General features: G+C 36.6%; 55 protein-coding genes and 1 pseudogene (1 of these 56 cut by a window edge). 25 read left to right on the top strand and 31 right to left on the bottom strand.

The features are described from left to right. Nucleotides 1-18 precede the first annotated feature (18 nt). Nucleotides 19-699, top strand: coding sequence for an MgtC/SapB family protein (locus tag AC3WTA_RS22060; protein WP_000384161.1), 681 nt, complete (start codon nt 19-21; stop codon nt 697-699). Between the two features lie 94 nt (nt 700-793). After that, nucleotides 794-1,789, top strand: coding sequence for a potassium channel family protein (locus AC3WTA_RS22055; protein WP_000842340.1), 996 nt, complete (start codon nt 794-796; stop codon nt 1,787-1,789). Here the strand turns inward: AC3WTA_RS22055 and AC3WTA_RS22050 are convergent. Both AC3WTA_RS22050 and AC3WTA_RS22045 read right to left on the bottom strand, forming a co-directional pair. Then, a complete protein-coding gene (locus AC3WTA_RS22050) occupies nt 1,776-2,189 on the bottom strand; it encodes a YugN-like family protein (RefSeq protein WP_000612345.1) in 414 nt (137 codons plus the stop codon). The two genes, AC3WTA_RS22055 and AC3WTA_RS22050, sit on opposite strands and share 14 nt — an antisense overlap. A gap of 107 nt (nt 2,190-2,296) precedes the next feature. Further along, complete coding sequence (locus AC3WTA_RS22045; RefSeq protein ID WP_000103651.1) at nt 2,297-3,649, bottom strand: glucose-6-phosphate isomerase; 1,353 nt, start codon at nt 3,647-3,649, stop codon at nt 2,297-2,299. A gap of 274 nt (nt 3,650-3,923) precedes the next feature. On the opposite strand from AC3WTA_RS22045, the gene AC3WTA_RS22040 reads away from it, so the two are divergent. Then, nucleotides 3,924-4,157: a DUF378 domain-containing protein gene (locus AC3WTA_RS22040; RefSeq protein ID WP_000105789.1), complete on the top strand. Its 234-nt coding sequence runs from the start codon at nt 3,924-3,926 to the stop codon at nt 4,155-4,157. A 112-nt stretch (nt 4,158-4,269) separates the two neighbouring features. Here AC3WTA_RS22040 and yugI read toward each other — a convergent pair whose 3' ends face one another. The 3 genes from yugI to AC3WTA_RS22025 form a co-directional block, all read right to left on the bottom strand. Beyond that, nucleotides 4,270-4,614 (bottom strand): S1 domain-containing post-transcriptional regulator GSP13, encoded by a 345-nt coding sequence (gene yugI / locus AC3WTA_RS22035; RefSeq protein WP_000003766.1) that lies wholly within the window; start codon nt 4,612-4,614, stop codon nt 4,270-4,272. Between the two features lie 252 nt (nt 4,615-4,866). Beyond that, complete coding sequence (locus AC3WTA_RS22030) at nt 4,867-6,057, bottom strand: aminotransferase (protein WP_000808542.1); 1,191 nt, start codon at nt 6,055-6,057, stop codon at nt 4,867-4,869. Next, a complete protein-coding gene (locus AC3WTA_RS22025; RefSeq protein WP_000255701.1) occupies nt 6,054-6,551 on the bottom strand; it encodes an Lrp/AsnC family transcriptional regulator in 498 nt (165 codons plus the stop codon). The genes AC3WTA_RS22030 and AC3WTA_RS22025 overlap by 4 nt, the downstream gene beginning before the upstream one ends. Before the next feature lie 265 nt (nt 6,552-6,816). Here AC3WTA_RS22025 and AC3WTA_RS22020 point away from each other — a divergent pair, with 265 nt between their 5' ends. Both AC3WTA_RS22020 and AC3WTA_RS22015 read left to right on the top strand, forming a co-directional pair. After that, nucleotides 6,817-7,809, top strand: a complete 993-nt coding sequence (locus AC3WTA_RS22020) for a 2-hydroxyacid dehydrogenase (protein WP_002096238.1) — start codon at nt 6,817-6,819, stop codon at nt 7,807-7,809. 109 nt (nt 7,810-7,918) lie between these two features. After that, nucleotides 7,919-8,758, top strand: coding sequence for an alpha/beta fold hydrolase (locus tag AC3WTA_RS22015; protein ID WP_001015205.1), 840 nt, complete (start codon nt 7,919-7,921; stop codon nt 8,756-8,758). Between the two features lie 29 nt (nt 8,759-8,787). Here AC3WTA_RS22015 and AC3WTA_RS22010 read toward each other — a convergent pair whose 3' ends face one another. Next, nucleotides 8,788-9,039 (bottom strand): YugE family protein, encoded by a 252-nt coding sequence (locus AC3WTA_RS22010; protein ID WP_000537642.1) that lies wholly within the window; start codon nt 9,037-9,039, stop codon nt 8,788-8,790. A gap of 117 nt (nt 9,040-9,156) precedes the next feature. Here AC3WTA_RS22010 and AC3WTA_RS22005 point away from each other — a divergent pair, with 117 nt between their 5' ends. Beyond that, nucleotides 9,157-10,308, top strand: a complete 1,152-nt coding sequence (locus AC3WTA_RS22005; protein ID WP_001175863.1) for a MalY/PatB family protein — start codon at nt 9,157-9,159, stop codon at nt 10,306-10,308. Between the two features lie 87 nt (nt 10,309-10,395). On the opposite strand, the gene sodC is transcribed toward AC3WTA_RS22005, so the two are convergent. Further along, on the bottom strand, nt 10,396-10,935 hold the full coding sequence (gene sodC / locus AC3WTA_RS22000; protein ID WP_000746502.1) for a superoxide dismutase [Cu-Zn]: 540 nt from the start codon (nt 10,933-10,935) through the stop codon (nt 10,396-10,398). Between the two features lie 68 nt (nt 10,936-11,003). Continuing rightward, on the bottom strand, nt 11,004-11,180 hold the full coding sequence (locus AC3WTA_RS21995) for a hypothetical protein (RefSeq protein ID WP_000982763.1): 177 nt from the start codon (nt 11,178-11,180) through the stop codon (nt 11,004-11,006). A gap of 166 nt (nt 11,181-11,346) precedes the next feature. Between AC3WTA_RS21995 and kapB the strand changes: the two genes are divergently transcribed. Beyond that, nucleotides 11,347-11,730 carry a kinase-associated lipoprotein KapB gene (gene kapB / locus AC3WTA_RS21990; RefSeq protein WP_001209345.1) on the top strand — a complete coding sequence of 128 codons (384 nt, stop codon included), beginning with the start codon at nt 11,347-11,349 and terminating at the stop codon, nt 11,728-11,730. Nucleotides 11,731-11,771: 41 nt separating this feature from the next. Here kapB and kapD read toward each other — a convergent pair whose 3' ends face one another. After that, a complete protein-coding gene (kapD, locus tag AC3WTA_RS21985) occupies nt 11,772-12,395 on the bottom strand; it encodes a 3'-5' exonuclease KapD (protein WP_000344365.1) in 624 nt (207 codons plus the stop codon). A gap of 289 nt (nt 12,396-12,684) precedes the next feature. Between kapD and AC3WTA_RS21980 the strand changes: the two genes are divergently transcribed. Next, nucleotides 12,685-14,010 carry an ArsB/NhaD family transporter gene (locus AC3WTA_RS21980; protein ID WP_000545212.1) on the top strand — a complete coding sequence of 442 codons (1,326 nt, stop codon included), beginning with the start codon at nt 12,685-12,687 and terminating at the stop codon, nt 14,008-14,010. Between the two features lie 109 nt (nt 14,011-14,119). On the opposite strand, the gene AC3WTA_RS21975 is transcribed toward AC3WTA_RS21980, so the two are convergent. Continuing rightward, nucleotides 14,120-14,587, bottom strand: coding sequence for a hypothetical protein (locus AC3WTA_RS21975; RefSeq protein WP_000390064.1), 468 nt, complete (start codon nt 14,585-14,587; stop codon nt 14,120-14,122). A 118-nt stretch (nt 14,588-14,705) separates the two neighbouring features. Between AC3WTA_RS21975 and AC3WTA_RS21970 the strand changes: the two genes are divergently transcribed. Together AC3WTA_RS21970 and AC3WTA_RS21965 are read left to right on the top strand one after the other, a co-directional pair. Further along, entirely contained in the window at nt 14,706-15,419 is a 714-nt protein-coding gene (locus AC3WTA_RS21970; protein ID WP_000553333.1) for a DNA alkylation repair protein, read from the top strand. Between the two features lie 344 nt (nt 15,420-15,763). Then, nucleotides 15,764-17,140, top strand: coding sequence for a glycine--tRNA ligase (locus AC3WTA_RS21965; protein WP_000287155.1), 1,377 nt, complete (start codon nt 15,764-15,766; stop codon nt 17,138-17,140). A 36-nt stretch (nt 17,141-17,176) separates the two neighbouring features. On the opposite strand, the gene AC3WTA_RS21960 is transcribed toward AC3WTA_RS21965, so the two are convergent. Then, nucleotides 17,177-17,560: a hotdog fold thioesterase gene (locus AC3WTA_RS21960; protein WP_000520763.1), complete on the bottom strand. Its 384-nt coding sequence runs from the start codon at nt 17,558-17,560 to the stop codon at nt 17,177-17,179. A 95-nt stretch (nt 17,561-17,655) separates the two neighbouring features. On the opposite strand from AC3WTA_RS21960, the gene AC3WTA_RS21955 reads away from it, so the two are divergent. The 3 genes from AC3WTA_RS21955 (at nt 17,656) to AC3WTA_RS21945 (ending at nt 20,027) form a co-directional block, all read left to right on the top strand. Then, complete coding sequence (locus AC3WTA_RS21955; protein WP_000810345.1) at nt 17,656-18,399, top strand: DUF3298 and DUF4163 domain-containing protein; 744 nt, start codon at nt 17,656-17,658, stop codon at nt 18,397-18,399. 50 nt (nt 18,400-18,449) lie between these two features. Next, nucleotides 18,450-19,043 (top strand): biotin transporter BioY, encoded by a 594-nt coding sequence (locus AC3WTA_RS21950; RefSeq protein ID WP_001252151.1) that lies wholly within the window; start codon nt 18,450-18,452, stop codon nt 19,041-19,043. A gap of 147 nt (nt 19,044-19,190) precedes the next feature. Continuing rightward, entirely contained in the window at nt 19,191-20,027 is an 837-nt protein-coding gene (locus tag AC3WTA_RS21945) for a hypothetical protein (RefSeq protein WP_001054104.1), read from the top strand. Nucleotides 20,028-20,131: 104 nt separating this feature from the next. Here AC3WTA_RS21945 and galU read toward each other — a convergent pair whose 3' ends face one another. Both galU and AC3WTA_RS21935 read right to left on the bottom strand, forming a co-directional pair. Beyond that, nucleotides 20,132-21,019: a UTP--glucose-1-phosphate uridylyltransferase GalU gene (galU, locus tag AC3WTA_RS21940; RefSeq protein WP_000832650.1), complete on the bottom strand. Its 888-nt coding sequence runs from the start codon at nt 21,017-21,019 to the stop codon at nt 20,132-20,134. A 108-nt stretch (nt 21,020-21,127) separates the two neighbouring features. After that, a complete protein-coding gene (locus AC3WTA_RS21935; RefSeq protein WP_492333026.1) occupies nt 21,128-22,852 on the bottom strand; it encodes a phospho-sugar mutase in 1,725 nt (574 codons plus the stop codon). Nucleotides 22,853-22,995: 143 nt separating this feature from the next. Here AC3WTA_RS21935 and cdaS point away from each other — a divergent pair, with 143 nt between their 5' ends. Beyond that, a complete protein-coding gene (gene cdaS, locus AC3WTA_RS21930) occupies nt 22,996-23,601 on the top strand; it encodes a sporulation-specific diadenylate cyclase CdaS (RefSeq protein WP_070169194.1) in 606 nt (201 codons plus the stop codon). 129 nt (nt 23,602-23,730) lie between these two features. Here cdaS and pepA read toward each other — a convergent pair whose 3' ends face one another. The 5 genes from pepA to AC3WTA_RS21905 all read right to left on the bottom strand — a co-directional run bounded on the left by pepA (nt 23,731) and on the right by AC3WTA_RS21905 (nt 28,226). After that, nucleotides 23,731-25,215: a cytosol aminopeptidase gene (gene pepA, locus AC3WTA_RS21925; protein WP_000487978.1), complete on the bottom strand. Its 1,485-nt coding sequence runs from the start codon at nt 25,213-25,215 to the stop codon at nt 23,731-23,733. Between the two features lie 146 nt (nt 25,216-25,361). Continuing rightward, nucleotides 25,362-25,988, bottom strand: a complete 627-nt coding sequence (gene spsC, locus AC3WTA_RS21920; protein WP_000920109.1) for a stationary phase survival protein SpsC — start codon at nt 25,986-25,988, stop codon at nt 25,362-25,364. Nucleotides 25,989-26,074: 86 nt separating this feature from the next. Further along, nucleotides 26,075-26,392, bottom strand: a complete 318-nt coding sequence (locus AC3WTA_RS21915) for a YuiB family protein (protein ID WP_492333025.1) — start codon at nt 26,390-26,392, stop codon at nt 26,075-26,077. Then, on the bottom strand, nt 26,389-26,895 hold the full coding sequence (locus AC3WTA_RS21910; protein WP_000415323.1) for an NUDIX hydrolase: 507 nt from the start codon (nt 26,893-26,895) through the stop codon (nt 26,389-26,391). Before AC3WTA_RS21910 ends, AC3WTA_RS21915 begins: the two co-directional genes overlap by 4 nt. Nucleotides 26,896-27,017: 122 nt before the next feature. Continuing rightward, nucleotides 27,018-28,226, bottom strand: a complete 1,209-nt coding sequence (locus AC3WTA_RS21905; protein ID WP_000856610.1) for an NAD(P)/FAD-dependent oxidoreductase — start codon at nt 28,224-28,226, stop codon at nt 27,018-27,020. Between the two features lie 462 nt (nt 28,227-28,688). On the opposite strand from AC3WTA_RS21905, the gene AC3WTA_RS21900 reads away from it, so the two are divergent. The 3 genes from AC3WTA_RS21900 to AC3WTA_RS21890 all read left to right on the top strand — a co-directional run bounded on the left by AC3WTA_RS21900 (nt 28,689) and on the right by AC3WTA_RS21890 (nt 31,854). After that, nucleotides 28,689-29,678: an NAD(P)/FAD-dependent oxidoreductase gene (locus AC3WTA_RS21900; protein ID WP_000829770.1), complete on the top strand. Its 990-nt coding sequence runs from the start codon at nt 28,689-28,691 to the stop codon at nt 29,676-29,678. Between the two features lie 125 nt (nt 29,679-29,803). Further along, nucleotides 29,804-30,280, top strand: coding sequence for a GyrI-like domain-containing protein (locus AC3WTA_RS21895; RefSeq protein WP_070169195.1), 477 nt, complete (start codon nt 29,804-29,806; stop codon nt 30,278-30,280). 326 nt (nt 30,281-30,606) lie between these two features. Then, nucleotides 30,607-31,854: an MFS transporter gene (locus AC3WTA_RS21890; RefSeq protein ID WP_000391926.1), complete on the top strand. Its 1,248-nt coding sequence runs from the start codon at nt 30,607-30,609 to the stop codon at nt 31,852-31,854. Between the two features lie 17 nt (nt 31,855-31,871). On the opposite strand, the gene AC3WTA_RS21885 is transcribed toward AC3WTA_RS21890, so the two are convergent. Continuing rightward, entirely contained in the window at nt 31,872-32,753 is an 882-nt protein-coding gene (locus AC3WTA_RS21885) for a helix-turn-helix domain-containing protein (RefSeq protein ID WP_000535239.1), read from the bottom strand. Nucleotides 32,754-32,833: 80 nt separating this feature from the next. Here AC3WTA_RS21885 and AC3WTA_RS21880 point away from each other — a divergent pair, with 80 nt between their 5' ends. Continuing rightward, nucleotides 32,834-33,295, top strand: coding sequence for a 2-thiouracil desulfurase family protein (locus AC3WTA_RS21880; RefSeq protein ID WP_000635505.1), 462 nt, complete (start codon nt 32,834-32,836; stop codon nt 33,293-33,295). A 29-nt stretch (nt 33,296-33,324) separates the two neighbouring features. Here AC3WTA_RS21880 and AC3WTA_RS21875 read toward each other — a convergent pair whose 3' ends face one another. From AC3WTA_RS21875 to AC3WTA_RS21865, 3 genes are all read right to left on the bottom strand, one after another. Further along, nucleotides 33,325-33,678 (bottom strand): YxeA family protein, encoded by a 354-nt coding sequence (locus AC3WTA_RS21875; RefSeq protein ID WP_000833161.1) that lies wholly within the window; start codon nt 33,676-33,678, stop codon nt 33,325-33,327. A 105-nt stretch (nt 33,679-33,783) separates the two neighbouring features. Beyond that, nucleotides 33,784-34,422, bottom strand: coding sequence for an O-methyltransferase (locus tag AC3WTA_RS21870; protein WP_000809683.1), 639 nt, complete (start codon nt 34,420-34,422; stop codon nt 33,784-33,786). Continuing rightward, entirely contained in the window at nt 34,409-34,750 is a 342-nt protein-coding gene (locus AC3WTA_RS21865; protein WP_001224266.1) for a hypothetical protein, read from the bottom strand. The genes AC3WTA_RS21870 and AC3WTA_RS21865 overlap by 14 nt, the downstream gene beginning before the upstream one ends. 223 nt (nt 34,751-34,973) lie before the next feature. On the opposite strand from AC3WTA_RS21865, the gene AC3WTA_RS21860 reads away from it, so the two are divergent. Next, nucleotides 34,974-35,537 carry a GNAT family N-acetyltransferase gene (locus tag AC3WTA_RS21860; RefSeq protein WP_001068207.1) on the top strand — a complete coding sequence of 188 codons (564 nt, stop codon included), beginning with the start codon at nt 34,974-34,976 and terminating at the stop codon, nt 35,535-35,537. A 146-nt stretch (nt 35,538-35,683) separates the two neighbouring features. Here the strand turns inward: AC3WTA_RS21860 and AC3WTA_RS21855 are convergent, their stop codons facing one another. The 3 genes from AC3WTA_RS21855 to AC3WTA_RS21845 form a co-directional block, all read right to left on the bottom strand. Next, nucleotides 35,684-36,037 (bottom strand): HesB/IscA family protein, encoded by a 354-nt coding sequence (locus AC3WTA_RS21855; protein ID WP_000573830.1) that lies wholly within the window; start codon nt 36,035-36,037, stop codon nt 35,684-35,686. A 40-nt stretch (nt 36,038-36,077) separates the two neighbouring features. Continuing rightward, the gene (gene dapF / locus AC3WTA_RS21850; protein WP_000077410.1) at nt 36,078-36,944 is read right to left on the bottom strand and encodes a diaminopimelate epimerase; all 867 of its coding nucleotides are present in this window, start codon (nt 36,942-36,944) and stop codon (nt 36,078-36,080) included. A 244-nt stretch (nt 36,945-37,188) separates the two neighbouring features. Further along, entirely contained in the window at nt 37,189-37,428 is a 240-nt protein-coding gene (locus tag AC3WTA_RS21845) for a YuzB family protein (RefSeq protein ID WP_000595025.1), read from the bottom strand. A gap of 353 nt (nt 37,429-37,781) precedes the next feature. On the opposite strand from AC3WTA_RS21845, the gene AC3WTA_RS21840 reads away from it, so the two are divergent. The 4 genes from AC3WTA_RS21840 to AC3WTA_RS21825 all read left to right on the top strand — a co-directional run bounded on the left by AC3WTA_RS21840 (nt 37,782) and on the right by AC3WTA_RS21825 (nt 40,754). Next, a complete protein-coding gene (locus tag AC3WTA_RS21840) occupies nt 37,782-38,852 on the top strand; it encodes an NAD(P)/FAD-dependent oxidoreductase (protein WP_000682062.1) in 1,071 nt (356 codons plus the stop codon). Between the two features lie 233 nt (nt 38,853-39,085). Beyond that, nucleotides 39,086-39,259, top strand: coding sequence for an aspartyl-phosphate phosphatase Spo0E family protein (locus tag AC3WTA_RS21835; protein ID WP_001054621.1), 174 nt, complete (start codon nt 39,086-39,088; stop codon nt 39,257-39,259). A 54-nt stretch (nt 39,260-39,313) separates the two neighbouring features. Then, nucleotides 39,314-39,973, top strand: a complete 660-nt coding sequence (locus AC3WTA_RS21830) for an ABC transporter ATP-binding protein (RefSeq protein ID WP_000470282.1) — start codon at nt 39,314-39,316, stop codon at nt 39,971-39,973. Then, nucleotides 39,957-40,754: an ABC transporter permease gene (locus AC3WTA_RS21825; protein ID WP_000679243.1), complete on the top strand. Its 798-nt coding sequence runs from the start codon at nt 39,957-39,959 to the stop codon at nt 40,752-40,754. The genes AC3WTA_RS21830 and AC3WTA_RS21825 overlap by 17 nt, the downstream gene beginning before the upstream one ends. A 92-nt stretch (nt 40,755-40,846) precedes the next feature. Here the strand turns inward: AC3WTA_RS21825 and phnA are convergent, their stop codons facing one another. From phnA to AC3WTA_RS21800, 5 genes and pseudogenes are all read right to left on the bottom strand, one after another. Then, complete coding sequence (gene phnA / locus AC3WTA_RS21820; protein WP_000212737.1) at nt 40,847-41,188, bottom strand: alkylphosphonate utilization operon protein PhnA; 342 nt, start codon at nt 41,186-41,188, stop codon at nt 40,847-40,849. A gap of 235 nt (nt 41,189-41,423) precedes the next feature. Beyond that, nucleotides 41,424-41,705 (bottom strand): annotated as a pseudogene (locus AC3WTA_RS21815) (DUF2628 domain-containing protein); the annotation flags it as partial. 119 nt (nt 41,706-41,824) lie between these two features. Next, entirely contained in the window at nt 41,825-42,502 is a 678-nt protein-coding gene (locus tag AC3WTA_RS21810; RefSeq protein WP_492333024.1) for a CPBP family intramembrane glutamic endopeptidase, read from the bottom strand. 96 nt (nt 42,503-42,598) lie between these two features. Further along, nucleotides 42,599-43,393 carry a nucleotidyltransferase domain-containing protein gene (locus tag AC3WTA_RS21805; protein ID WP_000788483.1) on the bottom strand — a complete coding sequence of 265 codons (795 nt, stop codon included), beginning with the start codon at nt 43,391-43,393 and terminating at the stop codon, nt 42,599-42,601. 53 nt (nt 43,394-43,446) lie between these two features. Continuing rightward, complete coding sequence (locus AC3WTA_RS21800) at nt 43,447-43,755, bottom strand: YuzD family protein (protein ID WP_000248591.1); 309 nt, start codon at nt 43,753-43,755, stop codon at nt 43,447-43,449. A gap of 206 nt (nt 43,756-43,961) precedes the next feature. Between AC3WTA_RS21800 and AC3WTA_RS21795 the strand changes: the two genes are divergently transcribed. Together AC3WTA_RS21795 and AC3WTA_RS21790 are read left to right on the top strand one after the other, a co-directional pair. Further along, the gene (locus AC3WTA_RS21795; protein ID WP_000431159.1) at nt 43,962-44,198 is read left to right on the top strand and encodes a NifU family protein; all 237 of its coding nucleotides are present in this window, start codon (nt 43,962-43,964) and stop codon (nt 44,196-44,198) included. Nucleotides 44,199-44,512: 314 nt separating this feature from the next. After that, complete coding sequence (locus tag AC3WTA_RS21790) at nt 44,513-44,728, top strand: hypothetical protein (protein ID WP_001137788.1); 216 nt, start codon at nt 44,513-44,515, stop codon at nt 44,726-44,728. Nucleotides 44,729-44,788: 60 nt separating this feature from the next. On the opposite strand, the gene yutH is transcribed toward AC3WTA_RS21790, so the two are convergent. Beyond that, nucleotides 44,789-45,630 carry the 3' portion of a spore coat putative kinase YutH gene (gene yutH / locus AC3WTA_RS21785; protein ID WP_000581260.1) on the bottom strand. It continues 160 nt past the right edge of the window, so the window shows 842 of its 1,002 coding nt (coding positions 161-1,002); its start codon lies beyond the right edge, outside the window — the gene reads right to left on this strand; its stop codon occupies nt 44,789-44,791.

Here is a 45,630-nt window from a genome sequence, read left to right as displayed (position 1 = left end):
ATACAAGGAGGAATATATATGGACTATGCCGATTTATTAATCAAACTAGGTCTCTCGGCTATTTTAGGGTTCGCTATCGGTTTAGAGCGCGAATTAAAACGGAAACCACTTGGTTTAAAAACTTGTTTAGTTATTTCTATTATTAGTTGCCTCCTGACGATTGTTTCTATTAAAGCGGCTTACAATTTGCCACATACCGATCATATGAATATGGATCCACTTCGACTTGCCGCTCAAATTGTATCAGGAATCGGTTTTTTAGGTGCCGGTGTTATTTTACGAAGAGGAAACGATAGCATTGCAGGACTAACGACTGCTGCTATGATTTGGGGTGCTTCTGGTATTGGTATTGCTGTTGGGGCTGGATTCTATATCGAAGCGATTTTCGGAATGTGTTTCCTTATGATTAGCGTCGAACTTATACCATTAACAATGAAATTTGTAGGACCGAGATCATTTCGTCAACGTGATATCGCAGTAAAACTTGTTGTGCGAAATATGGACAATATCCCAATTGTAATTGAAGAAATAAAAGAAATGGATATAAAAGTTAAGAATATGAAGCTCAAAACATTGGAGAATGGCTCTCACTATTTACATTTGAAATTATCTATCGATCAAAAAAGGCATACTGCTGATGTTTACTACGCCCTCCAGCATCTTGAAAGTGTCCAACAAACTGAATTAGAAAGTATGTAATGTAAAACAAACTCTCTTTTAAATTAGAGAGTTTTTCTTTTTTCTATAATGGTAACAATGAATGTAGTCCTGCAAAGTAAGGAGGAATAAAAGTTTGAAATCCCGTCCAAATTTAGTAGATACATTTCGTGATTCCATTATTTTTCGTTTAGTTTGCTTTATTGTTGTACTTACTGCTTCTTCTGGCTTCCTTATACATAGATTAGAGCCATCGCACTTCACCACATGGTTTGATGGAGTTTGGTGGTCAATCGTTACCATTTTCACCGTTGGCTATGGTGACTTTGCCCCGCATACACTAATAGGCAAACTTATCGGTATGGGGATTATTTTATTTGGAACCGGTTTTTGTTCTTATTATATGGTTCTGTTCGCCACTGATATGATTAATAAGCAATATATGAAAATTAAAGGAGAAGAAGCCGCTACCTCTAACGGTCATATGATTATCGTCGGCTGGAACGAACGGGCAAAACATGTTGTAAAACAAATGCACATCTTACAACCGAACCTTGATATCGTGTTAATTGATGAAACACTTTCTTTACTTCCAAAACCATTTCATCATTTAGAATTTATAAAGGGTTGCCCGCATCACGATCAAACTTTATTAAAAGCTAATATTACAACTGCTCACACTATATTAATAACAGCTGATAAAGAAAAAAATGAAAGCTTAGCAGATACACAGTCCATTTTAAATATTTTAACTGCAAAAGGTCTCAACCCAAACATTCACTGCATCGCTGAACTTCTTACTTCTGAACAAATACAAAATGCAACGAGAGCTGGTGTATCAGAAATTATAGAAGGAAATAAATTAACGAGCTACGTATTTACCGCTTCTCTTTTATTCCCTTCCATTTCAGGCGTACTATTCTCACTTTACGATGAAATCTCTGATAACAAATTACAACTGATGGAGCTTTATCCTTCCTGCACTGGACAAACTTTTGCAAATTGTAGCTATACTCTTTTAAAGCAAAATATTCTCTTACTAGGTATAAAACGCGACGAACAATATATGATTAATCCAGTCCATTCCTTTGTTCTCATTGAAAGCGACATACTCATTGTTATTCACCATTAAGAAAATGTTTTTCTAGTTCCTGCATGAGCACTTTCCCAATATTGATATATTTTCTTTTCACATCTCCATCTGGATCTTTCGGCTCAGCAAATTGATCCATTCCACTCGTTCCAGCCGTTAAAGTATTTACGTGATCATCTAGTTCGTCTTGATATACGTGCGAAAGAATATAAGGCGTTCCAAGACGGACTATTACACCAGGTACATCTAGCTCTCCATCTACTGCTGTAAATGGCACTCGCAGAAATTGATAGCCATCTTCTTCATCAATTTTATAATCAAAGCATCCTTTATTGTAATCCCAATTGCCACCAATGCTATACCCAAGTGGCTTCATTATCTCTTCTAACTTATATAACGCATATGTACGTCCTTCTAAATTTGATTGAATCGGAATCAAGCCCATCCCTCCTAGACTTTTTCTTTAGCATACCCACTCTAGTTTGAATATATTGATGGACTTTTCGATAAAATAATAAAAAGCGACCGGAATCCGGTCGCTTTTTATTATTTTAAACGCTCTTCTAATTCTGCTTTTAACTCTTCAAATCCTGGTTTACCAAGTAAAGCAAACATGTTTTTCTTGTATGCTTCTACTCCTGGTTGGTCAAATGGATTTACGCCTAATAAGTAGCCGCTCATCGCACATGCCTTTTCGAAGAAGTATACAAGGTAACCGAATGTGTACTCATTTAATTCAGGGATATTTACGATTAAGTTTGGTACTCCACCATCGCTATGTGCAAGTAATGTACCTTCGTATGCTTTTGTGTTTACGAAGTCTACAGTTTCACCAGCAAGGTAGTTTAATCCATCTAAATCGTTTTCTTCTGATTCAATTGTTAGTTCATGTGTAGATTTACCTACTTTCAGAACTGTTTCGAATAAGTCACGACGACCTTCTTGAACGTATTGACCTAATGAGTGTAAGTCAGTTGAGAAGTTTGCTGAAGATGGGAAAATACCTTTTTGATCTTTTCCTTCACTTTCACCAAATAACTGTTTCCACCACTCAGAGAAGTATTGAAGTGCTGGCTCATAGTTAACAAGCATTTCAATTGTTTTTCCTTTATTGTATAAAGCATTACGAACTACTGCATATTGGTAAGCTGGGTTTTCTTCTAGTTCTGATGTACCGAAGTCACCATGACCAGCAGCTGCACCTTTCATCATCTCTTCAATATTTAAGCCACTTACTGCGATTGGTAATAAACCAACTGGCGTTAATACAGAGAAACGGCCTCCAACATCATCTGGAATAACGAATGTTTCGTAACCTTCGTTATCAGCTAATGTTTTTAATGCACCACGTGCTTTATCTGTCGTTGCATAAATACGTTTGCGAGCTTCTGCTTTTCCATACTTTTCTTCTAATAACTTACGGAAAATACGGAATGCTAGTGCCGGCTCTGTTGTTGTACCTGATTTGGAAATAACGTTAATAGAGAAGTCTTTACCTTCTAATACGTCCATTAAATCTTTCATGTAAGTGGAGCTAATGTTTTGTCCAACAAATAGCACTTGTGGAGTTTTACGTTGTTCTTTAGATAGCGTGTTGTAGAAAGAATGGTTTAACATTTCAATTGCTGCACGTGCTCCTAGGTAAGAACCACCGATACCTACAACAAGTAAAATGTCAGAGTCATTTTTAATTTTTTCTGCGCATTTTTGAATGCGAGCAAATTCTTCTTTGTCATATTGAAGCGGAAGGTCTACCCACCCAAGGAAATCGTTCCCAGCTCCAGTTTTTTCGTGGATTGCATGATGTGTTACTTTCACTGCATCACGTAAATAAGTGATTTCATGTTCACCGATGAAGGATAACGCTTTAGAATAGTCGAACGTTACATGTGTACTCATCTTTTTCCCTCCAATAATGTATATGTATTTCTGTATTCACTTTAGCGAAACTGAAGTTGTAAATCAAGCGATTCAACAATTGTAAACGTAACCAAAATATATTTTTTAGAAAAAGTTCATTTTTTGCATAAAAATTCGCATTTTTCGGTATAGATGTATATACATCCTTTTTCTTATATTTTTTATGTATAAAAACAACATAACTACGCCATTCTATAAAGGAGTTAATTAACTCATCGCTTGCTCATGCTTCACAATTAAGGGGGGCTTTTTCATGAGTACTCTGCAACGTATCGCATTAGTCTTTACTGTAATTGGTGCTGTTAACTGGGGACTGATCGGGTTCTTCCAGTTTGACTTAGTGGCTGCCATTTTCGGTGGACAAAATTCAGCTCTTTCCCGTATTATTTACGGCATCGTTGGTATTTCTGGGCTTATCAATCTTGGTTTACTCTTTAAACCATCAGAAAATCTTGGCACTCACCCAGAAACGAACGAAATTCGCTAGTCAGTATGTCCTTACTTCACCTCCGACATACGAATATGATTGCATGCAATCATATTTGCAAATATATATCATAAAACAAAGTAAAAGAGGAACGCTCATATGCGCTCCTCTTTTACTTTGTTACCTCGGACTCTTCAATCCATTCTGTTAGCTTTTTTCGCAGCGTATTAAATCCGTTCTCAGATGGATTCGGTATAAGAATCCGTCCTTGTTTTCTTTTCGCCGCTTTTAACGATAAACTCATTTTTCTGTGTTCTTCATCAATTGAAAGTACTTTTACTTCTACTGTATCGCCGACTTTTAAAAAGTCATGAATATCCTTTACATATCCATTTGTAATTTCAGATATATGCACAAGCCCTTGTGTTTCTGCATCTAACGCTACAAATGCTCCGTAATCTTGAATCCCAGTCACTTTCCCTGTTACAACCACTCCAGTTGTATATTGTTCTGACATATGAAACACTCCCATACGTTTACCATTTTCTCTACAATTGTAGATAGCAAAGCAGATGATTTATTGTTAAATATCCGATTAGTTAGTACGTACCCTAACTAAAGCTACTCAGGATACGCATACCTTATATTAGTAAATTATACCACTATGACAGAACTCATTCAAAATTAACGAAAAATTTCCTAGAGTACGTATAATTCTCCAATATTGGGATAGAATACTAACACATGGCTTTCTAGTATTCCCCCCCTTTTATGGACAAAACGTATTCTGTTTTGTCCTTTTTTTATTTTCTACAAACCGTTCCATTCTCTTCATTGCTTCCATAAGTTGTTCAAGCGATGTTGCATACGAGCAACGAATAAATCCTTCACCACTTTCGCCAAATACACTTCCAGGTACAACAGCCACCTTTTCTTCTAATAATAACTGTTCTGCAAATTCTGCCGAAGATAGTCCAGTTGAAGAAATCGAAGGAAAGACATAAAATGCTCCGCCTGGCACATGACACATTAAACCCATTTCATTAAACGATGTCGTCATAAAATTACGGCGTTTCTTATAACTGTCTCTCATCCGAATTACTTCATCATTCCCCGCGCGTAACGCTTCAAGTGCTGCGAACTGAGACATTGTCGGTGCACACATCATGGAATATTGATGAATTTTGAGCATTAATTCCGAAAATTGAACAGGAGCTGCAATCATACCGAGGCGCCACCCTGTCATTGCAAACCCTTTTGAAAATCCTGAAATTAAAATTGTATGCTCACGCATATTTTTAATACTCGCGAAACTTGTATATACTTCGTCGTATACAAGCTCTGCATAAATTTCATCAGATAATACGATTAAATTGTACTTCTCAACAATGACTGCTATTTCTTCAAGCTCGGATTTATTTAACATTGCACCTGTTGGGTTATTTGGTGAACAAAGCAAAATTGCCTTTGTTTTCGCTGTAATAGCTGCTTCAATTTGTTCTGGTTGTACTTTAAACTCGTTTTCTAAAGTCGTTGCCACAGGAACCGGAACTCCTCCAGCTAATGTCACAAGCGGTGCATAAGAAACGAAACTTGGTTCAATAATGAGTACTTCATCGTCAGGATTTATAATGGCGCGCATCGCTACATCTAACGCCTGACTCGCTCCAACTGTAACAATGATTTCATCGTTTGGATCATAAGATACTGCAAATTGTTTTTTTAGATACTTTGCTATTTCTTGACGGAGTTCCAATAATCCTGCATTTGCTGTATACGACGTATATCCTTGTTCTAAAGAACGGATGCATGCTTGCCTTACATTCCAAGGTGTAACAAAGTCAGGCTCTCCTACTCCAAGAGAAATAACACCTTTCATATTTGCTGCTAAATCGAAAAACTTTCGAATACCAGATGGTTGTAAAGATTCTGCCGTTCTAGATAGTTCAAATTGCTTCATGGTGTCACCACAATGCGCTTATCATCATCGTTTTTTTCATAAATAATTCCCTCATGTTTATACTTTTTCAAAATGAAATGCGTTGTTGTAGAAACGACAGATTCAATTGTTGCTAATTTCTCAGAAACAAACATCGCTACTTCTCCCATTGTCTTTCCTTCTAATGTAATAGAAAGATCATATGTCCCTGACATTAAATACACAGATTTCACTTCTGAATAACGATAAATTTGTTCAGCAACCGCATCAAACCCAACGCCGCGCTTTGGCGTAACTTTCACATCGATCATCGCCGTTAAACCTGTATGTTCTTTCACCTTCGTCCAATCGATATGTGTTACATAATCCACAATAATCTTTTCCGCTTCTAATTTTTCAACCATCTTCTTTACTTCTTCTACTTCTATATTTAACAGCTTCGCTAATGTATCTACAGATAATCGACTACTTTTTTCAAGACAAGCTAATAATTCTAATTCCTTTTCTGTCACCATATAAATCATCCTTCCTTTTCGTTTGTGTCTAAATTATACAAATACCCTTTCCAGTTTGAAAAGAAGATTTTTTTAGTGAATTATGTCAAAATAAAGTGAAACTTTAATTCATGGAAAGGTTCACCCCATGGATTATTAGTTGAACCAATCGGGCTTTTACGAGCAGTTGATCTCCCACCTCACTTCTTTGCCTCAACCGTCTTTTTAGGTGGGAGTCTTACTGCTCGTTAAAGCGGGGTAAAGTGAAACTTTAATCAGCGGAAAAATGCGTGATAAAGCGAAAGGGGATGGAACCGTGAAACCAAAAATTTATATTGCTGAACCAGTTCCAACATTTGTAGAAAACTATTTATTAGAACACTGTGATTATGAAAAATGGGAGCAAAATGAGAAGGTACCTCGTGATGTCCTATTAGAGAAAATACAAGATAAAGATGGATTATTAAATTTCGGATCTGCTATTAATGAAGAATTATTAGCTGTAGCTCCTAACTTAAAAGTAATAAGCAACATTTCTGTCGGTTACGATAATTTTGATTTACAAGCGATGGAAAAGCGAAATGTAATCGGAACGAATACACCATATGTATTAGATGATACAGTAGCGGACCTTGTTTTCGCTCTTATGTTATCTGCTGGTCGACGCGTTTGCGAACTCGACTCCTACGTGAAAAATGGTGAATGGAACGCCGAAATTGGAAAAGAGCACTTCGGACTGGATGTACACCATAGTACAATCGGTATTATCGGAATGGGGCGAATTGGAGAAGCCGTTGCAAAACGAGCGAAATTCGGATTTGATATGAATGTTCTTTATTATAACCGTCGCCGTAAAGAAGAAGCAGAGCAACAATTCGATGCTACATATTGTGATTTACAGACGCTACTCAAACAGTCTGACTTTATTGTCCTTCTTACTCCATTAACAGATGAAACGTATCATCTTATCGGAGAAAAAGAATTTTCATTAATGAAAGAAACAGCAATCTTTATTAATGCTTCTCGCGGGAAAACAGTAGATGAAGAAGCGTTAATCCATGCGTTAACCGAAAAGAAAATCTTTGCAGCAGGCATTGATACGTTTACACAAGAGCCGATTCAAAAAGATAATCCGCTCCTATCATTACAAAATGTTGTGACTTTACCACACATCGGATCTGCAACATTAAAAACTAGGCAGCAAATGGCTATGACAGCCGCTGAAAATTTAGTTGCAGGGTTACAAGGAAAAACACCGCCTAATATTGTTCGTGGGTAATAATAAATAAGCGAAAGGCAAGATGACATCGTCATCTTGCCTTTTTTTGTTAACATATTTTTTTCTTCCTTGGAAATGATATGAACAAAAATCAATGGAGTGACAAAAAATGAATCACGAATATACTTGTCCTTATTTCACTTTTTCCACTCGCGGCACTACTATTCATTACGAATTGTATGAACATGACAACAAAACGGAACGTCCTACTTTCGTACTCGTTCACGGCTTTTTATCTTCCTCATTCAGTTACCGCCGCCTCATTCCTTTATTATCGAAAGCAGGAACAGTACTAGCTCTTGATTTACCACCGTTCGGAAAAAGTGATAAGTCTCATCTCTTTAAGTATTCTTATCATAATTTAGCAACGGTTATTATCGATTTAATTGAACATTTATCTCTCTCAAATATTGTGTTAGTTGGGCATTCTATGGGTGGACAAATTTCTCTCTACGTAAACCGTATACGCCCTGAATTAATCTCAAAGACAATTTTACTATGCAGCTCTAGCTATTTAGCACGAGCAGCCTTACCTTTACTGTACTCTTCTTATTTACCGTTCTTTCATTTATACGTAAAGAACTGGATTATACGGCGCGGGATTGTTCATAACTTAATGAATGTCGTTCATGATCACTCATTAATTGACGATGAAATGAAGGAAGGTTACTCCGCTCCTTTTTATGACAACCGTATATTCCCTGCTTTAACTCGTATGATAAGAGACCGTGAAGGTGACTTATCTTCAACTGAATTACAAAAAATAGAAACACCTACACTACTCATTTGGGGTGAAAAAGATCGTGTCGTCCCTGTACATGTAGGTCATCGGCTACACAAAGATTTACCAAATTCGAAATTTATTTCTTACGAAAACACAGGACATTTACTACCTGAAGAAAAACCTGAACATGTTTATGAAGAAATCATTGCGTTTTCCGCGCAATAATGTAAAAGGCTGTCGGAAATTCCGACAGCCTACAATGAACAACTTCCGCCTTCTTTTATTACAAGTAATTCCACAGCTAACTTCTCACATTTTTCAAGCGCAGGTACTTCCTCAAAAGACATAAAGTATATATGTTGAATCTTTTTTGCGATGTACTTTGGGTCGTCGAACACACTTACGACATTCACAACATCGCTCGCTTCTGTTTCATAAAACTCCGGTCCCATTTGAAACGGATCCCAATTCTTCACAACCTCTATCATCTTTTCATATGTACCCATTCGCTTCCCGCCTTTTCACTTTTTAATACTTTTCTTTATCCTATCACATCAGCTATTCTATAAGAAGAGAGAGAACTTTCATAACTTAACGGTTTTACAGAAGAAGGGGGCAAACTTATGCAACTATTTCATAAAACAGTCAATCGACGTGGTACTCATAGTACAAAATGGGATACATATAAAAACGAAGAACTTATCCACGCTTGGATAGCTGATATGGACTTTGAAGTACCACAACCAATTCAAACTGCTTTAAAGAAACGTATCGAGCATCCTATTTTCGGCTATACACTTCCTCCCGAAAATATTGGAGATACTATTTGTAACTGGACAAAAAAACAGTACAACTGGGATATTCAAAAAGAATGGATTGTCTTTAGCGCCGGAATCGTTCCAGCTCTTAGTACGAGCATACAGGCCTTCACAAAGGAAAACGAATCCGTTCTCGTACAACCACCTATTTATCCCCCATTTTTCGAAATGGTCACAACAAACAATAGACAATTATGCATGAGTCCATTACAGAAACAAAATGATACATATGCGATAGACTTCGATTATTTAGAAAAGCAATTTCAACAAGGCGTCAAACTCATGCTTCTTTGTAGTCCTCACAATCCAATCGGGCGTGTTTGGTCAAAAGAGGAACTCACACAACTTGGCACGTTATGTACAAAATATAATGTAATCGTTGTCGCGGATGAAATTCATGCCGATATTATTTACGGAGATCGTACTCATACACCGTTCGCTTCTTTATCTGAAGAATTAGCAGCATGCACGATTACTTGTATGGCTCCGAGTAAAACATTTAATATCGCCGGATTACAGGCATCGATTATTATCATTCCAAACGAAAAACTCCGTCAAACCTTTACATCTATCCAATATAGACAAGGTTTCCACGGATTAAATACATTTGCCTATACAGCGATGCAAAGCGCCTATACAGAATGTAACGATTGGCTAAATGAAATTCGATTATATATAGAAGATAACGCTCAATTCGCTTGTGAATATATTAAAGATCACATACCTGCTCTTTCTGTAACGAAACCAGAAGGTAGCTTTTTATTATGGATTGATTGCTCTCGCCTACAGCTTTCTCAAAACGAACGCACCACATTGCTTGAGGAAAAAGGGAAGATCATCGTTGAACCTGGTGAGAAATATGGATTAGGCGGAGAAGAACATATTCGAATTAACATCGGGTGTCCAAGATCTGTTTTAGAAGAAATCTTAAATAGACTGCGCCATACGTTTTCATAATAAGAAAGGAGGTAATTCGGGAAAACCTTCTTTATCAATATCTTTTCAAATACGTTTCACAAAAAAAGCTACCATGCACGGTAGCTTTTACTTTTTCTTCATATCCGATGCTTTTTTTACAATGACACCACAAGCAATTCGATCACCTGATTTACCTGTTGGTTGTGTCATACCATCATCAGCGTTTTCTGTAATAATAATAGACGCTCCATCTTTTCTATGAATCGTTGTTTTTCCTTCTTCAAGCGTTATGTGCGGCGCATCGATTTCTGCCTTGATCTTTCCAGAACCGTCTGCAATTACGTTCGGTAAATCACCGTTTTCTGCACCCTTCGGATTAAGAAGTCCATGTTTTTTATTATCAGGATTAAAATGATTGCCAGATGATTCAAAACGTGGTGCTTTACACTCACCAATTTCGTGTACATGTATGCCGTGCGGGCCTGGTGCAAAACCTTCCCCTTTAATCGTAATTTTCACTCCGCTTGTTTGTTGCTCTACTTTCGCAGTCCCCACTTCATCGCCTGAAGCATTATGTAATTTCACGTCAATTTCTTTCGGCTTTCCTTGGTCACAACCTGCCATCAGAAATAATAAACAACAACTAAAAAAAAGCCGTTTTTTCATTCTATTCCCTCCAAAATATATTCTGCCCTTAGATTGTCCGAGCATAGAGGGAAACATACAAAAATGAGTTACTGTTTCTTTTCCGCTAAAAGTTTTTCTTCAACTTTCTGTAATCGCTCCGCTTCGCGTTTTGATACACGAATGAACATACGCCACGTAGCAACGGCACCAATGATAAATAGAACGCAAACAATCCCTGGAATAATATATTCTGTTTTATCTTCCGGAAAATATAAAGGCATCATACGGAACACTCCTTATTATAGGATTTTAAAAAACATCAGAATTTTCTGTTATATAATATAAAATTATAGTGGAACCTATCCATATTCTCAAGGGGGCATTCCGAAAGCGAATGATTTCTTTGACTCCTTCGCATACTTTCCTTACTATAAACTTGAGGTGAAAAATATGAGAGAAACATTTGAAATTGGTGAAATCGTTACTGGTATTTATAAAACTGGCAAATACATCGGCGAAGTTACAAATAGCCGTCCTGGCAGTTACGTCGTAAAAGTGTTAGCTGTTTTAAAACATCCGGTGCAAGGTGACTTACATAACGTAAAACAAGCTGACGTACCATTTTTCCATGAAAGACGTGCTTTAGCTTTCCGTGAACAGACGAACATTCCAGAGCAAATGGTGAAGAAATATGAAGGAGAAATTCCAGAGTATACAGAGTCACTCAAATTAGCATTAGAAACTCAAATGAATTCATTTTCTGAAGATGATTCACCTTTTGCGGTTCGTAGTCTAGAAACATTAGAGCAGTTAAAAAAAGACTACAAACTTTAAAAAAACAAAACGACCAAATTACATACTGTGCAATTTGGTCGTTACTGTGTACTCACTTTCTTTAACACTTTTGAAAAATCAACGAGTTCTCCCAATGTTGGAGGTGCTGGTTTCACTAAATACTCTTTATCTTTTTCTACTAATTTAAAAATATTATACGTCGTCATCGCATCATCTAGCGCACAATGATGCTTACCCGTCCCTGCTTTTCCATATGCCTCAATTGCTTTCCACAATCCTGTTTGATTTCTCTCTCCAAAAAACTTCTTATACTCAAGTGATAAATCACGACACTGTCCTAAGAACGGAAAGTCTACTCTCGCCATTTCACAATTATGCTTCAACACTTTCATATCCATATTTCCCCACGTAACAATGGTTGGTTTACATCTCCTTTCATATTCTGCAAGTTTTTCAACGAGTTCTGGAAACGAAATTCCTTTATCTACGACTTCTTGTTTAATTCCTAAAAATTTCTTACATCGATCCGTTAAAGAAGGAAAAGTTTTCGGCCTAACATGAGCTGAATACGTGTCTTCTACCTTACAGCCAACAACCGAAACGAGTCCTACCTCAATAATTTCCGGGAAAAATCCTTTTGGTTTTTTTCTGTGCTGGGGCATCGTAAACTCAAAATCCAAAAATAAAAATCGTTGTTCATCCATACGATCCCTTCCTTATCATCTTTGTCATTCCTTTCTATTTGACACTCCTACACGAACAAGCTCGAATGCTAATTCCATTTTAAATATTCAGATTGGATGTATCTTATATATATGTCAAATGCCCACAAATATTTTTAAAAATAAGAAAAAATGACCGATGCAGAAAATATGACAAAATACCCCCTCTCATTTACATCCTCCATTTTTCTACTTTATAATGACTTTATGTGTGTTTCGTTGGGAACATTTTTGACACACTAAGAAAAGTGAATGAAAGGAGATGAGAGTTTTGCACGAAACAACGCAAGAGCTCGCAAACTGGCAGTATTATTTTGCTATCGCAGTCTTTTTAATTACATATGCCATTATTATTTCAGAAAAAATTAATCGCGCTGTCATCGCACTTCTTGGTGCAGCACTCATGGTAATTATGGGGGTCGTTGATTTACACAACGCCTTTACGAAACATATTGAATGGGGGACGATTACGCTACTCATCGGTATGATGATTCTGGTGAACATTACGAGTAAATCGGGTGTCTTCCAATACGTTGCCATTAAAGCAGCAAAAGGGGCGCAAGGAAATCCAATTAAAATTTTAATTTCACTTTCCTTACTTACTGCGCTTGGTTCCGCATTTTTAGATAACGTTACAACTGTACTTCTTGTTGTTCCAGTTACTTTATCTATTACGCGCATACTGCAAGTAAATCCTGTTCCTTATTTACTTTCTGAAATTATTTTTTCAAACATTGGAGGAACAGCAACATTAATTGGTGATCCGCCAAATATTATGATTGGTTCTGCAAATAAGCATTTAGATTTCAATGCTTTCTTATTCAACTTAGCACCTATCGTAATCATTATTATTGCTGTTACAGCGACAATACTTTACTTCATGTACCGTAAACAATTAATTGCTGATCCTGTACAAATTAAAAAATTAATGAGTTTAGATGAAAAACAATACATTAAAGATCCAGTATTAATGAAAAAATCTTTAACAGTACTTGGACTTACAATCGTAGGTTTCATGACTCATTCGATCTTCCATGTTGATGCAGCTATCATCGCTTTAACTGGTGCTACTGTACTTATGCTAATCGGTGTAAAAGAACATGAAATTGAAGAGGTATTCGCAAGTGTAGAGTGGGTAACAATCTTCTTCTTCGCAGGACTATTCGTACTTGTTGGAGGACTTATTGATATCGGCCTTATCAAAATGTTAGCTCAAAAAGTAATTGGAATAACAGGCGGAGATGTTTCTTACGCATCTATCCTGATTTTATGGGTATCTGGTATCGCCTCTGCAACAATTGATAACATTCCATTCGTTGCAACAATGATCCCACTTATTAACGATATGGCAGTTGGTCTAGGTTTATCACCTTCTGACGCACAAATCGACGTATTATGGTGGGCATTAGCATTAGGTGCTTGTCTAGGTGGAAACGGAACATTAATCGGAGCTTCTGCTAACGTAATTGTTGCAGGTATCGCAAGTCGTGAGGGCCATAAATTTAGCTACATGGAATTCCTTAAAGTCGGCTTCCCAATTATGATCGTTTCATTAATCATTTCTCATATTTATATTTATTTACGCTACCTTATGTAGTAAAAAAGGGCTGTCCTATGTGGCAGCCCTTTTTTCTTGGTCAACGAAATATCGATTAACCAACAAAGAGCTGTTCCAAAATATCTTTGAAACAGCTCCCCGCATATATCTACTCGTTATACCTTACCGGCTCATTCCGAATAATGAACAAGTGAATCGGTAAGAAAACCGAAAATGTGATTGTATGAATAATCGTAAACAATATAGAATTCGTTCCGTATCTATCTAAAATTGCGTAGATAAGATAAATAGATAGCACAATCGATACAGCTGTTGCTATTAAATATAGAATTGGTACGAAGTTAAAAATGAAACACGCGACATATATGCCGAATACTTTCCATCCTGCTTCTTCTTTTAAGAAATCCGGTAATTTGTCTTTTGCTAAATCACCCCAGATCTTACTATTTAAAAAAGGAATAAACGCAAGAGCACCATCCGTTGCACCATCATTTTTCGCCATCGTATACAGTGCAAAAGCCGTTAATAAATACGCAATAATTGCCCAAATCAATACAACAAGAATAAACGCAAAACTAAGAGCAAAGAAACCTGCTAGTACGCCTTGATCTTCCATCTTATCCTCTCCTCTCTACTCTCAACATATTTCATTACTTTACAAGTTATGTTTTAAAATTTATCCAAACTCTCTGTATAATGGTATGAGAAAGGTAATAAGAAAGGAGAACGCACTTATGCATCCATTTGTACAAGCATTACAAGAGCATTTCATAGCTCATAAAAACCTTGAAAAAGCGGAACCGATGGCACGTTATATGAAAAATCACTTCCCATTTCTCGGAATTCAAACACCTGAAAGAAGACAATTATTGAAAGACGTCATCCAAATACATACTCTCCCAGATCAAAAAGATTTCCAAGTTATCGTATGTGAGCTTTGGGATTTACCAGAACGTGAATTTCAAGCGGCTGCACTCGATATTATGCAAAAATATAAAAAACATATAAACGAAACGCATATCCCGTTTTTAGAAGAACTCATTGTAACAAAATCTTGGTGGGATTCTGTCGATAGCATCGTTCCTACATTTTTAGGGAATATCTTTTTAAAACATCCAGAATTAATTTCCGCCTATATTCCAAAATGGATTGCATCAGATAACATATGGTTACAACGCGCCGCTATTTTATTCCAGCTAAAATATAAACAAAAGATGGATGAAGAACTTCTTTTCTGGATTATTGGACAGCTACATTCTTCAAAAGAATTTTTCATTCAAAAAGCGATTGGCTGGGTCCTTCGCGAATATGCAAAAACAAAGCCCGATGTCGTTTGGGAATACGTGCAAAATAACGAGCTTGCCTCGCTTAGTAAACGTGAAGCAATTAAGCACATTAAACAAAATTACGGAATAAATAACGAAAAAATAGGCGAGACTCTATCATAGATAGACGCGTTCCTCTATTGAGATTTAAAAAAGAACGTGTTAGAATATGTTCATTATTATTAATATAAGTAGCGATGACGGACTTATAAGTACTTGCACAAAAGCGATTCAGGGATAGTGAAAGCCTGAAGCCGCAAGGAAACGGCAGTCCCGAGCAATACGTGATAAAGTGGATGCACCTGTTGTGTATCAACTAGGGTGGAACCGCGGGCAAACGCTCGTCCCTAGGCAATTAAGCCTTGGGATGAGCGTTTTTTTATGTTTTCAAAGCATATACCGCTCGTTTCACTAGTATCTGAGCACGTCATCGCCAATACGTTAACTTTCAAAAGGAGGATTTTATTATGTATTCAATGGAACAAGTTGTAAACTTAGCAAAACATCGCGGTTTTGTTTTCCCTGGTTCTGAAATTTACGGTGGTCTTGCAAACACTTGGGATTACGGTCCACTTGGAATCGAATTAAAAAATAACGTTAAAAAAGCTTGGTGGAAAAAATTCATTCAAGAATCTCCATACAACGTTGGTTTAGACGCAGCTATTTTAATGAACCCAAAAACTTGGATCGCTTCTGGTCACGTTGGTAACTTCAACGATCCAATGATCGACTGTAAAAAATGTAAAGCGCGTCACCGTGCTGACAAATTAATTGAAGATGCATTAGATGCAAAAGGCATTGAAATGGTTGTTGATGGTCTTACTTTCGACCAAATGGCTGACTTAATGAAAGAGCATGAAGTAAAATGTCCTGATTGTGGTAGTGAAGAGTTCACTGAAATCCGTCAGTTCAACTTAATGTTCAAAACATTCCAAGGTGTTACAGAGTCTAGCACGAACGAAATCTTCCTTCGCCCTGAAACAGCACAAGGTATTTTCGTAAACTTCAAAAACGTACAACGCTCTATGCGTAAAAAACTTCCATTTGGTATCGGCCAAATCGGTAAGAGCTTCCGTAACGAAATCACGCCTGGTAACTTCACATTCCGTACACGTGAATTCGAACAAATGGAACTTGAATTCTTCTGTAAGCCTGGTGAAGATTTAGAGTGGTTCGCATTCTGGCGTGAAACTTGTAAGAACTGGTTACTTTCACTTGGTATGACTGAAGAAAGCATGCGTCTTCGTGACCACGGTGAAGAGGAATTATCTCACTACAGTAACGCAACAACTGATATTGAATTCCGATTCCCATTCGGTTGGGGCGAACTATGGGGCGTAGCATCTCGTACAGACTTCGATTTAAAACGTCACATGGAACACTCTAATGAAGACTTTAACTATATCGATCCACAAACGAATGAGCGTTACGTACCGTACTGCATCGAGCCATCTTTAGGTGCTGACCGCGTAACATTAGCATTCTTATGTGATGCATATGAAGAAGAGCAATTAGAAAACGATTCTCGTACAGTTCTTCGTTTCCACCCTGCTTTAGCACCATACAAAGCAGCTATCTTACCATTATCTAAAAAGCTATCTGAAGGTGCTACTGAAGTATTCGCAGAACTAGCTAAAGACTTCATGGTAGACTTTGACGAAACTGGTTCTATCGGTAAACGTTACCGTCGTCAAGACGAAATCGGTACACCATTCTGTATCACTTACGACTTCGACTCAGTTGAAGACAAAGCTGTTACAGTACGTGACCGTGACACAATGGAACAAGTTCGTATGCCAATTAGCGAGCTAAAAGGTTTCTTAGAGAAGAAAATCCAGTTCTAATTATAAAAAAGAGGCGCTCTATTGAGCCGCCTCTTTTTACTTTTCACGTTTTTCTTTAATTGCTACTGTACATCTTGATATGCATAGTAAATCATCATTTTCATCAATAATACGCACATCCCAAACCATCGTTGAATGTCCTCTATGTATCGGTGTCCCGATCGCTGTTACAATTCCATCTTTCTTTGAGCGAATGTGATTTGCATTAATTTCTAGACCGAAACAAATACATTTCTCTTGATCAATTAAATTGTATGAACCGACACTTGCTACTGTTTCCGCTAATGCAAGAGATGCACCACCGTGTAAAAAACCAAATGGCTGATGCGTACGCTCATCAACAGGCATCGTAGCAACCACCTTATCTTCTGTCATCTCTAACAACTCAATTCCAAGTGAATCCATTAAAGTTTTTCCCATATCGTTTCCTCCTTCTCTTACTTTAATTGAATGTATAATTTTACCTATTTATTTTCAAACTACTTATAACACTTATATAAGGAGGTTTCACCTAAATGAAACAGAAATTTTGTATATTACTGCTTATGCTCTCCTTGCTGACTATTGTACCAAATTGTGCACTAGCAGCCAAAGCATCCAACCTGACAATCGATGTTCAGACTGTAACAAAAAAAGGTAAGAAACCTTATATAGAATATCAAATTAACAGACCTTCTTTTCACAATTTTTCCGATTCTAAATTTCAAAATAAGCTCAATTTCTATTACAAAAAGTCTACTGACAAATTTAAAACTAAATTAGAAAAAGACGCAAAAAAATATTATAAAGAAACAGAAGGATCTAGCACACCTTTTCATCCGTACGTGGCGAATGTTGATTATAAAATCTCCTTAAATAAACCACCCTTACTCAGCCTATATTTGAATTACTATCAATATACAGGCGGAGCACACGGTCTTTATACGTGGAAGGCAAACACATTTGATTTAAAAGAAAAAAAGTTACTACACTTAGACGATTTATTTCAACAAGAAGATAAATATAAAGAAATAATCCGCGCTGAGATTGTAAGACAAATTAAACAAAATGAAGGCATTTATTTTCCTGATGCAACTGAAAAAATAATGAGTACGAAAAAGTTTCACTTCTTTTTAGAACCGGACAACCTCGTCATTTATTTCCCTTTATATGAGATTGCTCCTTATTCAAGCGGAATTCCTCAATTTCGTATTCCGTATACGTTGCTAAGAGAGTATTTGAAGCCTTCTTATCAAAATATTTTGATTGACAACAAGTAAATATTTTCGCTACGATAATGTTAACCTAAAAACAACAGGAGGTTAACATTATGAGAAGATTTCATGTTTTAGATTTAGCATTAGCTGCCATGTTCGTCGCTCTTATGGCCATTGGTGCAAATATTGTATCTTGGGCACCATTCCTGCAAGTAGCGGGCATCCCATTATCTATGCAACCATTTTTTGCAATTTTAGCAGGGCTTCTTCTTGGAAGTAGACTTGGTGCATTATCAATGACTGTGTATATGCTCGTTGGCTTAGCTGGTGCACCAATTTTCGCTAACTTCAAAGCTGGATTCGGGGCACTTTTAGATCCTACTGGTGGTTTTATTATTGCATTTATTATCGTTGCTTACGTATCAGGAAAACTAGTAGAACAAAAAGAACGACCAACATTCAGTACATTTGCAATTGCCTCTTTCACAGGAATCATTTTAACGTATATTATCGGTACTACTTATATGTACGGGGCAGTCAATTTCTTCATGGGTGGTAATATGAGTTATAAAGCTGCTTGGATGATTATGATGTGGTTCGCAGTAAAAGATATTGCATTTACAATTATCGGTGCTATTATCGCACCTCGCATATACTATGCTGTACGTCGTTCCGCTTATCAGCATTCTCATTCGACGATTTCATAATAAAAAGAGTTATCTTACTATGTTAAGATAACTCTTTTTTGTTTTTCGACAATATACGACACATATTAAAAATGATTTTTGTTATGCTAATTCAGCAAATTAGATATTTTGCACATCTAATTAGAACAATATTTTGGAGGAAAATCAGTGAATCTATCAAAAAATACACTTATTAAAGTAAGTGTCGGAGTACTATCTTTATTTTTCATACTAGGTATGAGTATCAGTTACAAATTATATGGAAATAGCGAGTTAGGAATGTCATATACCTTTGGAAACGGCCTAGCATTTTTCTTTTTAATTCTTACTATAGTTAGTTTATGCGCGGCTTTAATCTTTATTGTTATTGGGTTAATTAAGAAAGTACGAAAATTACCAGCAAAAAAATCTTTAATAACATCGTTAATACTATTTCTAACAACCGTTATATCCGTCATCGTTCTTCTCTTTACGATAACAAAAGTAACAAATATGGAAGAGGAGTATCAAGCTCTTCAAGCCCAAAAGAAAAAAGAAGCTAATTACTTAATTGCCGCAGCATCTTTTTATAATAATATAAACACCTTTAAATATGCAGCATCTTACGTGTTATCCGAGTATTCAACTACATGGTCAAGCGCAATAGATAAAAGACAGGACTTCAATAATGCACTAAGTTCTAAGAGAACAGAAATTGACGGAATGATTACAAGCGTTGATACGTTTTATAACAATATGGGAAATGATTTAAAGTTAGTCTCTGAAGCTGCAAAAGAACAGCCTAATAAATATAAAGAAACCTATGAAGAATATAAAAAAATATATGGGATTATCACTGCGCTTAACGAACAGGCCCAATCTCCAAGTGGCAGCTTAATTTCATTTAATCAAAACGTTAATGCATTGATTCAGGAATACAAAAAAGCAGCTGGTAATATTAATATCGCTATTACTGATGAAATAAAATCCAAAGCTGATGAGCTAAAGCCTACTGATCAAAAGTAAAGACACTCTCTCCAGAGTGTCTTTTTTTCTCAAAAAATCCCCTTTAGATTAAGCAGTAAATACGTTCCTTTACCGCTCATCCAACAGGGGATTATATCACTATATTAAGACTGTTGCTTCGTGTGTTCTTCTAAAATTTTCTGCATCATTGGAACCATTTCATCACGTAATTCTGGGTGTTGCAGGGCCATTTCGATTGTCGTTTGAACGAATCCTAACTTTTCACCTACGTCGTAGCGCTTTCCTTCGAAATCGTAAGCAAATACACGTTGAATTTCGTTTAAGTTTTGGATTGCATCTGTTAACTGAATTTCACCACCAGCACCAACATGTTGCTGTTCTAAGAACATGAAGATTTCAGGTGTTAAAACGTAACGTCCCATAATTGCTAAGTTTGAAGGTGCTGTACCTGCTGCTGGTTTCTCAACGAAATTGCGAACTTGGTAACGACGTCCTTCCTGCTCTAATGGGTCGATAATTCCATAACGGTGTGTTTCATCTTCTGGAACCGTTTGTACACCAATAACAGAAGAAAGCGTTTTATCATATTCTTCAATTAATTGACGTAAACATGGTTTTTCAGCTTGAACGATATCATCACCTAATAAAACAGCGAATGGCTCATCACCGATGAATTTACGTGCACACCAAACTGCATGCCCTAATCCTTTTGGTTCTTTTTGACGGATATAGTGAATATCTACCATTTTTGAAGAAGCCTGTACTTTTTCAAGTAACTCATACTTTTTCTTTTCTAATAAGTTTTGCTCTAACTCAAATGCATTATCAAAATGATCTTCAATAGAGCGCTTCGTTTTACCAGTAACGATAATAATATCTTCGATTCCTGATTTTATTGCTTCTTCTACAATGTATTGGATAGTTGGTTTATCTACTATCGGTAACATTTCTTTTGGCATTGCTTTTGTTGCTGGTAAAAAACGTGTTCCTAATCCCGCTGCTGGGATTATCGCTTTTCTTACTCTTTTCATCACAAAATACCCTCTCTTCTGTCAGAATCAATAACGATTATTTCCTTACATAGAACAAAAGGGAGGTTTCACTCCCTTTTGTTCCCTACTACTTAAAATTACTTTATATTATAAACGATTCATAATATCTTCTTTAATAGTAAGTAACTTTTGTTCACTATTTTGTAAAGAATTATCTTGAACACCGAAGTAGAACTTAATCTTCGGTTCAGTTCCAGATGGGCGTAGGCAGAACCAAGAACCATCTTCTAATTGATATTTTAACACATTTGATTTCGGTAAGTGAATCTCTTCTTTATGTCCATCTTGTAAAGATGTAACGATGCTCGCTTTATAGTCTTCAACAGCTACAACTGTTAAGCCCGCTACTTCTTTCGGAGGATTTTCACGGAATGTTGCCATCATCTCTTGAATTTGTTCCGCTCCATCTTTTCCTTTTAGCGTTAGCGATACAAGATCTTCACGGAAGAAACCGTACTTCTCAAATACTTCTAATAAACCATCGTATAAAGTTTTACCTTGTGATTTGTAGTATGCAGCTACTTCACATGCAAATAGAACAGATTGTACTGCATCTTTATCACGACAGAATGGACGGATTAAATAACCATAGCTTTCCTCATAACCGAATTGGAATTCGTATTGTCCGCTTTCTTCATACTGTTTAATTTTCTCACCGATAAATTTAAATCCAGTTAACGTATCAACTGTATCTAAACCGTATGCTTTCGCGATTGTACGGCCAATTTCAGACGTTACGATTGTTTTTAATACAACACCGTTCTCTGGAAGTGTTCCGTTTTCTTTCTTTTGAGATAATAAGTAATCAAGCATTAATGCACCTGTTTGGTTACCAGTTAATACTTGGAACTCACCATCGTGATTACGAACTGCAACGCCTAGACGGTCTGCGTCAGGATCCGTTGCGATTAACACATCTGCGCCTACCTTCTCACCGTCACGAATTGCATACTCAAACGCTGCATGCTCTTCTGGGTTCGGTGATTTTACTGTAGAGAAGTTCGGATCTGGTAACTCTTGCTCTTTTACAACTGTTACATCTGTAAATCCAACTTCTTCTAAACCACGGCGTACAGAAATATTTGATGTTCCGTGTAATGGTGTAAAGACGATTTTTAAGTCTTTACCAACATTTTGTACCATTTCTTTATTAATAATGACATTGTTCAATTCTGCAGCATATGCATCATCTACTTCTTGTCCAATAATATTTAATAAACCGTCAGCTTTTAATTGCTCCACATTAGCAACCTCAACTGTTAACTCATCCTCTACTGCATTTACATAGCTAATTAACTCATCAGCTTCTTTTGGAGGCAACTGCCCACCATCTTCACCGTATACTTTATAACCGTTATATTCCGGCGGATTATGGCTTGCCGTAAGAACGATTCCACTTACTGTATGTAAATGACGAACTGCGAAAGAAAGCACTGGCGTTGGACGTAAGCTTTCAAACACATATGTTGTGATACCGTGTGCACCAAGTGTAGCAGCTACTTCCATTGCAAATTCAGGTGATTTATGACGAGAATCGTACGCAACAACAACACCGCGCTTCTTCGCTTCTTCACCTAATTTTTCAATAAACTTCGCTAATCCTTGTGTTGCTTTACGAACTGTATATACGTTTAAACGGTTCGTACCAGCACCAAGTTCACCACGCATACCACCTGTACCGAATTCTAGATTTTTATAAAAGCTGTCCTCAATTTTCTTCTCATCTTGCTTCATGTTTTCTAACTGTTCTTTTAGTTCTGCGTCTAACTCTGTATATGAAAGCCAGCGACTAAATTCTTGTTTCCAGTTCATATTTCTATCTCCTCTCGCTTGTCTTACCTTTATTATATGAAAAAAACAACCTGTATCTCAATATTTTTTACAATCTAACAGGATTTTACTAGGAATATTTGTATACACTATGGTTAAATACTCCACTAAAGGGAATGAGGATTATGCAAGAATGGGGCTTGTCAGAAGAGCTCAAAATACAAACAAAGCAAATGATTGAAATTGCTGAGAAAGAATTATCAATTATGAGACAAGCAATTGATAAAGAAGATGAATGTATTTTGTGCAAAATGGAAGATATTCATCATATGTTAGCAAACGTACAAACATTGGCAGCTACATACTATATTCAAGCGTATTTATCACCTTATACTGAAAGCTCACATTCTATCACAGCAACTGTCCAACATTTAAGCGCCCGAAAACACGGGGCTCTTATTGTTGTGGAAAGAAACGAGCCACTTGACTCTCTTATTCAAACTGGAACAACATTACATGCTCATTTAACCTCACCGTTACTTGAATCCATTTTCTATCCAGGTAACCCTCTTCATGACGGAGCCGTTCTCGTTAAAAATGATCATATTGTTTCAGCTGCCAATATTCTTCCGTTAACGAAAAGCACAGAAGTTGATCCTGAACTAGGAACACGTCACAGAGCTGCAATTGGCTTATCAGAAAAAAGCGATGCACTTATTTTAGTTGTCTCTGAAGAAACAGGTCGCACTTCATTCGCTTTAAATGGAACGTTATATACCATTTCTTTATAGGTTCCATCTTTTCCTATAGAACAGTACAATAGGAAATGAAATTATATCGAATTAACGAAAAAAATGACAATAATCATACCAATAAAAAAGGCTGTTCCAAAATGTTGGAACAGCCTTCTCTTATGGATCTTACTCTTCTCCGAAACGTTCAACAAGTGTTGCAAGTGTACGTACCATTGCACCCGTTGCTCCAGCTGGCCCTAAATCATGCGCTCCTGACGTTTCAGATGTTCCAGCGATGTCTAAGTGTACCCAAGGTGTATCTTCAGCAAATTCACCTAAGAATGTACCTGCCATAACCGCATGTCCTTCTCGGCCTGGTGAGTTATTTAAATCAGCAAACTTACTATTTCGAACGCGTTCTTTATCACGATCAAAAATCGGTAATTGCCAAATTGATTCATCTGTTTCCATAGAAGCCTCTAGCACTTGCTCAAACAACTCTTCATTGTTTGTCATTGCGCCTGTCGTCTGATTTCCAAGTGCAACAATTACACCACCTGTTAATGTCGCAACATCAATAAGATAGTTTGCACCTAGTTTTTTCGCATACGTAATACCGTCAGCTAACGCTAGGCGACCTTCTGCATCTGTATTTAATACTTCAATTGTTTTTCCGCTCATAGATGTGATTACATCGTCTGGCTTAAATGCTGTACCACTCACAACGTTATCAGTTGATGGAATAACAGCGATCACATTTTGCTCTGGGCGAAGTTCACCGATAATTTCCATCGCACCTAATACAGAAGCAGCACCGCCCATATCACCTTTCATACCGACCATGCCTTCACGTGGTTTTAAAGAATAACCACCTGTATCGTATGTAATCCCTTTTCCAACGAATCCAATGACATCTGTCCACTCTTCTTTTCCTTTATAAATAAGAGCGATCATTTTTGGTGGCTCAGTAGATCCTTGGTTTACTGCAAGTAACGCACCCATACCAAGCTCTTCCATCTCTTCTTTCTCAAGAACTTTATAATCCATATCATACTTTTCCGCTAACTCAACAGCATACTCAGCAAGCTTTGTTGCTGTTAATACGTTTGGCGGCATATTTACAAGTGTACGAGCTGAATTTGTTGCACGTCCATGTACGTAGCCAACTGTTAATGCAGCTTCAATTTCTTGTGCATCTTCCGCTGTAATAGCCGTGAACTTCTCTAGTTCCACACGATCCTTTTTATCTGATTTATACGTTTGTAACTCATATGTACCAAGACCTTGTACTTCTGCTGCAATATGAGCTACATCAATCGCATCTAATTTCTCTGTTACGAAAGAATCAAGCAAGATTGCTGCATCTTGTACTTTTGCTGCTTGTAACGTTTTAAACGCCTTACCAAGAGCAGAACGCAACGTTTCTGTCGTGTAAGACTCTTTCTTACCTAAACCAACGAAATAATAACGTTTCACATTTGTTTTTCCTAAACTATGTACTTTTGAAATAGCTTTCTTCTTAGTAGAAAGTTCTTTCTCTTCTAATAAAACTTGTAATTGTCCTTCAAAAGCTTTGTCCAGTTCTTGTACAAAACTACTCGTTTTCTCTTCTTCAAATAAGGCAACGATTACCGCTTCATGGCTTGCTAATTCTTTTTGTACTTGAAACATGTTCAGACCCCCTAAATTTCTCTACTCTGCCTTTATTATAACTTTATTTTCGATAAAATGCGACAATTCTAACTTCTGTTACATCCTACATAATCCGTATTTCTTCTATTTATAAAATAAAAAAGTCTAGCGTAATTCCCACTAGACTATCTTTGTTTTAAATATTGACCACGAAACACTTGCATCGTTTCGTCTTGATTTAACATCGTTAACTCTTCTTCTGAAAACTTACCATTTCCAACTTTCACTACATACACATTCACTTTTTTCTTACCCCATTGGCTATAAACATCTTTCACCGTATCATAATACAGATCAAGACGGTTTCCTTTTATTGCACCGCCCTTATCAGCTACTACACCGTACCCATAACCTGGTACGAATAGAATCGTTCCAATTGGGAATACGCGTAAGTCCGCAGCGATTGTGGAATATAAATCCCTTTTCACCTTAACTCCTGAATATGTAATACCATACTCCGGATGTCCCGGTCTCTTACCAGTTGACTCAATTCCCGACGTATAACCTGTTGCAGTCATTTCAATTGAACGATATTTAGACCAGTCGTTTGCCTGCTCTAAAGCATTTATCACTTCTTTACTCGGAGCAACATTTCTCTTAACTTCTGCTGCATGTACTTCTTTTGCACTCGTTCCCTCATATTTCTTTACAATCTCTAATAAAGAAACTCCTGTGAAAGCATTCCATGTTACGCATAATGCGGATACAAGTAAACAAGTCATCATAATGCGAATACAATATCGTTTTAACATTTTTATATTCCACACTCCTTCATCGTTAATCATTCCCTATACGATGAAGGAATATGCAAAAAAATAATCCCCAAATGAATTGGAGATTAAAACATTTGATATCCGCTTTTCCGCAGTTTCTTAATGACAATTCCGGCTAAAGCAGCACCTACTAATCCAGTAGATAGAATAAACACATCTGCCTGCCCTAAATGCGATACACTTGTCCCAAATGAAGAGAATGTTTCTTTCGGCTTTGAAAAATAATCCCACATACTCGCTTTATTAATAATAAGCATACAAATAATTGGATACACAATAACCATTATCCACGTCGCTCGCAAAATCATGTTGAGTAAAAATCCAATTCCAAAAAACAAAATGAAAAATAACATCATTGAAATAAGTAGTACTGGTATACTCACTCTTTCTCCCTCTCCTTCGCATGCGCCGTAAATACATGATAAGCTGTATAACCAAATTGCTCTCCTGGATCTAATGTTTTGTTCATCTCAAGATGTAGTTCTGACCTTCCTTCAAACAAATATTTGATAAGTAGAGACGTATTTGGATCGTCCGCAATCGTATCTGGATGTAAAAATGCTACTTCAGACAATTCCTTCTCCTGTACAATAATGTTTTCTCCTTCAGGCTCCAAAAGGAAAATAATCATATTATCACTAATCTCATTGCGAATCACGCCCGATCGAACACCAATGATCCCCTTCACATGAGCGACGATACCTGTCTCTTCTAACACTTCACGTTTCACAGCTTCATCAACCGTCTCACCTTCATTTACAAAACCAGCCGGTAAAGACCATTTCCCCTTTAATCCACTGTATTTTTTCTTAACGAACAGCCACCTGCCATCTTTTGTAGCAACTAAACCACTAACAGCTAACCACACTTTCCCTCGCTTCTCCATGATGTAATACCCTCCTCTACTAGAACGGACAGAATATTCTTTCTTTTTATATATTATACTATATTTTTAAAATGAAAAAAGCAGAAACAGCTCTTAGCCGTTTCTGCTTTTTCTACTATATATTAAAAGAACTTTAATTTACCTTTTTTAAGAACTAATAAAGGTCCACCTAATAAGAATAGGTAACGGTTATCGATAACTTTCTTCATGAAAGAAGCTTTCCAACCTGTTAACTTTTTGCCCATAACAACGCCCATTGCATCGTCATGACCTAAAGAACATACAGATCCTTTATTGTCGAATGCGAATTTTTTCATTTCGCCTTTACCACGAACTAACACAGTTAAGTTGTGTGCAATGTTGTAACCTTCTTGAATTGCGATTTGTGCCGTTGGTGGGTATGGACGATTAATTTCTTCGTTAATGATTAACGCTGCGTCACCAACCATGAATACATCTTCGTATCCTGGAGCGTGCATGTACTCATCAACTTTTACACGTCCGCGCATTGCTTCAAAGCCAGACTCTTCTACAATACCGTTACCACGAACACCCGCAGCCCAAACTACTGTTTCCGACTTAATTAATTCAGTATCATCGCCGTTTGCAACGATAATACCTTCTTCAGTTGCTTCTTTAATTGCTGTACCGATGCGGAATTCTACGCCTTTTTTCTCAAGTTGTTTTACAGCGTATTCTACTAATGCTGGATCGAAACCTGGAAGTGCTGTTGGAGCAGCTTCTACACAGATAATACGTGCTTTTTCACGTGGTACATTGTACTGTTTGCAAAGTTCAGGAACACGGTTTGCAAGCTCACCTACGTACTCGATACCAGTAAATCCAGCACCACCAACAACGATCGTTACTAATTCATCGCGTTGTTCAGTTGCATATTTAGCAAAACTAGCTTCCATATGCTCACGAATTTCACGAGTTGCATTAATGTTAGCAATTGAGAATGCATGCTCTTTTAATCCTGTAATTCCGAATGTTTCTGATTCGAAACCAAGACCGATTACTAAGTAGTCATACTCTAGCTCGCCGTCTTTTAAGATGATGCGTTTTTCAGCAGCTTTAATTTCTACTACTGTGTCTTGTACAAAGTTCACTTTATTTGTATCAATAACGTCTTGAATATCTAGACAGATTTTTTCATCTTGTAATGTACCAGCTGCGCTCTCATGTAACCAAGTCGCTTGGTAGTGATAGCTGTTGTTGTTTACTAACGTAATTTCAGCTTCATTTACAGATAATGCTTTTTGCAGACGAACAGTCGTAATCATCCCGCCATAACCTGCACCTAAAACTACGATTTTTGGAGTCTTCACCAAATCACAACCCTTTTCTTTATATAATAGTAATGAAAAATAATACCAAGTACTAAAAACTATATTTGTCAAGAATGTGGAATTTATCACATTCTATATCATAACAAAACGCAGTCAAAAAATCGTACGAATTTTGTCATAGAAATTTAACATAATACTTCCCTATATTAGTCGGTTTTATTCCAGAATTCAAGCGTCTGGAGAATTATCAATATTTTAAAATAACATAGCGTTTTCAAGGGTTTTTCAGCCTTTTTTTCATGTATTTTCCTTTCACCATATTTTATACAATTAAAAAAGCATCTATGCGAAAACTTACACACAATTCAGTCGTTTTCAGAAGTATTATGAACTCAAATATGCTATCATTTATTTGAAAGTGTCATCATTTGCAGGATTTTCGTGTACATATGAACAATATATGAAATCAATATCAAAATTCCATCTATAGGGGGAATGAAAGTGGCAGAAAATCAAAAAGTTTACGACATAACAATTATTGGTGGTGGTCCAACAGGGCTGTTCACAGCATTTTATGGCGGCATGAGACAAGCAAGTGTAAAAATCATTGAAAGCTTACCTCAACTTGGAGGACAATTATCCGCACTCTACCCTGAAAAATACATTTATGATGTAGCTGGATTCCCGAAAGTGCGTGCACAAGAATTAGTTGATAACTTAAAAGAGCAAATAAAGAAATTTGACCCAACCGTTTGTTTAGAAGAAGCTGTTGATACGCTTGAGAAACAAGCTGACGGTATATTTAAACTTGTTACGAATAAGCAAACTCACTATTCTAAATCAGTTATTATTACTGCTGGCAATGGTGCTTTCCAACCACGCCGCTTAGAATTAGAAGGTACAGCAAAGTACGAAAAGAAAAACTTACATTATTTCGTTGATGATATGAATAAATTTGCTGGTAAGCGCGTCGTAGTATTTGGTGGCGGCGACTCAGCGGTTGATTGGACAATGATGTTAGAGCCAATCGCTGACAAAGTTACAATCGTTCATCGCCGTGATAAATTCCGTGCGCATGAACATAGCGTAGAAAGCTTAATGAATTCTCGTGCAGAAGTAAGCACACCGTACGTTCCAGTAGAACTCATTGGTGATGACAATATTGAACAAGTCGTTCTTCAGCATGTAAAAACAGAAGAAAAACTTATCATCGATGTGGATGATGTCATCGTAAACTACGGCTTCGTTTCCTCTCTTGGCCCAATCAAAAACTGGGGCTTAGATATACAAAAAAACAGCATTCTCGTGAACTCGAAAATGGAAACAAATATTCCTGGCATATACGCTGCTGGTGACATTTGTACATATGAAGGAAAAGTAAAACTCATTGCTTGCGGCTTTGGTGAAGCACCAACAGCAGTAAACAATGCAAAAGCTTACTTCGATCCAAACGCAAAACTTCAACCGATGCACAGCTCAAGTATGTTTTAATATAGAAATGAAAAGAACTCCTTTTACGTGAAGGAGTTCTTTTATTATTGTGCTACCGTATCCTTCCAAAATATGTTACAATAAACGAGAACAAACGTTCTATTTAATAAGGGGGATATTTTAAAATGAAAGAACCTAAGATCGTAAAAAAAGAAGCTTTCCAAGCAATCGGCGTTTCGATTACGACGACAAATGAAATAGAGGCATCTACTGGAGGAAAAATTCCCGGGCTTTGGAACCGCTACTTCCAAGAACAAATTATGCATCACATCCCAAATCAACAAACGCAAGAAACATTCGCTTTCTACTCCAATTACGAATCAGACGAAACTGGTACATATCAATTTACAATCGGTGTGCCCGTTTCTTCATTAGAAGACGTTCCTGAAAATATGACAACTTTAACAATACCTGCCGCTACATATGCGGTATTTACAACGAGAAAAGGACCAGTCGCTGAAGTCGTTTGTGAGGCTTGGGAATATATTTGGCAATGGTCAAAAGAAAACAAACGTGCTTTTACAACAGACTTTGAGCTTTATGATGAAAAAGCAACAGATCCAACCAACGTACAATTAGATATTTATATTGCATTAGCCTGAACGACAAAAAAGAAGATACCATTTGGTATCTTCTTTTTTGTCGTTAAATAGCCACTGTGCAAATTCATTATTATTGTCTACAATGAGAAAGTGCAGTATAGAAATATTAGAAACTGTATAAAGTGAAACTATACTCAGTGGGGGTTTTGTTCATCCCCACTGAGTATTAGTTGAACCAATCGGACGTTTACGGGCAGTTAGTCTCCCACCTAACTTCTTTGCTCAAGCCAAATTTTGAGGTGGGAGTTTTACTGCCCGTTAACGCGGGATAAAGTGATTGTTAACAGGTTTTTCAGTTTAAATTTGTCACATAGAAAGGAAGCAATATGGAGGAACTACAACAAAATAAATCTGCTTTAAAAGAAAATGCGAAACCGTTATTAAAAAATACGAATTTCCTTTTCCTTTGGGCAGCTACTCTTTTTTCAAGTTTTGCTTTAGCCTTTTTTACTTTTTCACAAACGTGGTACATAGCAAAAACATTAAACCTTGAGGCTTCACTCGGTGTTGTTTTCGTAGCTCTTAGTGTTCCAAGGCTTATTTTTATGATTATCGGCGGTGCTGTAGCTGATAAATTCCCGAAAAAAAACATTATGTTTTATTCTAATATTATTCGTGCTATTCTTGTCGCAACCATCCTTACATGGTTCATCGTAGGTGATGTAACACTATATACATTTGCTTTATTCGCTTTATTCTTCGGGCTTGCTGATGCTTTTTTCTGGTCAGCTGATGGATCTATCTTGCCTGAACTTGTAGAAAAAAGCCGTTTAACACAAGCAAACTCACTTACACAAATGACAAACCAAGCATCTGTCATCTTAGGCCCTGTACTGGGCGGAATTCTTATCAAATTTACGAACTATGAAACGATCTTTTCGATCACGATTTTATTACTAATCGTCGCAGCCATACTCGTTCAAAAAATACAATTTACGATGCCAGAACAGCAAAATACAGACAAAGGCATGTTCACTTCGATTAAAGAAGGAATTTTATATGTAAAGGAATCACCATTCCTTTCAACTTTCCTTCTTTGTAGCGCCTTTTTAAACTTATTTTTAATCGGTCCGATGCAAGTTGGCTTCCCGCTTTTCGTTAAAAATGTTCTGCACGGTGATTCGCTTCAATTTAGTTACTTAGAAGCGTCTGTAGGTGGCGGAATGGCAATAGGCGCTGTCATTGTCGGTTTAAAAAATATTAATCGTAGACGCGGTCTATTTTGTATTATCATGATGCTACTGTCTGGTGTATTCTTCTTATCCATCAACTTTAGCACCGTACTGTGGCAAGCATTATTAGCTGGCATGTTTTACGGTATTACAATTGCAATGGCTATCGTTCCGCTTATGGCGATGATTCAATCGACAGTAAAAGAAGAAATGATGGGACGCGTAATGAGTTTACTTATGCTCTCATCAATGGGCTTTATCCCGCTTTCTTATGCATTCACATCAATCGCACTTGCAATAGGGATTCCAATCGTAACCGTTATGAAAAGCGGTGCAATCGCTGTTATCGTCTTCGTACTATTTGTAGCAATTCGTGTTCCAGTTGTAAGAAAGTTTGATTAACCACTTGGAGTCATGTGTTATACGCATGGCTCCTTTTTAAACGGATCAAATAACGGTATCCCCTTACTTCTTCTCATAGCTGCTCCCCATTCTAGTCCAACCTCTAAAAATAGATCCCGCACTGTACTGTATAAAAGAGCCTTAACATTTTTACGAATTTCCCCGTATTTATACGCTCTCACAACACTCTTCACTCGCCAAATGAAGTTTCCATACACTTCTTCATCAGCTAATATTTGCTCCAGTAACACACCTTGCTCTAGTAACCCGCTCTTTTTATATGCAAGTTCCACCTTACTCCAAAATATATTAATCTTCTTCGGATTACGCGTCATCGGTACAAGTGCGTATATAAAAGGCTTCGGTATATCGTGGCGGCAATACGTCTCATCAAGTTCGTACGTTTCTTTTCTATTCTCTTTTATTTGTGGAATGTTTTTAGAAAGAATTGTTTCCCCCTCATTTTTTTGCACATTTTTACTACAGCCAGCTGCACGACCCTCACTTTCACATGCGGACATTTTCATACGGTCATCCATGCGGTCAATTGCAGATATAAGAAATACATATAAGTTCGCACTATACCCGCCGCGTTTATGTCTTTCTTTTGTCGCAACACGCTTTATAATTCCTAGTTCCTCTAACTTTGCAATTGAGCGGCGTACTGTACGAATACTCTTTCCAACATTTGTAGCAATCGTCTCCATTAACGGACAAGCAACTCCCACTGTTTTCTGTTTCTCATTCACTGCATACTTTCCTAAAAAATGAATAATGGTAACATCCGTTTTATTTAATTCAAATCGATAGCACTTCAAAACTTCTTTTTGATATGTATTAAACTCTTCTTTACTTCGAAATTCACTGTATGGTTTCATTAGATTATATAAGCTTCCCATTTTTATCACCTCATTTATAGGTAAGAAGCGGGAAGAGAAATTGGCGTGATATTTAATATTTTTTTAGTGGAGATGAAAATATGATTGTAATAAGCGCTTGTTTAGGTGGTATCGCTTGTCGGTATGATGGAAATGACAATCTCGTTTCAAAAATAGAGGAGCTACTGCAACAAGAAGATACAGTCCTCATTTGTCCTGAAGTATTAGGAGGATTACCAACGCCTCGTCCTTCAGCTGAAATTATTGGCGGTAATGGCGATGATGTTTTAGATGGGAAAGCGCAAGTGATGACAAAAAACGGTGAAGATGTTACAGAAGCTTTCGTGAGCGGTGCTTATAAAGCTCTAGAACAAATGAAAGATTTACATCCAGAATATATTATTTTAAAGGAACGCAGTCCATCTTGTGGTAGTTCTACGATTTACACTGGAGAATTTAACGGGAATAAACAAACTGGTTACGGCGTAACAACTGCTTTATTCAAAAGACATGGATTTACAGTCATTTCAGAAGAGGATTTTGAGAATATAAAAAGGAATTGACCCTGTTCGTCAATTCCTTTTTATCTGCCTTATTTCACAACTAGTTTTTCTTTCACTTTCGCAGGAAGCTCATCTTTCTTTACTTCTTCCCAAGCTGATACACCTTTTTTATCTGAGTGATATACACGTAAGAATGCTTCTTTACGAAGATTTTTTTGTGCATTAAATTCTAATTCTTTCTCTTTACCTTCTTTATCAAAACCAGTTAACTTATATTCGTAATTTTTATACGGCTCACCATTATCAGATTTACCATTATACTCTTTTCCATCTACTGTAATTTGAACGTAATACTCGTCTTTACCCATACGATTTAAATCACAACCAACTAATAGGCTTGCAAATACAACTAAAATACTAAAAAGTGCAATATATCTTTTCATTTCCTTCACCTCATGTGTTTTTCTTATATTGTTATCTTAAAGCCTAAGCTTTAAAGAAGAAATTCAAAAACATGACATGAACATTACACTTTTGTAAGATAATAATTATTTCTTCACTTTAGAAACCGTCATCCCATCACCAATTGGAATGAGTACGGACTCTAAACTTGGATGAGTTGCTACTACTTCATTAAACTTCTTCATAACTTCTGTATAACGTTTTTGTTTCGCACTTTCATCAGCTACACTACCACCAGCTAAAACATTATCTGTAACAATTACAGCACCTGGATTAGCAAGCTCAATACAGTACGTTAAGTAATTTTCATAATTCTCCTTATCAGCATCGATAAAGAAGAAATCAAATCGCTTATTACTTGTGACTAATTTCTCAAGACTTTGTAAAGCAGCACCAGTCATATACGACACTTGTTTTCCAAATCCCGCTTTATGTAAATTACGATGCGCTACCTCTGCGTATTTCTCTTCTAGTTCAAGTGAAGTTAACGTACCTTCTTCTCCAAAACCTCTCGCAAGACAAATGCCACTATACCCACCTAATGCACCTATTTCTAATACATCTTTCGCTCCAGAAATGGAAACTAACATCGTTAAAAGTTTCCCCGAAGAAGGTGATACCGATATCGGCGGCATTTCGTTTTCTTTTATGGAAGCAATCACTTCATCCAAAAGAGCATCTTGATCACAAAACACTGAATCGATATAACGATTAATTTGTTTCATCAGATGCAGTCCCTTGCTCTAGATTTGCCTTCTCATCTAACGTAGGCGCTTCTTCTGTTTCACTCTCATGTATTTCAAATAGTTGTGTAAATTCATTAATAACCATATCAATTGCCTTTAATTCCCCGATTAAAATTTGCTGAATAGACTGGAATTCCGGCTCACTTAACTGTTGTTTAATTGTCGCTCGTTTCAAATTCATCATTTCTAAAAAGGCAATCGCTCTCCCGCGGCGAAATGTTTTCGGTCCGCGATGATGCGATCCGTCTCTCCCTTTATGACGCTCACCACGGTGGTGTCCTTCTTTCATGAACTTATCTTTTCTCATTTCAAATCCCCCTTTGTATACAAATGTATACATTTATTTCGTTAATCAAAAGTGTATACGTTTGTATACAAAATGTCAAAACAAAAGAAAAACCGCTACTTAAAAAGGAATCATTTAACTCCTTTCTAAGTAGCGGTTTCGTTTTCAATATGTGAAAAGGGATTTCTAAATGATGAATGGAATATATATTTATTGTTTTCTAGCTTTTGAGAGGAGAAATAATATGAATCCTATTTTATTAGATGTTCCGTTACAAATAGAAACAGACAGACTTATTCTTCGAGCACCACTTCAAGCTGGTGAAGGGAATGTAGTACACCAAGCTATTAAAGATTCCATTAGTGAATTAAGGCAATGGCTACTTTTATTCCAGTCAATTCCTACTGTTGAAGAAACGGAAATTCTCCTGAGAAATGCGCATATAGATTTTTTGAAAAGAGAAAGCTTTCGCTATCTTATCTATCATAAGGAGACGAATAATTTTATTGGAACTGCTAGCCTTCACGGAATTAATTGGAAGGTTTCTAAATGTGAAATTGGCTACTGGATTAACACGCAATTTAGTGGAAATGGATATATGACAGAAGTAGTAAGTGCGTTAATAAACCTTGGATTTCAGTTATTCAAATTTAGCAGGATTGAAATACGATGTGAACGTAATAACACGAAAAGTCGTGCGATTCCTGAAAAACTAGGTTTTGAACTTGAAGGGACATTACGTAATGAAGATCTTTCAGCTGACGGTAAACAACTAATTGATACTTGCATCTATGCAAAGATAAATTAAATTGTAAAATTCATTGTGCAACATATCTTAAAATCGGTTTCTAAATTGTGAAGGCGACGTTTTTGATTTTTTACGACAAAAGAAAAGACCTCCTTAACGATTTTATTCCATCGCTAAAAAGGTCTTTCTCTATTCTTACTAAAAACTTAGCACTCTTCTGGCTTACCAGCATTCGTCGCTGTACGGAAAGATGATCCACATCCGCATGATGCGATTGCGTTTGGATTGTCGATTGTGAATCCGCCGCCAAGCATAGATTGTTTATAATCAATTTTTACTCCTTTAACAATTGGAGCACTTTCTGTATCGATAACAAATTCAACACCGAAAAACTCAAGAACTGTGTCGTCTTCTTTTGGTTCTACTTCAAATCCTAAGCCGTAAGAAAGGCCAGTACATCCGCCGCCATGTACAGCAAGGCGCACGTACTTCTCTCCATCTTCAGCATCTTTTAACATATCTTTAATTTGAAAAGCTGCTTGTTCTGTTACTTCAATCATGAAATACACATCCTTTCTGTTCTCATTCTATTATACATCTTTACGCTTCTATCTTGTACTCATACACTCCGCGGCAAATTACTTCCGCTGGTCCTTTCATTAACACATTGCCTTCTTCTGTCCATGCAATCATTAAATCGCCACCAGCTAAATGAACTATAATTTCCTTACCACGTTCCATTTTCCCATTTAAAATAGAGGCTACAACTGCAGCACACGCCCCTGTTCCACAAGCTTGTGTTACACCAGATCCACGTTCCCAAACGCGGAAGTTCATCTCTGCATCATTCAAAATCTCGATGAATTCAACATTTACTCGCTCTGGGAACATTTCATGTGTCTCCAAGACTGGACCAAGTGTTGTAAGAGGCGCTTGTTCTACATCATCAACAAAAATAACCGCATGCGGATTCCCCATTGAAACAGCTGTAAATGCATAGCGATGATTATTGTATAAGAAGTTTTCACGAATAAATGGTGTTTCACCTTCACCAAGCATCGGTATTTCTGCACGTGTTAAACGCGGTGCTCCCATATCGATTTTCGCTAATGTAACTTTCCCTTCTTCTACCGTTACTTCCGCTGTTACAATACCAGCTAACGTTTCAATTGTGAAAACTGTTTCTTCTACTAGTTTATGCTCATACGCATATTTTGCTACGCAGCGTAAACCGTTTCCACAGCTCTTTCCTTCTGAACCATCATTATTAAACATGCGCATTTTCACCGGAGCTACGTCAGATGGACAAATTAAAATCATTCCATCTGCTCCAATACCAGTATTAATATTTGAAACCTTTTCCGCCACAAGAACTAAATCTTCTTCAGGAATTTGTTCTTCAAACATATTTACATATATATAACTATTGCCAAGACCATGCATTTTTGTAAAAGAAAATTGGCTCATTTGTATTCACTCCAAAAATAGTTTGTTATTTTAAGTATAAAATGCACGCTTTTAGAACACAATATGAATGTCCCCCGTTTCTCATATTTGACAACATTTGGCGATAAGCCATTCTTGCACAAATTGTGTAAGAAAAAAGCCCTTTTACAAGGGCCTTTTTTTATTTATATACAATATTATCCTCCCCCGCGAAAGAAAATTTTATCTAATAGAAAAAGAAAAAGGTGCTGCTGATTGCAACACCTTAAAACATTGGATTTTCATCCAAATAATCATATACATTATTGACCAATTCTTCTACTGTAGCACCTTGTACTACTTCACCATTTACAAGTGCAAACGGTCCTTCAAAACAAATGCCACAATATCCTAAACAACCATACTCCATTACATCTAAATTCGGGTCTTTTTCTAATTTCTCTAAAGCTGCTTGTGAGCCACTCGCAAGATTACCTACACAAAATTCAATTAATGGTTTAATCAAAATTCTCCCCCCTGTACTACAAAACAAATTACCTTCTGACTCTATCTATTAAGAAGAAAACTAAGCTGTCTCTTGTTGTTTTCGTTATACATTCTAAACTATTTAGTTACTTCACTATTTCACTTCAAAGTAGATGGTCTTATTTTATATAACATGCTACTCACAATGAAATAGTAACTAAAAAGGAAAAACAGTTTACTTTACTTTTCTTCTTATTGTACAACAGAGTATTCATTCATGCATTGTTATTTGTTCACAAATTCGATATAATTTGATTGAGTAAAGTCGAAATATTTTATTAATATAAAATTGTATGATTAGGGGATATTTCAACAGAAAAGGGGTAATCCATCATGAAACACCTCGTAATACTAGGTGGCGGCTACGGTGGAATGAGAATTCTGCAGCGGCTACTTCCAAGCAACCAACTTCCAGATGATGTACAAGTGACATTAATCGACAAAGTACCATATCATTGCTTCAAAACTGAATATTATGCATTAGTTGCGGGTACTATTTCAGAAACACATATTCGTATACCGTTTCCCGAGCACCCACGCCTCAATATTCAATACGGCACAATAACAAATATTGATCTCGAAGAAAAAGCTGTTCATCTTGATGGCGGCGAAGCGATCCCATATGATGATTTAATTATCGGTCTTGGCTGTGAGGATAAATATCATAACGTTCCTGGGGCGAAGGAATATACACATAGCCTACAATCGATTGAACAAACACGTAAGACATATGAACAATTAAATAGTCTAGAACCAAACGCAACAGTAGCTGTCGTTGGCGCTGGATTAAGTGGCGTTGAAGTTGCAAGTGAACTTCGCGAAAGCCGTTCTGATTTAAAAATTCACTTATTTGATCGAAAAGATAGAATTCTATTCCCATATCCAGAGAAATTAAGTAGATACGTAGAAGAATGGTTCGTAAAACATAAGGTTACTATTATACGAAACTCTAACATTACAAAAGTAGAACCAAATATTGTGTACAACCACGATGAACCACTTGAATGTGATGCAATCGTCTGGACAGCTGGTATTCAAGCAAATGAAGTTGTTCGAAACCTTCCAGTTGAACAAGATGGTAGCGGACGGGTTGTTTTAACAAAATATCACAATATTCCAAATAATGAGCACGTGTATGTTGTAGGAGATTGCGCAGCACTTCCACACGCTCCATCTGCACAACTTGCTGAAGGTCAAGGAGAGCAAATTGTCCAAATATTATTAAAACGTTGGAATAATGAGCCACTTCCTGACGAACTACCTGTAATTAAATTAAAAGGTGTTCTCGGCTCTCTTGGTAAGAAGCACGGCTTCGGTTTACTTGCAAACCAACCATTAATGGGACGTGTACCGAGATTATTAAAATCCGGTCTTCTTTGGATGTACAAATATCATAAAGGTTAATACTTTACAGGCTGTCTACTAAGTAGGCAGCCTCTTTTATGACTTAAAATACAATTATCAGACACATCTTTCTCAATATGAATGATGATTTATTTTTCATTTTTATATTAAAAACTATTGATAAACAGTGTATGCTATTTATAAGTTGTTTTATTATTTCCTTTAAGACCGAAGTCATTCGGTCTTATTTTTTATGTTGTAAATACTTTTACAGGAGGTATTCCATTTCACTTATGAACTTAACGAAACTAAACGATCGAATAGAAGCGAAGAAGAAAGAATTGATCTATCTCGTTGAAAAGTACGGATTCACTCATGATAAAGTAATTTCTTTCAGCCAAGAATTAGATCGTTTACTTAACTTATTAATAAAACTCAAGACGAAGAAAAAACGTTGCTCTTTATAACCGTTTTACAATCTTTTTTGATACGATATAACTAGAATCAGAAAGGAGCCATCTATGTTTATATTAAAAGACGTTACATATAAAGATATACTACACATTCCTTATTTACAGATTCAAAAAGAAAAAATCACATGTATTATCGGTGAGAGTGGGAGCGGAAAAAGTACATTGCTTCGCATGCTAAATGATTTACAATCTCCAACATCCGGTACAATTGAATACAACGGAAAGCTGATTTCTGATTATCCTCCAATTCAATTACGACGTGACGTAGTCATGCTTGGGCAAACGCCACCTATTTTTGATGGAACGATTAAAGACAATCTATTAATGGGACTTCGTCTTTCTGAAAAATCATTTCCAAATGATGATATTTTGCGAGGCGCACTAACGACTGTTAGCTTAGAAAAAAATTTAGAAGACAACGCCGATTCATTATCAGGCGGAGAAAAACAACGACTTGCTTTTGCACGTATCGTACTTATGGATCCACCTGTTTATTTATTAGATGAACCAACCTCGGCACTAGATAGCGATACAGAACGTCGCGTTATGAAACAATTTACTATGCTAGCAAGAGAAAAGAAAAAAACAGTTATCTTCATTACACACTCACAACAACTTCCAGAAGAAATTGCAGACGATATTATTGAAATTAGCAAAACAAACGGTGCAACTAGAAAGGAAGTGCTCTCAGTTGAAGGGCGTTATTGAACTCCAAATTTGGCAACTTGCCGCTGCATATATTTTTATTCTTATTTTAATTGGACTTGTAAAATTAAAAGGGATTCCGCGTGAAAAACAAATTGCGCTCGCAACATTCCGTATGACGATTCAGCTCGTACTTGTTGCCTATGTCCTTACATACGTATTTGAAAATAGTAATCCATTTTATACAATTGCTCTCATTACTTCTATTACTACCTTTGCAATTTTTAATATTTATAAACGGGTTAACATCCCGATGTCTAAAGACTTAAAACGAGTAGCCGCTCTTTCCATGGTTGCCGGATCAATTGGGCCACTTCTACTATTTATCTTTGTTATTATCGGGCATGATCCTTGGTATGCTCCGCAATATATCGTTCCTATTACGGGAATGTTAGTTGGAAATGCAATGACAGGTGTTTCTCTCGGTGCAAATACGTTCTTAAATAATATGAAATCGCAAAGAGGTCAAATTGAAGGAGCACTTATGCTCGGTGCAACACCGAAAGAAGCAACTGCTCCGCTCATACGCGACGCTTTTGACTCTGCTATTTTGCCAACAATCAACTCCATGGTCGGAATGGGAATTATAAGCCTACCAGGCATGATGACAGGACAAATCTTAGCCGGTGTATCACCTTTTACAGCTATTCAATATCAAATCGCCATCATACTCGGTATTTCTGGGAGTACTGCCTTTGCTGTCATTATCTTTTTACAGCTTGGATATAAAACATTCTTTAATAAACGGTGTCAGTTAAAAGAGATTGACTATGGCGCGCGGTAAATGTTGCACTATTCACGGTAAATAAAATTATATCGACTTACCGATAAAAAATGACAATAAAAAAGAGGAGGCTAATCGCCTCCTCTTTTTTATTACGCCTTCTTAACGAACTGTGATTTTAACTTCATAGCTCCGAAACCGTCGATTTTGCAATCAATATCGTGATCGCCATCAACTAGACGGATACTCTTTACTTTCGTACCGATTTTCACAACTGAAGAAGTTCCTTTTACTTTTAAATCTTTAATGACAGTAACAGCATCGCCGTCTTGAAGAACATTTCCGTTCGCATCTTTTACAACTTTTGCACCATCATTATTTTCAGCTTCTGCTTCTTGGCCCCACTCATGAGCACACTCAGGACATACGAAAAGAACGCCATCCTCATACGTATATTCTGAATTACATTTTGGACAATTTGGTAAAGTAGCCATAAATTCATTTCCTCCGTTCATTATTTATACGTAAAAATCAAAATTGATGTTTACATCTCGATAAATAAAATTTGTACAGCATTTCTTTATAGTGCCATAGTCTTACGTTATTGACAACCCTACCTCAAATTCTCATTTTTTATTGTATTTTACAAATTTTCAATTCGTGTGGTGTTTCCAATAAAAAAAGAAGAACCTTCACAAGATTCTTCTTTTCAAACTGAACGAGTTGTGACTAGAACCCCCAACCATTTTCTTCAATGTAAAATTGATACTCTTCTAACTCTTCTTCACTTAACTTCTTATTATTCTCATATACTTCTTTCCATTCAAAATAGTCTTCAATGAAGTAAACAGCAAATTTAATTTTCACGTTTTTCTTCTCTGCATAATCATAACCAGTAAACTCTACTACGTCATAATCTTTTTCTTTCTTCACAAACTTCCAAGTTGGATTATCCGTCATAATCTCTAAAGTAACACCTTCACTACTTGAGCGAACGACATTTTTTATATTTGATAATAAAAATGTTTCACATGAAACTATCTATATTTCGTATTACCTTACCTCTACACAGTACATGTAAATCCATTTCTACAAAATACGAAAGACGCCCTTTTCAAAAAGGCGTCTTTTTACAGTTGAAAATTTACTAATATAAAAAATGCATTATTTAATAAATGAATTCCCCATAGGACGAGTAAGTTATTTGTTTTCTTATACGTATAAGCTAAACATATACCGCCACCAAAAATATATAAAACACTACCTACTGTAAGGGGATGACCTAAAGTAAATATAGAAGCACTTATAACGGCACTACTAAGTGTAGAAAAGCGCCGAGATAATTTCATAAAAAACATACCTCGGAATACAAGCTCTTCCCAAATCGGTGCGAAAATTGTGAGTACAACTACGTATAAAATGATTTCACTTATCGTAGGCTCTATTACTAGATTAGATTCATCCACACCAAGCCCATGTGGTAAAACTAAATTTAATACCGCAAGATATATAAGCAGTACGATCATCGTCATTACTATCGTTGCATAATGCTTAAAATTATTGAACTGTATTGATTTCACTAACTGTAAACAATGATTCCTCGCTGGTGAATATATTGAAATAATAGTAAGAAATGTTAAAGGCGGAATAAGATGATCTACATACCATGGATATAAGGAAGAGTCATATACAAGGTTCAAAAAACCCACTCCATACATTACCCCAAAAATAATTATTATCATACTAATTACTTCGAGCATACTCATTACTACATTCTTTTCTTCATATGTAGCTAATTCTGTATTCATCCTACCCCCTCCAGTATAATTAAACCTTTTAATCCATTATATACCAATATTAACACAAAAACAGACGATACCATCTACTGTATCGTCTGTTTTTCCCTACCAGTTCTCTCTACACGTTTCAATTAAATGTAGTAAGTACTTCCTCGTCATATCTGCCCTTCTCCACCTTGAGAGCATTCGCTTTTCTTTTGGATTCTGTCGTATTCTCGCTACTTCTTTTAATAAAAGCTCCCATTCTTCCCCTGAACGTTCTAACAAGTATTGCAATCCTCTATCTTTTGAAACGATTGTTTTATGATCCAGTGTATATAAAATACGTCCCATTGTAACGACAGCTGATTCTACCCACTCTTCTATAAAAAATAAATATGGTTGCTTCGCTTTTTCACTCCAGTACTGTTCTACGTTGTATTTCATCGTATTTACTACATCATCCCACCTTATTTGAAATGAAAGATCTTCAGCTTCTTTCCCGGTAACTGTAATACCTTGATTTTTTAACGTCCACCATGTGACCGCATTAATATCCCAATGACCTATATTCGCTTTACCATCTGCACAATACACGTACTCATTCATTTCATCATTGTATTTCCCTAAATCAGCAAGCGGAATATACATACCATCCATTCTTTTACCTAACGTACTCTCACTAAGTTTCTTATGAAGTTCTACAAGTTGCTGTTTTTCAGCTTCATTCACAGAATCACTTATTACTGTAACAAAATCAACATCGCTCGTTTCTGCATGAAATGCACCGAGTGCGATGGAGCCGTAAATATATACTCCGACTATTTTTTCGTCTAAAAAAATTTCTTTTAATTCTACTGTGTACTGCTCCATTAACTGTTGTACTTCCGGTGGTAACGCATGCTTCACTCCATTTTTCACATCTATCCCTCCAATAAAAAAGAGCCTTTGCGAATTCGCAAAGGCTTCCTGCTTTATAAATATTTCTCGATTTCTTCGTAAACATCCTTCAAACGAGGATTTCCTTCTCCAACAACTTCTCCATTTACAAGAACGACCGGATAAAATAAATCTTCCTCCACTACGCGCTCTGCGAATGCTTTTTTATCTTCATCTTCTTGTTCTTCTTGAAAGTCAATATACTCGAAATTAAATTTATTTTCTTGTCCTTCATATTTACGACCAATTGCTGCTTGTAACCACTCAAACGTTTCTGTTGAAGATGGCATTCCAACGCAGCTCGCACAAATTACTTTCGTCCCATACACTTGCACATTAACCATTTCTTCTCCCCCACTTCTTGTTTTAACAGTATATTCAGATGTCTTATTACATAAGCACATCATTTTACAAACTTATTCCCTACCCCTATACTGAAAAAACACGTTGTAAACATGATAAAAAATTTCGACATTAAAACAAGAACAGAAAAAATAGATTTTCCCCTCTATCTTGATTATAATAAAACTGATGAAAGGAGTCGATAAAAATGGAAAACCCACATATGCAAGAACAAGTATTAGAAGTATTAGATAAATTACGTCCATTCTTACTTCGCGATGGCGGAGACGTTGAATTAGTAGACATTGAAGAAGGTATCGTAAAATTACGCCTTATGGGTGCTTGCGGAAGCTGCCCAAGTTCTACAATCACACTAAAAGCTGGTATCGAACGCGCATTACTAGAAGAAGTACCAGGCGTTATTGAAGTAGAACAAGTATTTTAATTAAAAGCGGAAGCGGCTCGTTCAAAATGTGAGGAGGATGGAGCTTCTGACATAGAGGCGCTTTTTGCCTCGGCGGAAGAAGCGAAGCCACCGAACATTTTAGCCGCTGGAGCTAGATATTAATCTAAAAGCGGAAGCGGCTCGTTCAGAATCGCTTCCTAAAAAGAGACCCAAATGGGTCTCTTTTTTTATTTAAATAATACTTCCCCTTTAACATCATAAAACAAAATTGGAAATCCTTCTCAAAAAATGAGATAATTAATAATATAGAATCGTTCACACATATAAAAGTAAAAAACATAGGGGGACGACACATGCCAAGAATGGGAAACACTTTTTTAACAATTCAAGAACTAGAAAAGAAAAAAGAGTATTTATTAGACCTTTCATCCGTTATACCAACATGGAATGCGAGTTATCAATTTTTATTTAAAGAAATCCAGCAAGAATTATTGAGTAAAGTAAATGAAAAAATCGAAAGACATCAATTCATTTTAAATATATGTGCAGATCAACAGGTAGGGGCATAATGTATTACATACAATTGTGATATATAAAAAAGAGACCTCAATCGGTCTCTTTTTTATATTTTAAGATAGCCAATCTAATTTCCTAATACCTAACTTATCAACTGGTAAACGAAGTGATCCATAAAAGTGCTTCATAAATTGCTCAGAGCGGTTCACATCGTGTAAAATGGCTTCTAAGCGATCTCTATATATACTTTTTTGTTCTTCGTTTCCCGTTTGGTAATATCGTTCGACTGTTTCAAAATAGTGAAGTGGAAACAGGAGCCTTGCAAATAATAGGCGCCAACCAAACGAAGATAGCGAATAATTCCGTTCATAATCTGTAACAAATTGAACGATTGTTTGCTCCCAGTCTTTCTTTTTTTCTATCATCATATAGCGGATTAATTCTGCCATATCTCGAGTTGGGTGATCATACACCCAATCAAAAGGGAGTTTGAGGCGCTTCGTTTGATGCCATAATAAAGGTGTGAATCGTTCTTGGCAAATTGTTGCTGCATCAGTCATTTGCGGTGTATCATCCATCTCTGTATCGACAACATATTGAATTGCATTTTCTGCAACTCCTAAGTAATACGGGAAGGATTCAATAAACAATTGATCGAATACGTCTGTAGGGTGGTTCATCACTTGTGATTGCCAAAACTTTTCTAATTGGTCGAGTCTTTTTTCCCATAACGCTTTCCATTCACCAATGCGGCTTAATTGCTCGATTTCTTCTGGAAAGAATGCGCCTCGTTTATGGAATATAGAAAGCTCACTTCCTAATGATGTAGCATGTCGTTCTAACGCACGCATACCTTTTAATAAGCAGTAATTTTGTTCTTCTATCTCACATACATAGTAGCCGTGTATAGTCGGAACGAAAGTCGCTACAGTTATATCCCCTTGCTGGTTCATAT

Source organism: Bacillus sp. EB106-07-01-XG149 (genome assembly GCF_058791555.1).
This window is presented reverse-complemented; position numbering and strand designations above follow the sequence as displayed.

Excerpts from the sequence above, each read along its gene's own strand:
- AC3WTA_RS22040 (WP_000105789.1), top strand. The coding sequence starts at position 3,924 with ATGAGTACTCTGCAACGTATCGCATTAGTCTTTACTGTAATTGGTGCT.
- phnA (WP_000212737.1), bottom strand. The coding sequence starts at position 41,188 with ATGGCTACTTTACCAAATTGTCCAAAATGTAATTCAGAATATACGTAT.
- AC3WTA_RS21865 (WP_001224266.1), bottom strand. The coding sequence starts at position 34,750 with ATGAGAAAAGATAAGTTCATGAAAGAAGGACACCACCGTGGTGAGCGT.
- AC3WTA_RS21870 (WP_000809683.1), bottom strand. The coding sequence starts at position 34,422 with ATGAAACAAATTAATCGTTATATCGATTCAGTGTTTTGTGATCAAGAT.
- AC3WTA_RS21840 (WP_000682062.1), top strand. The coding sequence starts at position 37,782 with ATGAAACACCTCGTAATACTAGGTGGCGGCTACGGTGGAATGAGAATT.
- cdaS (WP_070169194.1), top strand. The coding sequence starts at position 22,996 with ATGCAAGAATGGGGCTTGTCAGAAGAGCTCAAAATACAAACAAAGCAA.
- AC3WTA_RS22020 (WP_002096238.1), top strand. The coding sequence starts at position 6,817 with ATGCGTGATAAAGCGAAAGGGGATGGAACCGTGAAACCAAAAATTTAT.
- AC3WTA_RS21810 (WP_492333024.1), bottom strand. The coding sequence starts at position 42,502 with ATGAATACAGAATTAGCTACATATGAAGAAAAGAATGTAGTAATGAGT.
- pepA (WP_000487978.1), bottom strand. The coding sequence starts at position 25,215 with ATGTTTCAAGTACAAAAAGAATTAGCAAGCCATGAAGCGGTAATCGTT.
- AC3WTA_RS21935 (WP_492333026.1), bottom strand. The coding sequence starts at position 22,852 with ATGAACTGGAAACAAGAATTTAGTCGCTGGCTTTCATATACAGAGTTA.
- AC3WTA_RS21855 (WP_000573830.1), bottom strand. The coding sequence starts at position 36,037 with ATGATTGAAGTAACAGAACAAGCAGCTTTTCAAATTAAAGATATGTTA.
- AC3WTA_RS21975 (WP_000390064.1), bottom strand. The coding sequence starts at position 14,587 with ATGGAAGATCAAGGCGTACTAGCAGGTTTCTTTGCTCTTAGTTTTGCG.
- AC3WTA_RS21890 (WP_000391926.1), top strand. The coding sequence starts at position 30,607 with ATGGAGGAACTACAACAAAATAAATCTGCTTTAAAAGAAAATGCGAAA.
- AC3WTA_RS21875 (WP_000833161.1), bottom strand. The coding sequence starts at position 33,678 with ATGAAAAGATATATTGCACTTTTTAGTATTTTAGTTGTATTTGCAAGC.
- AC3WTA_RS21885 (WP_000535239.1), bottom strand. The coding sequence starts at position 32,753 with ATGGGAAGCTTATATAATCTAATGAAACCATACAGTGAATTTCGAAGT.
- AC3WTA_RS21960 (WP_000520763.1), bottom strand. The coding sequence starts at position 17,560 with ATGGGAAAAACTTTAATGGATTCACTTGGAATTGAGTTGTTAGAGATG.
- AC3WTA_RS22005 (WP_001175863.1), top strand. The coding sequence starts at position 9,157 with ATGCAACTATTTCATAAAACAGTCAATCGACGTGGTACTCATAGTACA.
- AC3WTA_RS21800 (WP_000248591.1), bottom strand. The coding sequence starts at position 43,755 with ATGGTTAATGTGCAAGTGTATGGGACGAAAGTAATTTGTGCGAGCTGC.
- AC3WTA_RS22010 (WP_000537642.1), bottom strand. The coding sequence starts at position 9,039 with ATGGGTACATATGAAAAGATGATAGAGGTTGTGAAGAATTGGGATCCG.
- AC3WTA_RS22025 (WP_000255701.1), bottom strand. The coding sequence starts at position 6,551 with ATGGTGACAGAAAAGGAATTAGAATTATTAGCTTGTCTTGAAAAAAGT.
- sodC (WP_000746502.1), bottom strand. The coding sequence starts at position 10,935 with ATGAAAAAACGGCTTTTTTTTAGTTGTTGTTTATTATTTCTGATGGCA.
- galU (WP_000832650.1), bottom strand. The coding sequence starts at position 21,019 with ATGAAAAGAGTAAGAAAAGCGATAATCCCAGCAGCGGGATTAGGAACA.
- AC3WTA_RS21790 (WP_001137788.1), top strand. The coding sequence starts at position 44,513 with ATGCCAAGAATGGGAAACACTTTTTTAACAATTCAAGAACTAGAAAAG.
- AC3WTA_RS22015 (WP_001015205.1), top strand. The coding sequence starts at position 7,919 with ATGAATCACGAATATACTTGTCCTTATTTCACTTTTTCCACTCGCGGC.
- AC3WTA_RS21910 (WP_000415323.1), bottom strand. The coding sequence starts at position 26,895 with ATGGAGAAGCGAGGGAAAGTGTGGTTAGCTGTTAGTGGTTTAGTTGCT.
- AC3WTA_RS21895 (WP_070169195.1), top strand. The coding sequence starts at position 29,804 with ATGAAAGAACCTAAGATCGTAAAAAAAGAAGCTTTCCAAGCAATCGGC.
- AC3WTA_RS22060 (WP_000384161.1), top strand. The coding sequence starts at position 19 with ATGGACTATGCCGATTTATTAATCAAACTAGGTCTCTCGGCTATTTTA.
- AC3WTA_RS21880 (WP_000635505.1), top strand. The coding sequence starts at position 32,834 with ATGATTGTAATAAGCGCTTGTTTAGGTGGTATCGCTTGTCGGTATGAT.
- AC3WTA_RS21795 (WP_000431159.1), top strand. The coding sequence starts at position 43,962 with ATGGAAAACCCACATATGCAAGAACAAGTATTAGAAGTATTAGATAAA.
- AC3WTA_RS22045 (WP_000103651.1), bottom strand. The coding sequence starts at position 3,649 with ATGAGTACACATGTAACGTTCGACTATTCTAAAGCGTTATCCTTCATC.
- yugI (WP_000003766.1), bottom strand. The coding sequence starts at position 4,614 with ATGTCAGAACAATATACAACTGGAGTGGTTGTAACAGGGAAAGTGACT.
- kapD (WP_000344365.1), bottom strand. The coding sequence starts at position 12,395 with ATGGATGAACAACGATTTTTATTTTTGGATTTTGAGTTTACGATGCCC.
- AC3WTA_RS21830 (WP_000470282.1), top strand. The coding sequence starts at position 39,314 with ATGTTTATATTAAAAGACGTTACATATAAAGATATACTACACATTCCT.
- spsC (WP_000920109.1), bottom strand. The coding sequence starts at position 25,988 with ATGTTAAAACGATATTGTATTCGCATTATGATGACTTGTTTACTTGTA.
- AC3WTA_RS21955 (WP_000810345.1), top strand. The coding sequence starts at position 17,656 with ATGAAACAGAAATTTTGTATATTACTGCTTATGCTCTCCTTGCTGACT.
- AC3WTA_RS21965 (WP_000287155.1), top strand. The coding sequence starts at position 15,764 with ATGTATTCAATGGAACAAGTTGTAAACTTAGCAAAACATCGCGGTTTT.
- AC3WTA_RS22030 (WP_000808542.1), bottom strand. The coding sequence starts at position 6,057 with ATGAAGCAATTTGAACTATCTAGAACGGCAGAATCTTTACAACCATCT.
- AC3WTA_RS21995 (WP_000982763.1), bottom strand. The coding sequence starts at position 11,180 with ATGATGCCTTTATATTTTCCGGAAGATAAAACAGAATATATTATTCCA.
- AC3WTA_RS21950 (WP_001252151.1), top strand. The coding sequence starts at position 18,450 with ATGAGAAGATTTCATGTTTTAGATTTAGCATTAGCTGCCATGTTCGTC.
- AC3WTA_RS21970 (WP_000553333.1), top strand. The coding sequence starts at position 14,706 with ATGCATCCATTTGTACAAGCATTACAAGAGCATTTCATAGCTCATAAA.
- AC3WTA_RS21835 (WP_001054621.1), top strand. The coding sequence starts at position 39,086 with ATGAACTTAACGAAACTAAACGATCGAATAGAAGCGAAGAAGAAAGAA.
- dapF (WP_000077410.1), bottom strand. The coding sequence starts at position 36,944 with ATGAGCCAATTTTCTTTTACAAAAATGCATGGTCTTGGCAATAGTTAT.
- AC3WTA_RS21860 (WP_001068207.1), top strand. The coding sequence starts at position 34,974 with ATGAATCCTATTTTATTAGATGTTCCGTTACAAATAGAAACAGACAGA.
- kapB (WP_001209345.1), top strand. The coding sequence starts at position 11,347 with ATGAGAGAAACATTTGAAATTGGTGAAATCGTTACTGGTATTTATAAA.